General features: G+C 69.6%; 54 protein-coding genes and 1 tRNA gene (2 of these 55 cut by a window edge). 30 read left to right on the forward strand and 25 right to left on the reverse strand.

The window, feature by feature from the left end; translation table 11 throughout:
* Positions 1 to 33: the start of a hypothetical protein gene (locus tag M8C13_RS05285; RefSeq protein WP_252479323.1), read on the reverse strand. Its footprint begins 648 nt before the window's first position; the window shows 33 of its 681 coding nt (coding positions 1-33); it begins with the start codon at positions 31 to 33; its stop codon lies beyond the left edge, outside the window.
* 307 nt (positions 34 to 340) lie between these two features.
* On the opposite strand from M8C13_RS05285, the gene M8C13_RS05290 reads away from it, so the two are divergent.
* A complete protein-coding gene (locus M8C13_RS05290; protein WP_252479324.1) occupies positions 341 to 1378 on the forward strand; it encodes a hypothetical protein in 1038 nt (345 codons plus the stop codon).
* 3 nt (positions 1379 to 1381) lie between these two features.
* Here M8C13_RS05290 and M8C13_RS05295 read toward each other — a convergent pair whose 3' ends face one another.
* Positions 1382 to 2254, reverse strand: a complete 873-nt coding sequence (locus tag M8C13_RS05295; protein ID WP_252479325.1) for a 1-aminocyclopropane-1-carboxylate deaminase/D-cysteine desulfhydrase — start codon at positions 2252 to 2254, stop codon at positions 1382 to 1384.
* Positions 2255 to 2566: 312 nt separating this feature from the next.
* Between M8C13_RS05295 and M8C13_RS05300 the strand changes: the two genes are divergently transcribed.
* Positions 2567 to 2716 carry a hypothetical protein gene (locus M8C13_RS05300; protein WP_252479326.1) on the forward strand — a complete coding sequence of 50 codons (150 nt, stop codon included), beginning with the start codon at positions 2567 to 2569 and terminating at the stop codon, positions 2714 to 2716.
* Between the two features lie 177 nt (positions 2717 to 2893).
* On the opposite strand, the gene M8C13_RS05305 is transcribed toward M8C13_RS05300, so the two are convergent.
* The 4 genes from M8C13_RS05305 to M8C13_RS05320 are packed head-to-tail and all read right to left on the reverse strand — an operon-like array spanning position 2894 to position 6908.
* Complete coding sequence (locus tag M8C13_RS05305; RefSeq protein ID WP_252479327.1) at positions 2894 to 4291, reverse strand: NAD(P)/FAD-dependent oxidoreductase; 1398 nt, start codon at positions 4289 to 4291, stop codon at positions 2894 to 2896.
* A gap of 20 nt (positions 4292 to 4311) precedes the next feature.
* Entirely contained in the window at positions 4312 to 5580 is a 1269-nt protein-coding gene (locus tag M8C13_RS05310) for an MAB_1171c family putative transporter (protein WP_252479328.1), read from the reverse strand.
* 1 nt (position 5581) lies between these two features.
* Positions 5582 to 6127: an ImmA/IrrE family metallo-endopeptidase gene (locus M8C13_RS05315; RefSeq protein WP_252479329.1), complete on the reverse strand. Its 546-nt coding sequence runs from the start codon at positions 6125 to 6127 to the stop codon at positions 5582 to 5584.
* Positions 6128 to 6155: 28 nt separating this feature from the next.
* The gene (locus M8C13_RS05320; protein ID WP_252479330.1) at positions 6156 to 6908 is read right to left on the reverse strand and encodes a helix-turn-helix domain-containing protein; all 753 of its coding nucleotides are present in this window, start codon (positions 6906 to 6908) and stop codon (positions 6156 to 6158) included.
* Between the two features lie 350 nt (positions 6909 to 7258).
* On the opposite strand from M8C13_RS05320, the gene M8C13_RS05325 reads away from it, so the two are divergent.
* Together M8C13_RS05325 and M8C13_RS05330 are read left to right on the forward strand one after the other, a co-directional pair.
* Entirely contained in the window at positions 7259 to 7825 is a 567-nt protein-coding gene (locus M8C13_RS05325; protein WP_252479331.1) for a GGDEF domain-containing protein, read from the forward strand.
* A 102-nt stretch (positions 7826 to 7927) separates the two neighbouring features.
* Complete coding sequence (locus M8C13_RS05330; protein ID WP_252479332.1) at positions 7928 to 8269, forward strand: hypothetical protein; 342 nt, start codon at positions 7928 to 7930, stop codon at positions 8267 to 8269.
* 14 nt (positions 8270 to 8283) lie between these two features.
* Here the strand turns inward: M8C13_RS05330 and M8C13_RS05335 are convergent, their stop codons facing one another.
* A complete protein-coding gene (locus M8C13_RS05335; protein WP_252479333.1) occupies positions 8284 to 8790 on the reverse strand; it encodes a hypothetical protein in 507 nt (168 codons plus the stop codon).
* A 798-nt stretch (positions 8791 to 9588) separates the two neighbouring features.
* Between M8C13_RS05335 and M8C13_RS05340 the strand changes: the two genes are divergently transcribed.
* From M8C13_RS05340 to M8C13_RS05425, 17 genes are all read left to right on the forward strand, one after another.
* The gene (locus tag M8C13_RS05340; RefSeq protein WP_252479334.1) at positions 9589 to 10224 is read left to right on the forward strand and encodes a prepilin peptidase; all 636 of its coding nucleotides are present in this window, start codon (positions 9589 to 9591) and stop codon (positions 10222 to 10224) included.
* 40 nt (positions 10225 to 10264) lie between these two features.
* Entirely contained in the window at positions 10265 to 10804 is a 540-nt protein-coding gene (locus M8C13_RS05345; protein ID WP_252479335.1) for a hypothetical protein, read from the forward strand.
* Positions 10801 to 11757, forward strand: coding sequence for a hypothetical protein (locus tag M8C13_RS05350; protein WP_252479336.1), 957 nt, complete (start codon positions 10801 to 10803; stop codon positions 11755 to 11757). Before M8C13_RS05345 ends, M8C13_RS05350 begins: the two co-directional genes overlap by 4 nt.
* A gap of 86 nt (positions 11758 to 11843) precedes the next feature.
* Complete coding sequence (locus M8C13_RS05355) at positions 11844 to 12443, forward strand: SAF domain-containing protein (protein WP_252479533.1); 600 nt, start codon at positions 11844 to 11846, stop codon at positions 12441 to 12443.
* Between the two features lie 365 nt (positions 12444 to 12808).
* Entirely contained in the window at positions 12809 to 13279 is a 471-nt protein-coding gene (locus M8C13_RS05360; protein ID WP_252479337.1) for a hypothetical protein, read from the forward strand.
* A complete protein-coding gene (locus M8C13_RS05365) occupies positions 13276 to 14760 on the forward strand; it encodes a CpaF family protein (protein WP_252479338.1) in 1485 nt (494 codons plus the stop codon). The genes M8C13_RS05360 and M8C13_RS05365 overlap by 4 nt, the downstream gene beginning before the upstream one ends.
* Positions 14757 to 15644, forward strand: coding sequence for a type II secretion system F family protein (locus M8C13_RS05370; RefSeq protein ID WP_252479339.1), 888 nt, complete (start codon positions 14757 to 14759; stop codon positions 15642 to 15644). Before M8C13_RS05365 ends, M8C13_RS05370 begins: the two co-directional genes overlap by 4 nt.
* Positions 15641 to 16540, forward strand: coding sequence for a pilus assembly protein TadB (locus M8C13_RS05375; protein WP_252479340.1), 900 nt, complete (start codon positions 15641 to 15643; stop codon positions 16538 to 16540). The genes M8C13_RS05370 and M8C13_RS05375 overlap by 4 nt, the downstream gene beginning before the upstream one ends.
* A gap of 5 nt (positions 16541 to 16545) precedes the next feature.
* Entirely contained in the window at positions 16546 to 16803 is a 258-nt protein-coding gene (locus M8C13_RS05380; RefSeq protein WP_252479341.1) for a hypothetical protein, read from the forward strand.
* 101 nt (positions 16804 to 16904) lie between these two features.
* The gene (locus tag M8C13_RS45305; protein ID WP_252479342.1) at positions 16905 to 17285 is read left to right on the forward strand and encodes a TadE/TadG family type IV pilus assembly protein; all 381 of its coding nucleotides are present in this window, start codon (positions 16905 to 16907) and stop codon (positions 17283 to 17285) included.
* A complete protein-coding gene (locus M8C13_RS45310) occupies positions 17282 to 17725 on the forward strand; it encodes a TadE/TadG family type IV pilus assembly protein (RefSeq protein ID WP_252479343.1) in 444 nt (147 codons plus the stop codon). Before M8C13_RS45305 ends, M8C13_RS45310 begins: the two co-directional genes overlap by 4 nt.
* Positions 17726 to 17772: 47 nt before the next feature.
* Complete coding sequence (locus tag M8C13_RS05395; RefSeq protein WP_252479344.1) at positions 17773 to 18141, forward strand: hypothetical protein; 369 nt, start codon at positions 17773 to 17775, stop codon at positions 18139 to 18141.
* Positions 18138 to 20924 carry a BTAD domain-containing putative transcriptional regulator gene (locus tag M8C13_RS44380; RefSeq protein ID WP_256508618.1) on the forward strand — a complete coding sequence of 929 codons (2787 nt, stop codon included), beginning with the start codon at positions 18138 to 18140 and terminating at the stop codon, positions 20922 to 20924. The genes M8C13_RS05395 and M8C13_RS44380 overlap by 4 nt, the downstream gene beginning before the upstream one ends.
* Positions 20925 to 21699: 775 nt before the next feature.
* On the forward strand, positions 21700 to 22173 hold the full coding sequence (locus tag M8C13_RS05410; RefSeq protein WP_252479345.1) for a hypothetical protein: 474 nt from the start codon (positions 21700 to 21702) through the stop codon (positions 22171 to 22173).
* A gap of 188 nt (positions 22174 to 22361) precedes the next feature.
* On the forward strand, positions 22362 to 23306 hold the full coding sequence (locus tag M8C13_RS05415) for a hypothetical protein (RefSeq protein ID WP_252479346.1): 945 nt from the start codon (positions 22362 to 22364) through the stop codon (positions 23304 to 23306).
* 52 nt (positions 23307 to 23358) lie between these two features.
* The gene (locus M8C13_RS05420; protein ID WP_252479347.1) at positions 23359 to 23613 is read left to right on the forward strand and encodes a hypothetical protein; all 255 of its coding nucleotides are present in this window, start codon (positions 23359 to 23361) and stop codon (positions 23611 to 23613) included.
* A 253-nt stretch (positions 23614 to 23866) separates the two neighbouring features.
* Positions 23867 to 25732, forward strand: a complete 1866-nt coding sequence (locus M8C13_RS05425) for a hypothetical protein (protein ID WP_252479348.1) — start codon at positions 23867 to 23869, stop codon at positions 25730 to 25732.
* Positions 25733 to 25871: 139 nt separating this feature from the next.
* Here the strand turns inward: M8C13_RS05425 and M8C13_RS05430 are convergent, their stop codons facing one another.
* Entirely contained in the window at positions 25872 to 26150 is a 279-nt protein-coding gene (locus M8C13_RS05430) for a hypothetical protein (RefSeq protein WP_252479349.1), read from the reverse strand.
* Positions 26151 to 27783: 1633 nt separating this feature from the next.
* Between M8C13_RS05430 and M8C13_RS05435 the strand changes: the two genes are divergently transcribed.
* A complete protein-coding gene (locus tag M8C13_RS05435; protein ID WP_252479350.1) occupies positions 27784 to 28857 on the forward strand; it encodes a hypothetical protein in 1074 nt (357 codons plus the stop codon).
* On the opposite strand, the gene M8C13_RS05440 is transcribed toward M8C13_RS05435, so the two are convergent.
* The 9 genes from M8C13_RS05440 to M8C13_RS05480 all read right to left on the reverse strand — a co-directional run bounded on the left by M8C13_RS05440 (position 28852) and on the right by M8C13_RS05480 (position 39592).
* Positions 28852 to 29784 (reverse strand): bifunctional lytic transglycosylase/C40 family peptidase, encoded by a 933-nt coding sequence (locus M8C13_RS05440; RefSeq protein WP_252479351.1) that lies wholly within the window; start codon positions 29782 to 29784, stop codon positions 28852 to 28854. The genes M8C13_RS05435 and M8C13_RS05440 overlap by 6 nt on opposite strands.
* Positions 29785 to 29877: 93 nt before the next feature.
* On the reverse strand, positions 29878 to 30762 hold the full coding sequence (locus M8C13_RS05445) for a replication-relaxation family protein (RefSeq protein WP_252479352.1): 885 nt from the start codon (positions 30760 to 30762) through the stop codon (positions 29878 to 29880).
* 109 nt (positions 30763 to 30871) lie between these two features.
* Positions 30872 to 32260: a type IV secretory system conjugative DNA transfer family protein gene (locus M8C13_RS05450; RefSeq protein ID WP_252479353.1), complete on the reverse strand. Its 1389-nt coding sequence runs from the start codon at positions 32258 to 32260 to the stop codon at positions 30872 to 30874.
* Positions 32261 to 32278: 18 nt separating this feature from the next.
* On the reverse strand, positions 32279 to 33463 hold the full coding sequence (locus M8C13_RS05455) for a hypothetical protein (RefSeq protein WP_252479354.1): 1185 nt from the start codon (positions 33461 to 33463) through the stop codon (positions 32279 to 32281).
* Complete coding sequence (locus M8C13_RS05460; protein ID WP_252479355.1) at positions 33463 to 35280, reverse strand: VirB4 family type IV secretion system protein; 1818 nt, start codon at positions 35278 to 35280, stop codon at positions 33463 to 33465. The genes M8C13_RS05455 and M8C13_RS05460 overlap by 1 nt, the downstream gene beginning before the upstream one ends.
* 5 nt (positions 35281 to 35285) lie before the next feature.
* On the reverse strand, positions 35286 to 36272 hold the full coding sequence (locus M8C13_RS05465) for a PrgI family protein (RefSeq protein WP_252479356.1): 987 nt from the start codon (positions 36270 to 36272) through the stop codon (positions 35286 to 35288).
* Positions 36273 to 36277: 5 nt separating this feature from the next.
* Complete coding sequence (locus M8C13_RS05470; protein WP_252479357.1) at positions 36278 to 37960, reverse strand: hypothetical protein; 1683 nt, start codon at positions 37958 to 37960, stop codon at positions 36278 to 36280.
* Between the two features lie 263 nt (positions 37961 to 38223).
* Entirely contained in the window at positions 38224 to 38583 is a 360-nt protein-coding gene (locus M8C13_RS05475; RefSeq protein WP_252479358.1) for a hypothetical protein, read from the reverse strand.
* 139 nt (positions 38584 to 38722) lie between these two features.
* The gene (locus tag M8C13_RS05480) at positions 38723 to 39592 is read right to left on the reverse strand and encodes a hypothetical protein (RefSeq protein ID WP_252479359.1); all 870 of its coding nucleotides are present in this window, start codon (positions 39590 to 39592) and stop codon (positions 38723 to 38725) included.
* Between the two features lie 807 nt (positions 39593 to 40399).
* On the opposite strand from M8C13_RS05480, the gene M8C13_RS05485 reads away from it, so the two are divergent.
* From M8C13_RS05485 to M8C13_RS05500, 4 genes are all read left to right on the forward strand, one after another.
* Entirely contained in the window at positions 40400 to 40744 is a 345-nt protein-coding gene (locus M8C13_RS05485; protein WP_252479360.1) for a hypothetical protein, read from the forward strand.
* On the forward strand, positions 40741 to 41688 hold the full coding sequence (locus M8C13_RS05490) for a TRM11 family methyltransferase (RefSeq protein WP_374213026.1): 948 nt from the start codon (positions 40741 to 40743) through the stop codon (positions 41686 to 41688). Before M8C13_RS05485 ends, M8C13_RS05490 begins: the two co-directional genes overlap by 4 nt.
* 392 nt (positions 41689 to 42080) lie before the next feature.
* The gene (locus tag M8C13_RS05495; RefSeq protein ID WP_252479362.1) at positions 42081 to 42314 is read left to right on the forward strand and encodes a hypothetical protein; all 234 of its coding nucleotides are present in this window, start codon (positions 42081 to 42083) and stop codon (positions 42312 to 42314) included.
* Positions 42314 to 43363 (forward strand): site-specific integrase, encoded by a 1050-nt coding sequence (locus M8C13_RS05500; RefSeq protein WP_252479363.1) that lies wholly within the window; start codon positions 42314 to 42316, stop codon positions 43361 to 43363. Before M8C13_RS05495 ends, M8C13_RS05500 begins: the two co-directional genes overlap by 1 nt.
* Before the next feature lie 820 nt (positions 43364 to 44183).
* On the opposite strand, the gene M8C13_RS05505 is transcribed toward M8C13_RS05500, so the two are convergent.
* The 6 genes from M8C13_RS05505 to M8C13_RS05530 form a co-directional block, all read right to left on the reverse strand.
* A complete protein-coding gene (locus tag M8C13_RS05505) occupies positions 44184 to 44771 on the reverse strand; it encodes a hypothetical protein (protein WP_252479364.1) in 588 nt (195 codons plus the stop codon).
* 81 nt (positions 44772 to 44852) lie between these two features.
* Positions 44853 to 46565 (reverse strand): LytR C-terminal domain-containing protein, encoded by a 1713-nt coding sequence (locus M8C13_RS05510; RefSeq protein WP_256508619.1) that lies wholly within the window; start codon positions 46563 to 46565, stop codon positions 44853 to 44855.
* 5 nt (positions 46566 to 46570) lie between these two features.
* Entirely contained in the window at positions 46571 to 47608 is a 1038-nt protein-coding gene (locus M8C13_RS05515) for a site-specific integrase (RefSeq protein ID WP_252479366.1), read from the reverse strand.
* Entirely contained in the window at positions 47605 to 48486 is an 882-nt protein-coding gene (locus M8C13_RS05520; protein ID WP_252479367.1) for a hypothetical protein, read from the reverse strand. The genes M8C13_RS05515 and M8C13_RS05520 overlap by 4 nt, the downstream gene beginning before the upstream one ends.
* Entirely contained in the window at positions 48483 to 48962 is a 480-nt protein-coding gene (locus M8C13_RS05525) for an AbrB/MazE/SpoVT family DNA-binding domain-containing protein (RefSeq protein WP_252479368.1), read from the reverse strand. The genes M8C13_RS05520 and M8C13_RS05525 overlap by 4 nt, the downstream gene beginning before the upstream one ends.
* A gap of 108 nt (positions 48963 to 49070) precedes the next feature.
* Positions 49071 to 49156: transfer RNA gene (locus M8C13_RS05530), tRNA-Leu, on the reverse strand.
* A 107-nt stretch (positions 49157 to 49263) separates the two neighbouring features.
* On the opposite strand from M8C13_RS05530, the gene M8C13_RS05535 reads away from it, so the two are divergent.
* Positions 49264 to 50595 carry a M20/M25/M40 family metallo-hydrolase gene (locus M8C13_RS05535; protein ID WP_252479369.1) on the forward strand — a complete coding sequence of 444 codons (1332 nt, stop codon included), beginning with the start codon at positions 49264 to 49266 and terminating at the stop codon, positions 50593 to 50595.
* Positions 50596 to 50613: 18 nt separating this feature from the next.
* Here the strand turns inward: M8C13_RS05535 and M8C13_RS05540 are convergent, their stop codons facing one another.
* Positions 50614 to 51240, reverse strand: a complete 627-nt coding sequence (locus tag M8C13_RS05540) for a TetR/AcrR family transcriptional regulator (RefSeq protein ID WP_252479370.1) — start codon at positions 51238 to 51240, stop codon at positions 50614 to 50616.
* 93 nt (positions 51241 to 51333) lie between these two features.
* On the opposite strand from M8C13_RS05540, the gene M8C13_RS05545 reads away from it, so the two are divergent.
* Both M8C13_RS05545 and M8C13_RS05550 read left to right on the forward strand, forming a co-directional pair.
* The gene (locus tag M8C13_RS05545) at positions 51334 to 52644 is read left to right on the forward strand and encodes an MFS transporter (RefSeq protein WP_252479371.1); all 1311 of its coding nucleotides are present in this window, start codon (positions 51334 to 51336) and stop codon (positions 52642 to 52644) included.
* A gap of 93 nt (positions 52645 to 52737) precedes the next feature.
* Positions 52738 to 55377: a DUF4132 domain-containing protein gene (locus M8C13_RS05550; protein WP_252479372.1), complete on the forward strand. Its 2640-nt coding sequence runs from the start codon at positions 52738 to 52740 to the stop codon at positions 55375 to 55377.
* 43 nt (positions 55378 to 55420) lie between these two features.
* On the opposite strand, the gene M8C13_RS05555 is transcribed toward M8C13_RS05550, so the two are convergent.
* Positions 55421 to 55813 (reverse strand): cupin domain-containing protein, encoded by a 393-nt coding sequence (locus tag M8C13_RS05555; RefSeq protein ID WP_252479373.1) that lies wholly within the window; start codon positions 55811 to 55813, stop codon positions 55421 to 55423.
* A 51-nt stretch (positions 55814 to 55864) separates the two neighbouring features.
* Between M8C13_RS05555 and M8C13_RS05560 the strand changes: the two genes are divergently transcribed.
* A protein-coding gene (locus tag M8C13_RS05560) for a helix-turn-helix domain-containing protein (protein WP_252479374.1) crosses the window boundary here: on the forward strand, positions 55865 to 56561 show its 5' portion. It continues 263 nt past the right edge of the window; the window shows 697 of its 960 coding nt (coding positions 1-697); the start codon lies at positions 55865 to 55867; the stop codon falls past the right edge of the window.

Raw genomic sequence — 56561 nt, forward strand, 5'->3', positions numbered from 1 at the left:
CTCGTTGGCGGGCAAGGGATTCGCATTGGTCATCGCGTGCGCACCTCCCGGCCACATATGTCCACAATGGACAGACGGTCTATTGGCTGCACCTGCTCAACCGGGGCGCCGACCACCGTCAAGGGAGAGGCCGTACGTCTTTGACTCCTGAAGCGGGTCGCAGGTCGAGCGAACCGGTGGAGTGGTGCCTGCCCTCAAGAAAAGCCCAGGTTGGAGCCGCAATGAACCCGACAAAACCGTGATCTTGTGGGACAATTATTCCCGGTTGAACGGGGAGAAAATGAGGACGCAGTGTCTGCCGCTACCGTCCGGGTCCTCGGCAGACCGGAAGGAGGCCGCGATGGGCGAGCCGGTTCGCAGCGTGCGCCAGGCGCAACGTCAACTGTCCGCCGAACAGCGGGCGCTGCACAAGACCTGGGTGGAGATCGCTGAGCTGTTCCGCGAGCGCTACGGCGTCAACATGCGGGTCGCAATGCGGCTGGTGCACGGCTGGAGCCAACGGCAAGCCGCTGACGAGTGGAACGACCGCTGGCCGGACGATCCCAAGTCGGACAAGAACTTCTCGTACTGGGAGCAGTGGCCCGCGCCCACAGGCCATGCACCATCGCTCGACGTGCTCGGCAGACTGGCCAAGCTGTACCAGTGCCGCCTCGCAGACCTGCTGATTGACTGCGCCGACTTCCGCCAGGCGGACCCGATCTACCGCAGCGGCCAGGACCTGATGGTCGCCAGTCGTGAGGTCGCCCAGCCCGCTGGGATGACCGCCTTGGTGGAGAGGGTGGAGACCAGCAGCGTCCAGCAACTCGCGGAGATGGTGACGAACTGGGTGCACGCCGACGATGGACGTGTGATCAGCCGCCGGAACCTGTTGCTGAAGGTGAGTGCCGGGCTGACGCTCGCTGCATCCGGCTCGGCCCTGGCCGACACCGCATCAGCAGACACGCAACCGACCGCGTCCGCGCCGGCGACCGCCCAACCGCTGACCGGCATCTGGCACAGCCGCTACATCTACCCGAGCACCGGCCGTGGGGCGGATTTCGTGGGCGAGCACTACGTGGTCCTGCGGCAGCACGGTGCGCGGCTGGTGGCGCAGAGCTTGCCGCATTCCGCCGGATCGGAACTCCGGCTCGAACTCAACCTAGATGCCGCCGTGGCAACCGGCACCTGGCGCGAGCGAACCTCGTTGACGGGGTACTACCGCGGGGCGGTCTACCACGGCACGCTCCAGATGGTGGTGGACCAGCCCCGGCGCCGGATGCGGGGCATGTGGCTGGGGTTCGGCCGGGACTTCACCATCAACAGCGGCCAGTGGGAACTGGACTGGTGTCAGGACGACATTTCCAAGGCAGCACAACGAATCTATGAGAACAAGGCGTAGTCGTCATCCCGAGATGACGACTATGAGCCGAGTTCCGGGCTCGAACCGGCCACGGTCGATTAGAGCGAAGACGCCGTAGAGCATCTTCGCGACGTACACCCAGTCGAGCTGGATGCCGTGGCGGGCCTGGAAGTCGGCGATGAAGTCATCCAGCTCGGGTTTGCGTTTGGCGAAACCACCGAAGTGGAACTCGGTCTCGATCTGCCAGTTGCCACTGGCCGCGCCGAAGGCGTCACGTTGCAGCTGGTCCACCTCGGCGTTGAGGAAGTCGCCGCCCTTGAGGGCCGCGAAGCCGATGGCGCACTGTTCCTTCCGCAGGCCGTGGGCGATTCCGGCCAGGGTGCCGCCGGTGCCAACCGCACAGCAGATGACGTCGAAGGGGACGGTGATCTCGGTTGGCAACTCGGCGCAGCCCTTCAGTGCCAAGGCGTTGCTGCCGCCCTCTGGCAGGTAGTAGAAGTCGCCGAACTCCTCGTGCAGACGCTGGAGAACCTTTGGCTCGGTCTTGCTGCGGTAGGTCTGGCGGTCAAGGTAGCTGAGGGTCATGCCTCGGCTTACGGCGAGCGCCAGATTGTCGTTGAGCGGCAGGTGTTCCTCACCGCGGATCACGCCGACGGTCGCGAACCCGAAGTGCCTACCCGCGGAGGCGGTCGCGGGGACGTGGTTGGAGTAGGCCCCGCCGAAAGTGAGCAGCTGTGTGAAGCCCTGTTCCTTTGCGGCGGTGATGTTGTGCTGTAGCTTGCGCCACTTGTTGCCGCGGAGTTCGGGATGGATGAGGTCATCGCGCTTGAGGTACACCGCAACTCCACGACGTTGGGCACGCTCATCAGTTAGTTCGACGAGGGGCGACGGCAGGCGGAGGTCCGGCAACGGCATGGGCACAATCTAGATGCCGGCTGGCTGTTCGGCGGGGCGGAGAGGACCGGCGTTCAGCATCGGTGACGGGTGGGTCGGCCAGGGCAGGTGCACCGGGTCCCAACAGCGCGCCGAACAACACCCAAGGCGACAGGAGTGGGCTCGGGGACGCCATGAGGGTGCACACGTCGAACTGTGCCGCAGCGACTGCGACACGCCCGGTCGTGGTCCAGCTGATCCGGTTCAGCAGCGTTTGGCGAGGACCGGCGAGCCTGCCTGGGCACGGGGACGATGCTGGTGCAGCGGAGATCGGCTGTGGCAACGTCGCTCTGGATGGCCAGGACGCCCACGCTGCTGGATACGGGGAAGCCTCGCGTCGGCGACGCGGACATCACCACCATGGCCGACATCGTGCGCCTGGAAGTCGTCCGGGTCGACATGAGCGGACCCGACGTCCGCATCATCGCCTGTCCACAGCTCTGAGCGCGGCGTTCACCCGGCCGGGTGGCGCCGCGATTTTCGAGTGAAGCAACGGGAAATCGCGACTAACCTCGACGGCCATGGGCCTGTCCCTCCCCCCTGATGGGCCCACTAGGGGAACGCTGGTCCGCCTCATCCCCCCTGGTGGACCAGCGTCCCCGCCAGGAACGAGCGTCCAGATCAGCTCGGCGTCGGATCCAGGACGCGGAGCTCCTCGTCGCTGAACGGCGGCGTGTTCAGACCGTCCTTGTGCGGGGTCCGGAGCGCTTTGAGCAGGATGCTGGGTCGCAGCAAGTTGGTCGCCGGCGCAGACAAGGTGAACACGTCGATTTGCGCCTCGGCGATCGTCGGGTTGTTCATCGCCTTGCGGCCGAGCCAGTCCTGGAACGCGTACTGCAGCCGGGCTGCTCGACCGGGACGCGGGCAGTCGGTCTGCGGGAAGCGGAGGTCCTGAGTGGTGGCCATGGTCCAAGCGTCGTCAGCCGCAGCGGCGATCGACTGCTGGATCTGCTGGGTGCCGTCGGCACCGTGCTGGGCGAGTCCGTCGCGGAGGGCGATGGCGGCGCGGGCGGCGACCGTGAGGCCGTGCCCGTAGACCGGGTTGAAGGTGGCGTAGGCATCGCCCATGACGACCAGGCCGCGTGGCCACTGCGGCAGGCGCTCGAAGTAGCGGCGCCGGTTCGCATGCGCACGAAAGCCGAAGGCCGGACCGAGGGGTTCGGCCGCGGCGATCAACTTGGCGATGGTGGGATCCGGCAGACTGGCGGCGAAAGCGCGCTGGCCTTCCTCGTCCAGAGTGGGCTGGGAGCCGGGGGCGCCGGACAGGGTGACGGTCCACTGCCCGTCCTCGATCGGGATGAGCACGCCGGAGCGGCGGGATCGAGTGGTCAGCGCCGGGTTGGCCTGGATGTTGACCGCCGGGAAGTCCTGCGTGGCCTCGTCAGGGGCGCGGAAGATCCTGGTGGTGTAGAAGATGCCGGGATCCACGGTCACTTGGTGTACCGGGGGAAGGCCGAGTTCGGTCAGCCAGTCGACGGCCTGGGAGCTGCGGCCGGTCGTGTCGACCACGAAGTCCGCGGACAGCTCGATGACCTCGCCGGTGGCGCGATCCCGGCACCGGGCGCCAGTGACCGCAGCGGAGCTGCCGGTCAGGCCGAGGACGTCGGTGGCCTCGACGAAGCGGAGCTGGTCGCCGTCGGGCAGACGGGATCGGATGGTCCATTCGAGCAAGCGCCTGCTGCTGCCGATGATGTACTGGGTGCCGGGACGGCGGTGAAACCAGCCGTAGGGGGTCAGGGCCAGGTAGCGGTCGGGCAGGCCGATCCGCTGTGCGCCCTTGGCAAGCAGCGAGTCGATCAGGCCGGGCATGAGGTCGGCCAGGGCGCGCGCGCCACCGGAGACCAGGGCGTGGGTGTGGCGTGCGTGCGGGGTGCCTTTGCGGTCGGTGGGTTCGTCGGCGAAGCGGTCGCGGTCGACGACGGTGACGGTGTCGGCGACCTGGGAGAGCACGTACGCGGCGAGGGTTCCGGCGAAGCCGCCGCCGAGCACGAGGGCGTTGCGGATCCGAGGTGTCGGCATTGCGGTCCCTTCGAGGTGGGTCAGCGGGGCGTGGCCGCTGCGTGGTCCGAGGTGCTCGCCACCGGGGCGGTGCTGGCCGCGACCAGGTCGTTCAGGCCGGGGTCGCGGAAGGCCGCTGCGATGCTGGTCAGGCGGGCGCGTTCGGCCGCGAACGCGTGGTGGGCCTGCTCCGCCGCGCCGTGTTCCGGCACGGTCGTGACATCGGCGCTGCGTTCGCCGCGTTCGTAGGCGGCCAGGGCCGCCTTGATCTCGGCTGCCTCCTGGTAGGCCTGTGCTTGGGCGTCGGTGAGGTCGGCCTCGCGAATGCGATCGGCGATGGCAGCGGCAGTCCGGGCCGAGCGGTAGGGCTCCAGCAGCTGCAGCCAGTCGTTGATCTCGATCACGCGCCAGAACAGGCGGCTGCTGGCCTGGAACCGGCTGCCGAGGTGGTGCTGCTGGTGGACCAGCTCGGGGTCGACTGGCTGGAGCGCCCGCCACAACGGAAGCAGCCGCTGGTGGTCGCGGACAGCGTCGGGGTAGTCGGCGAGCTTCTGCACGGAGATGGGCAGTTTCGGTCCCCACACCGGGATGGACATGCCCATGATCACCAGTGGCGCGGACAGGATGTTCAAGGAGGGGCCGACGTGGGTGCTGAGCAGGCTCAGGTCCTGGTCGAACCAGGTGGCGATGATCGCGATGAAGGTCACCGTGCCGTAGGCCACGCCGAACAGGATGCCCACCGCGGTGATGCGCAGCCCGCGGCGCAACCACGCTCGCCCGGCGGTGGTCGGTTCGGCCGTCCACCGCCAGCACATGTACGCGATGTTGGCCATGCCGACGGTGTAGGCCAGGAAGTGCAGCGCCATCTGCTCGCCGAAGAACGGCGCGGCCGGGTAGGTGACGAGGAACTCCAGGTGCAGGTCGGCCGGCGGGCCGCCGAGCACGAACAGGACCACCTGGGTCACGGCGATGGCGCCGTAGATCGAGAGGATCCAGCGGGCGCCGCGCCAGGCTCGTGCGGGCGAGTACCGCCAGTACAGCAACATGACCTGGCCGGAGCCGACCCAGCCCATGGTGACCACGCCTATGACGATGACCGACAGGCTGGGAATCCCGGTGAGCTTGTTGAGGTTCACCCCGACCAGCGGCACCGCGACCAGGAAGCCAATGGCGACGCAGATGCCCGAGGTGCACAGCGGAAGAATCGCCGGGCGTTGCGCTGCTGGGGCCGCCCGCCACGACCGGTACTTGTGCGCGACCAGCGCCAAAGTTCCTATGGCGCAAAGGAAGTAGAAGATATAGAAGATCATCTTAGCTCCGGTTCGCGGCGAACCCGAGCGAGTACCAGACCCGGGTGGCGGCGTCGTCGTCGGTGACCTGGAACGGGTCTACCTGCTGCTGCCCGGCTACCGCGAGGAGGTCCTGCATCAGCGCGCCGGCGACCTGTTCGGCTTCCTGTTCGTCCGCGGCGGTCAACGTGGTCCGGCGGGCGAGCATCCTGAGCAGGCCCGGGGAAATGTCGGGGGAGAACAGGGTGTTGCCCTCTTCCTCGGTGATCCGTCCGGGCTCATGGCCGCAGATCATGTGGGCCAGCTCGTGCAGCAGGATGAGCAGCCGGTGCGGCCAGCTCCGGGCAGTGGTGACGAAGATGAAGTTGCTGCCAGCGGTGTCCTGAGCCCAGTAGCCGCTGAGCCCGCGCGCGGTCAGGTCGTCGAAGTACAGGTGGATGGGCTGACGAAGCCGGTTGCCCACGACGTCGCACAGCCGCAGGCAGACTGAGGCTGTGCTCGCGGAACGGTCGAGGTTCAGCTCCCGGATCAGTTCCCGGCGAAGGTCTTTCAGCTGTTTGCGGTTCATGGTCCCGCCTTGGGGAGCGTCTCCTGGCTCACGTCACACCGCCATGTGTCGTGCCGCCAGATGGTTGTCCGTCAGGTGTCTCCGGAGCTCGCGCGGAACGGGCCAGGGCTTCTTCCACCGCGGCGGCGGCCTCGGGCCTGAGCGCCTTGACCAGCGTCCGCACGAGCGAGTCGCGAACCTCTTCGGTGAGTTCGGGTGCGCGGGTGACGACCTTCTCGATGCCTAGCTCGGCCATGGTGCGGTGGAACCTCAGTTGGCTGTCCATTCGCTCGGCCAGTTCCTCGTCGAGGAAGTAGGCCGGCGGGGAGTGGAAGACCTCGGCAAGCATGATCACGTGCCGCAGACGAGGGTTGATGTTCTTGCCGCTGCGCAGATCGATGATCGTGCTCGGCGAGATCGTCCAGTTGGCGTCGCCCCGCTCCTTGCCCCGCTCACGGACCGCCGCGACCGCCGCGTCCAGGGTGAGTTCGTTCTTCTCCGGGTGGTGGGCCAAGTCGAAAAGGGTGTTCAGCTTCTCGCTGAAGGGCCGTCGCGACAGGCTTCGCGGTGCCCGGTCGCGCCGTCCGCCGACGAAGTAGGCCGGGTGCACGTTCAGAAACTCCGCCAAGGCCTCGACCGTGGCCAGTGTCGGCTCACGTTGTCCTCGGCGTAGCTGGGCGATATAGCTGTGGCTGACCCCGATCGCCTCTGCCAACTTGACGTTGGACATCGGCTGACCATCGGTGTCAGCGCAGAGCTGTTGCAGGACAGCCGGGAACGAGCGAATTCCGTTCTCGACCACGACGTCACCTCCCGAGCCGTCGCCCCCTGGCCCATCTCTCATCAAACGCTTGTACTCCTTCGAGGGCGATACCCCAATCGGGTCTACTTGAGTACAAGCTCTCCAGATTGTGCCTATGCTGCCAATCTCGACATCTGCGCAGATATGAAGATCATTTACTCAGATGAGTTTCGGGAGTGATAGCGGTGCGTGCTACGCGAGCGGCAACGGCAGCCGGTTGGGATGCCTCGGCGGCCGAGGCTGGCGACGATCTCGCTGGAGAACGAACTCCACTTCCCCGGAGCAGTCAGGCGCGGCCCGATTCGGCGGCGCCGGGAACCGGGTCGCATTGCGACAAGTGCGGGCAGGCCGTGAACGCGCCTCGGCTCGACCACCTGACCCGCCTTCCCGACCGGTGGGGTTGGGAGGATGCCGCACCCCGACTCCTCCGTGAGACGGCCGCGCGCGGTGGGGCACTCGTCCTCCTAATGCTCGACATCGACGAGTTCAAGACGATCAATGACACCCACGGCCACCTCGCCGGCGACGTCGTGCTGCGGATGGTTGCGGACTGCCTGCGAACGGTCATGCGACCGGGAGATCTACTGGTCCGTTACGGCGGCGACGAGTTCGTCGCGCTCTGCGTGGTGGCCGATGCGCACGAAGCGATCCACGTCACCCGCAGAGTCGCCCGCACGGTGCGGGACACGGCCATCCTCGCGCCTGACGCGCGGGAGGACATCACGGTCGGCATCTCGGTCACGGCAGCCATCGGCGCGGCGGCGTTCCGACCAACGCCGGACAGGTGCGTTATCTCCATAGGCACGGCGCTCCGGCACGCGGACGCGGCACTGCTTGAGGCGAAGGGAGCGAATGAGGATCGGGAGTGCGTGGTGTTCCTCGGTCCCTTGACAGGAGGTGGGTTCGAGATCGTGTGACGGGCTCGGGTCGGCGGGGGCGGACTCGGGTGTGCGTTCGGGGAAGGGAAGTCGGGACTGGTAGCGCAGCGACTGGTTCCGGGCTTCAGGATGGGGAGAAACATGGTTGCCAACGACATCAACTGGGGCGAAGCGCAGGAGGCGCTTCGCGTTACGCACATGGAGTGGGCGGTGCAGGTGCTTGTGGCCCTGGATGAAGGCCCGAAAACGTGGACTGCCCTGCGCGCTCAGGTTCGCGACAGTGGCTTGAAAACTGGTAGGGCGCTTCACGACAAGGTGTACAACCGTACCCTGATGGCCATGGCGAAAGGAGGGCTCATTACCCGTGAGGAGAAGTGTGGATTTCCGCGTACGGTGACTTATCGGTCCACTGGCAAGGCGGCCGGCGTGCTGCTTGCCTTGAGGTCGTACGACGACTGGTCCCAGAAACGCAAAGCGCAGTGATGTGAGCAGGATGTTCAGCACGAATCAACATCACCGATGATCACCTTTGTCACTTTCCACTCGCCGTCGGTATTTCGCACGACTGCGGAGGTCTTTCGTCGCCCGACAGGCCGGTCCTCAGCCAGGCCACCTCGTGCCCTGTACTTGCGCCACGAAGTCGTGTCGACGCAATCGACGATGTCGGCTTCGATGGGCACTTCCGGAATCCGAACGGCGACCACCCTTGGCGATAACGTCGGCTGCCCCAAGGTGACCAGGCCAGCCATCGAGTCGTCGTACATCATCCCGCGCAGCGCGATCAGCGCCTGACCGGTCGCATGGCTGCCCAACGCACTGACCTGGTGGTTGCTGCTCGCCGCAGCGATAGTGAGCTGATGCCACATGCCTCGATAGGCATCCAGAGCAGCCCGAACCGCATCGGTGTCACCAACAGGAACTGTTGAGGTCGGCATTCCGGTGGATGTCGGCGGCCCGGACAACGGTTCGCTGGGCAGTGCACTGTCTCCTGTCGGTTGTTTCACCGCGCCGCAGCCGGACGCCAATATCACCGCGCCTGCGGCGATCGCTGCCCGGAGACGAAGCGAGTCGCGACAAGTTGCCCACATGATCTCTCCTCCATCGATTGGTCTTTCTATCTGATACCAGCACGGGGGCACCGGACTGCAAGGTGTGTACGACCGGACACCTCTGCCCGTAAGGCGGACCCGGTTCGACTGCCGTCCCCCGTTCGGGTATTTGATCGGTACGGGCACAAGTGTCCGGTCGTACGTACCTTGCGGTCCGTTGGTGTCAGTCGGATAAACAGGGGGCATTGCACAACGTGGGTCACATGGAAGGAGGTTGATCATTCATGAAGACGAAACTTGTTGTTGTAGGAGCTACTGCCCTGACCGGTGTGTTGTCGGCGGTCGGTCTGACAGGATCGCCCGCGTCCGCCGAAGTGCGCCAGCTGACCTCAATGCAGGCCGTCGTTTGCGAGTACACGGCCCCGGCTGGGACTGGCGCATACGGTCACCCTCAATACACCTTCTATGAATCTCACATTCGATACTTCCCCCGAGGCAGTGTTGTGTGGGCATCCCCGACGATCGTGATCAACACAGCGAATCACTACGACTTCGCAGTACGTGAGCTGGCTGGGTCGGGTGGCGGCTGGGTGTCAGCGGAGCGGCTCCGCAGGACGGGCGCCAAGTGCCACGAGCTGCGTTAACTACAAGACCCGAGGAGGCAGACCATGTCCGGTCATCAGGTCGCACCAGCCGTTCGCCACTACGCAGACGCCGCCGGAGCGGCGGCACTACTTGATCGAGGAGTCCGCCATGTCCGCTGCCGTGGTCTGCGGGCTCTTTGGGATGACCACGGGGCCGGTGCTCGCGGTCTGCCTGCTCCGATTCGGCGCGAACCTGGATCCGCGGCATGTGCAGCACCGCGGTGTGGTGGTGATGCTCGCCGGGCTGGTGCTGCTGGCCTGCCTGGGTGCTCGCCGTGCGGGCGATCCGGCGTTGCCGGCCTGGTGCTGGCTGGTGGCGCTGGGCCTGGTCCTAGCGGCCATCGACTGGGATTGTCGGCGCCTGCCGCATCCGCTCACCGCCGCGCTGGGGTTCGGCGGGTTGATCCTGCTGGCCGCGGCGTCGGCGTGGCTGGGCGAGTTCGGCGGTTTGGGGCGCGGCGTGGTTGCCGCGGCCGTGGTCGGGGTCGTGACGGTGGTCCTGCACGTGGTGCAGCCCGCCGGGTTCGGTGGCGGCGACGCGGTGTTGTTGCCGGTGCTGTCGCTCTTTCTGGGCTACTTGGGCTGGGAGCACCTGTTTCGCGGGATCGGGTTGTCGATCCTGCTGACGGGAGTGGTCGCGGTGGGGTTGCTGGTCGCTGGTCGTGCTCGGTGGGGGCAGGGCGCCGGGTTTCCGGCGGGACCTGCGCTGATCGCCGGGGCGCTGCTCATCGTGATCTTCCACTGACCGCGGCTCGCTCGCCGCACCGAACGGAATGGAGCCGACCATGACCCGCTGGCTGACCCTCGTCCTGCTGGCCCCTGGACTCCTGCTCGGCACTGCCTGTACGCCGAAGGACACCACCAGTTCGCCCAAGCCGAAGTCGTCGACCACGACCCAGCCAGTCGCGCCCACGAGCTCGGCGGCGGATGCCTCGGTAGCGGTGAAGACGGTCTACGAGGAGTTCTGGCAGCTGGCCAGCACGATCGACAAACGGCCGGAATCGGAGTGGCGGCCCAGCCTCAGCAAGGTCGCGACGGATCCGCAACTGACCAGGAGCGTGCAGGGCTTGGGACTGTTGCGGGAGCAGTCGATCGCGCTCTACGGCGCGCCCACAGCTCGGATCACCAGCGTGGATGTCGCCGGAAGCCGCGCCACCGTCCAGGACTGCCAGGACGGCAGCAAGGCCGGACAAGCTGACGCCAAGACCGGGAAACCGAAAACCGTTGGGGTAGAGCGGAATCCGATCACTGCGACCCTGCTGCGCGAAGGGGAAGGGCGTTGGCGGGTCTCGGATGTGGTGTTCGGGGGAGGTGCGTGCCGATGATGCCCCCTCGCGCGGTTGCCGTGCTCGCAGTGGTGCTCGCGTTCGCCACGGCGTCACCGGCCTGGGCAGGAGCGGACCGGGACAGCCCGATCACGGTCGTGCCCGGCGATCTGTTCGGCCACATCGGCGCCCCGACCGTCGACCTCGGTGCCACCGCACCCGGCCAACCAGGCCGTCCCGGCCGCGGCGCGAGCGCCCCCGGTGGCCGCGGTGGGCCAGCTCCCGTCTGCACCTACACCCGGGCCGCGCACAGCCCGTCGGAGATGTTCGGCAAGTACCGGGAGTGGCACGCCGGTTCGCTGGGTGGGGACGGCAAGGTCGCCTACACCCGCACCTGCAACGGGATGACCAGTGGCTGGGTCACCGGCCCCACCCCGGCACCCGGTGCCGCACCGGTGCCGATCCTGCCCAACCCCGCTGAGCTGGCCGCGCGGGCCTACGAGCAGCTGGTGTTGCCGTTGCCGGTGCCACGCTTGTCTCCGGACGTCCACCTCGGTGATGGCCGCCGGGCCACGGTGGTCGGTGAGCACACCTGGTTGTGGACCGAGCCGAGGGTGTGGCGGCCGCAGGTGGAGCGGGTGCAGGCCGGGCCGGTGTGGGCCGAGGTCACCGCGACCCCCACCGCGCTGTCCTTCGACTCCGGCATGGGCCAGAACCGCTCCTGCACCGGCCCCGGCACCCCCTACACCCGCGCGGCGGGCCTGCACGCGGCCTCCCCGGACTGCGACTTCGTCTACCCCCGTTCCACCCACGGCCAGCCCGGCGGGCAGGTCCGTACCCGGTTCGCCATCACCTGGTCGGTGAGCTGGACCGGCTCCACCGGCACCGCCCCCGCCGGGGGCCGGCTGCCCGAGATGGTCTCCCGCGCCGAGCTGCCGCTGGCCGTCGTGGAAGCCCAGGCCCTGCGCCAGGCCCGGCCCGTACCTGCGTTGCTACGTAAGGAAAAGGGGTGAGCAGCATGGGACGCCCTTTCCCCGCCGCGCCCGCCGCCGAGCGGGACGGCACACCGGCTTAGGCTCCCCGCTCGGGTGCTGGGGTGATGTTGCCGCGGCGGCGCCGGTGGTGGCTGGTGGCCACCGCGGTGGTGCTGGCCGCTGCGGCCGGGTACGGCAACTACGAGCTGATCGCCGCCCACGATGCCCGGGTCACGGTGCTGGTGCTGGCTCGCCCGGTGGACTGGGGTCAGCGGATCACCGAGGCTGACCTCGCCCTGGCCCGCACCGTGGAAGACCCGGCCGCCCGGATGATCCGCGCGGAGGAGCGCGCCAGCGTGCTCGGCAAGACCGCAGTGGCCGGGTTGCCCGCGGGCAGCGTCCTGGCCCCCCAACACCTCAGCGACACCCCGATCCCGGCCGCGGACCAGCAGCTGCTCGGTCTGGCATGCAAGCCCGGCCAACTGCCCGCCCGCGGCCTCCGACCCGGTGAGCGGATCCAGGTCACGCCGGTCACCTCCAACCAGAGCGGTGGCGAGGGTGTTACCAGAGGGGGCACGTTCATCGCCCTGGTGGCGGGGATCGGGACGCCGGATTCCCAGGGCGGGGTCACCGTCGATGTCCTGATCAGCACCAAGGACGCCGCCGCGGCCACCGCGGCCGCGGCCGGTCCGGTGATCCTCACGCTGCTGGGCCCGGAGAAGTAGAGGAAGGAGGTCGACGGGGATGGCCATGATCGTGCTCGTGTCCGGCAAGTCCGCGCCCGGCGCCACAACCACCGCGGCCGCCCTCGCCCACGGCTGGCCGGCACCGCTGGTGCTGGCCGACTGCGACCCGCACGGCGGCGACCTCGCCACCGGCTGGTTGTCCACGTGGTGGCTTGGGGGCTGGCTGGGTCTGGGGGTTGGGGTGTTGTCCTTCGTCACCGCCACCCGCCACACCACCACCGTCACCGCAGACCAGCTCACCGGTCACCTGCAGGCAGCCCCCCCCAGCCCCGCACGCTCGGCTGCTGGCCGGACTGGCCGATCCGGGCCAGTCCTCCGCGGTCGGCGACGCCGGCTGGCGCCGCGTGGCCGCGGGGCTGAGCGCGCTGGCTGCTGCGCCGGTCGGTGCGGTGGATGTGCTGGCCGACTGCGGGCGGCTGAGCGATGGGGCGGAGGTGCCGTGGCCGGTGCTGGAGGCCGCCGACCTCGTCCTGCTCACCGTGCGCCCCGTCCCACGGCACATCCATGCCGCCCAACCCGCCCTGACCGCGCTGCGGCAACGGATCCCGGGTGAGCGGCTCGGGCTGGCGGTGTGCGGGACGAGCGCGCTGGGCGTGCGCCAACTCCAGGGCCTCTTCGGTGTTCCGGCGCGGGTGAGCCTGCCCGAGGACGCGGAGGCGGCGCGGGTGTTCAGCGATGGCGCCGCCCACCGCAAGATCGCCCGCACGCTGTTCGCGCGTGTCGCTGCCCGAACCGCCCAGCGCCTGCGGGCCACCACAACCACCGCCAGGTCCGCGCCCTCGGTGCTGGCCGCAGTGAACGGAACCCCACGATGACCATCAACCATCCCGGCCATGCCCCGCCGCTGCGGCGCGCCGGACTCCATGCCGTGCCCACCGCCCCCCGACCGCCGAGCGAGGCGGCAGGAAGGAGCAGGCCGGACCCCGAGTTGGTGCGCCAGATCCGCCTCGCCGTCGCCGCGCACCAGGAAGAAGTTGACCGGCACAGTGCCCCCTGCCAAGGTGAGCCCCAAGCCCCCGCCGCCGAGCACGCCCGCGTCCTGGGGCTGGTACAGGAAGAGATCACCGACTGGGTCGTGCGCCGAGCCCAGGCCGGACATCCGCCGGTGTCGTCGGCCTTCGAGCGTGACCTCGCCCAGGCGGTGATGGCCTCGATGTCCGGGCTTGGCGCGCTGCTGCCGTTGCTGGAGCGTGAGGACGTGGAGAACATCCACATCCACGGCCACGACCAGGTGTGGCTGGAGCTGGCCGACGGCTCGATGCAGCACTGGCCGTACGTGGTGGCCGACTCCGACGCCACCCTGACCGCCATGGTCGCCGACCTCGCCGCCCGGATGGGCCAGACCGCTCGGGAGTTCAGCCCAGCCACCCCGATGGTCTCCTTCCGCCTGCCCGCCGGGGGTCTGCTCGGCGCCCGGCTTTCGGCGGTGATCGCGGTCTCGGAGCGGCCCCGCATCGCCATCCGCCGCCACCGCCTGCACGAGGCCGGCCTGGATGACCTCATCCGCGGCGGGACTGTGGACTCCATCCTGACCGCGTTCCTGCGCGCCGCGGTGCGTGCCGGGAAGAACATCCTGATCACCGGCGGCCCCTACACCGGCAAAACCACCTTCCTGCGCACCCTCGCCCGCGAAATCCCCGCCCACGAACACCTCGTCACCGTCGAAGACGACGCCGAACTCGGCCTGCACCTGCTCGGCACCCACCCGGTGGTCACCCCTCTGGAAACGCGGCAGGCCAACGCCGAAGGCGTCGGCGAGATCACCCTGGACGACCTGCTCAAGCAAACCCTGCGCCACTCACCCAGCAGGGTCCTCGTCGGCGAGGTCCGCGCCGGAGAGGTCACCTCCCTGCTACGCGCGCTGGGCAACGGCGCGGCCGGGGGCATGGCCACCCTGCACGCCGCCTCCACCACCGCGGTCCCCGACCGGATCGCCGCCCTCGGCCAACTCGCCACCCCGCCGTTGCCGGTGGAGGCCGCCTACCGCTGGACCGCCTCAGCAGTCCACCTGGTGGTGCAGCTGGCCAAGGCCGACCACCACGACCCCACCACCGGCCGCTCCAGCCGCCAGCGCTTCGTCACCGAGATCGCCGAAGTCGGCCCGATCGGCGAGGCCGGCCGCCCCGACCTCACCGCCCTGTTCAGCCCCCGCCCAGTCGACGGCCGCGCGATCCCGGACTTCCCGCCCAGCCCGGCCCTGCTGGCCGACCTGGTCCGCCACGGCTTCAACCCCGCCCTGCTCCAGCAGGGCGACGGGGACTGGCAACCCGCCCTGCTCCGCCGGGACCTGCCATGACCGCGGCTGCGGTGCTGCTGGGCGCGGTCATGGTGACCGCGGTGCTGCTGGCCCTCTCCGGCCTGCACCGCACCGCCCCGCGACCGCCCCGAGCCGGTCATGACCCCCACCGTCCCGGAGCGGCGCGGGCGCGGCTCCCACACTGGAGCACGCTGCGCCCCCTCCTGCTGGCCTGCACCGCCGCCGGGCTGGCGTGGTGGGCCACCAGTTGGCCGGTCGCCGCCCTGGCGGCCGGGCTCGCCGCCGCGCTGCTGCCGCGGGTGGTGGCGCAACCGGGCAACCGCCACCTGATCACCACCCTGGAAGCGGTGGCGGAGTGGACCCGCCGGTTGGCCGACCTGCTCGGCACCGGCGCCGGAGGCCTGGAAGCGGCGATCATCGCCAGCGCCCGCACCGCCCCCGCCGCAATCACCGAGCACGTCCACGCCCTGGCGGCCTCCACACGCGGAGGCGGGCTGGAACCGGCGCTGTGGACCTTCGCCCGCGAACTCAACCACGCCGCCGCGCACCGGGTGGTGGCCTGCCTGATCCTGCGACACCGCTCCGGCGGCCGCGGCCTGATCCCGATCCTGGACGAGCTGGCCCGCTCCCTGCGCCATGACGTCGCCGCGCGCCGCCAGGTCGAAGCCGACCGCGCCAAAGTGCGCACCAGCGTCCGCGCGCTGCTGGCCATCATCACCGTGATGACCGTCGGCCTGCTGGCCGCCAGCGAGGACTACCTCACGCCCTTCGACAGCGCCGTCGGGCAGCTGTGGCTGGCCGTGGTGGCCGGAATGATCGGCCTGGCCTGCACCTGGCTCGCCGCGCTCACCCGTCCCCGACCCGAACCGGGATTCCTCCACCACACCCGAACCCCGGGTGCCGGACGGGGGTGGTGGTCATGAACTCCACCGGCCTGGCTGTCGCACTGGGCGTCTGCGCGGGGCTGGCGCTGGCACTGCTGATCGCCGCAGTGGCACCACCGGCGCAGGTGAACCTCGTCATCGCCATGACCCGAGCCCAAGACCGCCTCGCCCAACCCGACACGACCGAAGTGCACCCGCAGCGCCAGCGGTGGCGGCCGGGGACGGTGCTTGCGGTGCTCGCCGAGCGCTCGGCGAACTCGACCTGCCGCTGGTGGGGCGCACCAGTAGTCGAGCTGGAGTTGTTGCAGCACACCATGACCCGCTACGTCGCCGCACGCCTGGGCTGGGCTGCGCTGGCCGGTGCCACCGTCGTCCTGACCGGCACCGTCTTCGACGCCGATGCCCTCGCCGTTGTGGTGCTGGCCGGTGCTGGTGCCGTCGGCGGGTCGCTGATCCCGGCGGCGCGGGTCCGGCGGGCGGCGGGAGCGGCACGTGCGGAGTTCGCGCGGACCCTGGCCTCCTACCTCGAACTCGTCGCCCAGGAACGCGCCGCCGGAGCCGCCGCGACCCCAGCCTTGGTGCAGGCCGCCTCGCTGGGCAGCGGCTGGGTGTTCACCCGCATCCGCGGCATCCTCGCCAGTGCCCGCCGCACCGGCACCCCAGTCTGGGACGCGCTCTCCGCATGGGGGCAACGGTTCCAGGTGCCGGCGATGGCCGAGCTGGCCGACATCGTGGCCACCGCTGCCGACGGCGCCGCCGTCTACACCACCCTGACCGCCAAGGCCGCCGCGCTGCGCCACGCCGCCCTGGCCACCGACCGGGAAGAAGCCAACCGCCGCTCCGAAGCCCTCGTCGGGCCCCTGGCCTGCCTGCTGATCGCCTTCATGGTCCTCATCATTTACCCGCTGTTTGCCCGCATCCTGGAAAGGACGTGAACCCCATGCCCCGCATCGCCAGAGCCCCCATCCGGTTGAGGAATCGGTGGGACCGGCTCGCCTTGCAGATCCTGCTGTTCTCCGCTGCGGCCGAGCCGCCGCGAAGGTTCCCGCGTAAGCGGCGCCGGGTTCGCCGGGGTGGTGACGAGGGTGTCGAGACCGTGGAGATCGCCATCGGCATTGCCCTGGCCGTCGGTGTCGCGCTGCTGGTCTGGGCCGCCTACAAGGTCTTCGTCCAGAAGTACCTCAACCAGCTCCCCTAGCCGGTGACCCAACCATGGACAATACCACCCTCCACACCAGACACACCGGCACACCGCGACCGCGGTCGCGGTCGCGGTGGGGTGATCGGGGTGCGGCGACCGTGCAGTTGGCGGTGCTGCTGCCGATGCTGTTCCTGCTGTTCGCCCTGGCCACCCAGCTCGGGATCCTCTGGTACGCCCGCAACGTATGCCAGGCCGCCGCCCAGGCCGGGCTGCAAGCCGCCCGCACGGTCACCGGTACCCCCGCCGACAGCCACACCGCCGCCAGCTCGTTCCTGGCCCGCGCCGGCACCGGCCTGCTCACCCACGCCACGGTCGGCGCCACCAGCAGCCCGACGGTGGTGCGGGTGGAGGTCTCGGCCACCGTGCCCCGCCTGCTCCCCATCCCCGGGCTGGAGCTGCGCATCACCCGCAGCGTCACCGGCCCCAGGGAACGCTTCACCACCCCCAGCGACACCAACACCGCCGGGAGCCCGCGGTGACCCGCCGCGCCCGCCGATGGGGTGGTGCTGCCGGGTCGGTCAGCGTGGAGTTCGCCGCCGCCGCGGGCCCGGTCCTGCTGGCCACGATCGCGGTGATGATCGCGGCCGGGCGGATCGTGCTGGCCGACCATGTGGTCACCGACGCCGCCACCGCCGCGGCCCGCACCGCCTCCCTGGCCCGCACCGCCACCCACGCCCAGCACACGGCCACCGCGACCGCGCACCGCGTGCTCACCGACCAGCAGCTGCACTGCCGCAGCATCACCGTCACCATCGACACCTCCGGCTTCACCGTCCCGCTCGGCCTACCCGCCACCGTGTCGGCGACGGTGACCTGCGTGGCCGAGCTGTCCGACCTGGCCCTGCCGGGAATGCCAGGCACCCGGACCCTCCGGGACACCTTCACCAGCCCCCTAGACCCATTCCGGGGCCGGACATGACAGCCCCGGCCGCGCGACGGTTCGGCGACCGTGGGGCGGTCAGCGCAATGACGGCGATCCTGCTCACCGCCCTGCTGCTGGTCTTCGCGCTCCTGGTCGACGGGGCTGGGCGGCTGCGGGCGTACTCGCGGGCGGATGCCATCGCCGGCGAAGCCGCCCGCGCGGCCCTGACCGCGGTCGACACCCGCAGCACCCCCATCCAGCTCGACACCGCCACCGCGCACACCACCGCCCGCGCCTACCTGACCCGCTCCGGCTGCCCCGGCACGGTCAAGATCACCTCCAACCGCACCGTCCGCGTCCAGGTGCGTTGCACCGACAAGGCTCGGGTCGGGCTGTTCGGCTCCCACTACACCGTCACCGGCACCGCCACCGCTCAGCTCGACACCGGCCCCCGCAGCGGGGGCCGGCCATGACCAGCACCCGCCCACGTCGCCGCCGGGGCGACCTGGTTCGCGCCGCCGGTGCCGTCGTGCTGGTGGCCGCGTTGGTGATCGGGCTCCCGGCGGGGCTGCTGAAGATTGGTGCCGACCCGCGCCGCCTGGTTCCCGAGCGGTGGCCCCGGCTCGACGAGCTCGGCCCTTGGTTGGAACGCACTTGGCATGCCGCCCGCTTCGCCTGGGCCGACGGCACCCTGCTCCCCGGCCTGCTCCTAGTCGTGCTCTGGGTGACCTGGCTGTTCCTCCTCGGCCTGCTCTTGGTCGAAACCGTCGATCAGCTGCGTCACGGGATCCGCACCATGCGTACCGGGGTGGGGCCGCGGCGGTGGATCGCCGGCCTGATCGCCGCCATCCTCATCACCTTGCTGCCCCAGTCCGCGCTCGCCCTGCCCGCCACCGGCTCGACCCCGGTGGCCACCGCCCTGCACGACCCCGACCGCGCCGAGGCCACGAAAGCCAGTAGCGGCAAAGGCTTCACCATGGAGGGCGGGTTGGCGCGACGGCGAATGGTGGATGCGGCGGTGCGCCCGGAATGCCCCCGGATCACCGTCGAGCCCGGCGACACCATGACCAGCCTGGCCTCCATCCACCTGGGCGACCCTGGCCGCTACCGCGAGATCCACCGCCTCAACGCCGACCGCATCCCCCGAGCCGAGCTGCTCTACCCCGGCGACGTCCTCCTGCTCCCGCCACCCGCACAGACCCAACCGGGGCACGGGACGACCGCGGTCACGGTCAAAGCCGGGGAGACGGCATCCTCGATCGCACAACGGGAATACGGCCACCCCAGCGACTGGCGGCGGCTGTGGCAGGACAACCACCACCGCCCCCAACCCGACGGCCAGTCCTGGACCGACCCCGACCAACTCCGCCCCGGCTGGCGACTCTGGATCACCCCACCAGCTGCCCAGCCCACCGACCCTCCGCCGCCGGCACCTCCACCTGCCTCGCCATCACCTCCGGCCACCACCGCGACTCCCGCCCGCCCAGGCCCGACCACCGCGCCACCCACCACAAGCCCCGGCCAGCCCGAGCGCGGCACCTCGGCCGAGCCCGTGGTGCAGCTGCCCTCCGGCGCGATCATCGGGATCGGCTTCGCCGTCTCGATCGCGATCGCAGCCACGACCGTGCGCCTGCGCCGGCGGCACCGCCGCCGCCTCACTGGCACCCTGCAACCACCCACGCCGCCACCGGCCATGCCGTCCACCGTCACCCTGCTGGAACGCGCCGCCCGCCCCCACGACCCCGAGCCCGTCCCGCGCCGCCACTGGCCGCCACCACCGGCCGTGCTCACCACCCACACCGACACCGCCGAAACCCGCACCCTCGACCTGGCCGATACGGCCGGGCTCGCCCTCACCGGTGCAGGCGCCCCCGCGGCGGCCCGCGCCACGGTGACCGCGATCCTGGCCACCGACACCCGCTACCCGCCCGAACTGCTCCTGGCCGGAACCAGCGCCACCGCGTGCCTGCCCTCCCTCGCCTCGGCCGACCAACCCGGGGTGCGCTGCTGCACCGACCTGGCCCCGGCGCTGGAGGCCCTGGAAGCCGAAGTCGCCCGCCGCACCCGACTACACGCCGAGGCAGAACTCGACACCCACATCCACACCCTGGGCGCCAACCAAGCCGAGGACGGCCGGTCCGATCCAGACGAAGCCCTGCCCACCCTGGTGTTCCTGGCCGCCCCGGAGGCCGCGAGCACTACGCGGCTGCGCACCGTGCTGGAGCTGGGCCGCCACCTCGGCGTGGTCGGCCTGCTGCTGGGCCCCTGGCCCAGCGGACTGGAAGTCGCCGAAGACGGCGTGATCACCGCCACCAGCGGCGAGCACACCGCCACCATGGTCGGCACCCGCACCGAGACCCTCACCGACACCGAGGCCGCCGAGCTGCTCAGTGTCATCCTGGCCGCCCGCGGCGGCACCGACCACGCCACCGACAGCACCCCGGAACCACTGCCTGCAGCGCCAACCAAGATCGCTGCGGTCGAGGCCGCTAACACGCGGACCCGGCCGGCGCCGGTGCGGCTGCAGGTCTTCGGCCCACCCCGGATCACCGTGCTGGGCAAGGAGATCACCCACGGCGTGCGCAGCCTGGGCCGGGAAGTGCTGGCCTACCTGGCCACCCACCCCAGCGGCACGGGCGTGGCCATCCTCCAGGACCAGCTTCTCCCCGAGGCCGGCTCGGACACCGGCCGGGCCCAGATCCACACCGCGGTTAGCAACATCCGCACCGCCCTGCGCAAAGCCACCGGCATCGCTGAGGCGCAGTTCGTGCACAGCCGCGGCGGCCGCTACCGCCTCGACAGCGACCTGATCGCCGTGGACGCTCACGAGCTGGCGGCCGCGATTGCCCAGGCCCGCGACGCCACCAGCGAGCAGGACCAGCACCGCGCCCTGCGTCGGGTGCTCGATCTGGCCCGGCCGGGGCCGCCGCTGGAGGAAGTCGGCTACCTGTGGGCCGAGGAAATCCGCGAGTCACTCCGGCAACAGGCAGCCGACGCGCTGCTTCGGCTGGCCACACTTGCTCGCGCCCACAAACCGGAAACCGCTGCTGACGTCTTGTCGGTGGCCATCACCTTGGACCCGTATGCTGAATTGGTCTACCAGCAGCTCATCCAGCTGCACGTCGACACCGGACACCGCAGCGCGGCCATAGCGGTTTACCGGAAACTGAAAGCGCGACTGGCCGACATCGACACCGAACCCACCCCAGAAACTGAGGAACTCCTGCAACGCAAAACTCCGTCGAGCGCGACTTGAAGAAGATGTGACAGAGGAGGAGAGGATGAATTAGAATGGCGGACTGTGTCATCGCCCTATCGGATTTCACGACAGATTTCGTACAAGGGCGAGTAGCTTCCTTGGAGCTAGGCAGAACGAGTCGAAGCAGGATATAGAATTTCGGTTACTAGTAGGGGTCATTGGGGACGCCGTTAGGGGCACCGTCAGGACACCGTCTCAAGCATGGTGACCCACCGATGCCCCAATGGCTACCGGAACAGGAGTGACCATGCAGCTCATCGGCCTGCCTGTCAGCTCCGGCGACGTTCCAGACTCAAGACGATAGATCCCGGCCAGTGGCCTCGGCCATAGGCCACCCGGATGGGCCGCTCACCTGGCGTGCGGGGTTGCGGCTCGGTTGTAGCCAGCTCAACACCGATTCCTGCTCCAGTGTTGGCAGAGCTCGGTCGGCACTAGGGTTGACATCGGTCGGGCGGACTGTAGGTCGGCGGGACGGCTCAGAGCGGGCGCCCGAACGAGGTGACACGGGCCGTCAGCCACCCCCGAGGGGGTCGAATTCGCCCAGCATGCCCGGGAGCTTCGCCGGCGAACGCGGTCGGAGTGGCACAAAATAAGGGAGAACCAACCCGTTTCGCAATCATGTGCGCATTTTCCAAAAGAGTCTTGAAAAGTCGGGTGACGCCTATTGCTTTCATGTTGTGATCGAGCTACCTTTGAATTGTCGCCGGAAAGTAGGAAGTGCACTGAAATTCCATGTCCGGCGTGAGCTATGTCTACCGAAAGGGGGCGCGCCATGATTCCCGCTACTCCACCACCCGTTCCGGACATCCCGCCGTCACCTGACCGGCACTACGGCAGCCGTTGCCGGGCGACCGCCGCGCTCACCCTCACGGAGCTGACCACGCTGATCATGGCCGACCTGATCATGGTCAGCGTTACCGACGATCCCGACATGGCATTTCCCGCCCGTATCCGCTACGCGGCCACAGTCTCTCCACGCGACCGCGTGATCACACTGTGGGTGTTCGGGCTGACCAACCACGAGGTCGACCACCCCTACATTCGCCCGCAGGACGCGCCGTGCCCGGCGGACTTTCCGGAGATCATCGAGACGGTCTCCGATGCCTACAACTGGCACGGTCGCCATTCTCAGGACCGCAGGTTCGAGCTGGTCGTAGTGCTCCACTGTGAGCGGGAGCAGCGTAAACAGGCGTGGACGGTGGGCACCGTCAGCACCGACGGCCGCCCTCGACGCTCTCTGACCTGATCCGGACGGCGATCCGGTGTGCGGTGCGGTGCGGTTGAGCTGGCTCCGCACCGCACACACCAGCCGCCTACATGGTGCCCGTCGGCACCCAGGTTCTCGACGAACCCACGACGTTCCCGCGCTGTCTCCCCGCTGGCCCGTAAGGGCCACATCGGCAGTGAGCCGGCCCCGCACGAAGGAGGCACAGGATGAACCCCAACCGAACCCGCCGCCGTGCCGTTCGTCCCGCCGACGGCCTCGCCCTGTTCGCCGCCACCGCACCAGGGCAGACCGACGTCCGGGCCCGCCGCGGCGACCTCGCACTGATCGTGACCGCCTACCGTGATCCCGTCACCACCGCGATCACCAGCACCGAGATCGACATCGCCGAGGTCACCGGTACCACCCGCGACGGGCAGATCACCACGGTCAGGCCGGCCCTGACAAACGCTCGCACCGGATTGTCCGGCTGGCACGGGCTGACCGAGGTCTACTTGCTGCCGCGCACGAGGATCGGCGTCGCGGCAGCCCTGTTCGCCGCGCGCACCCACATTCGCAATGGGCAGCCCGTTCCCTATCCCGACCTCGACACTGCCTGCGCGGCGCTGCGACCTCGCCTGATTTCGGTCGAGAACCACGGTGCCCCCCCTCTCCCGCCCACCAGGGAGGCTCACGCGGGGAACACCGGCGAAGCGGACCTGAACCGCCCACCCGCGCCCGGCTGGCACTGTCGGCACAACGTGATCTGCCCCGCGATCACCCCCGAACGCACCCTGACCGAGGCAGCGACCCTGATCCTGGCTGAGCTGATCACCATCAGCGACGGCGGCCCCGGAGCAGTGTTGCCCGCCCGACTTCGGTTCGCCGCTGAGGTTTACCCCCGCGCCAACGTGGTCTGCATCCAGGTGTTTGGGCTCCGCGACGCCGAGCTTGCCAGCCCCGATCAACGACCCGAGGACGCGCCAAGCCCGACCGACATCGCCGGCATCGTCCGGGCAGTGGCCGATGCCGCCAGCCCGTGCGACCCCGAACCCGGGAAGAAGCGGTTCGAGGTGCGCGTGTTCCTCCCGAGCGAGGCTGATCAACGGCAGTTGTCCGGGTTCATCGGCACCGTGACCACCGACAGCCGACCCCACCTCCCAACCGGGGCCTGAACCCACGGTCGGTCCCATGGCGGCCCGACGAAGACGAAGGAGACCACCGACCATGGCTGGCATCGACACCGTCGGCGATCTGCTCGCCGCACTGGCCCATTACGATCCGACCACCCCGCTGCGCTACGCCGCTCAACCCGGCTGGCCCATGGCGTACACCCTCGGTGCGGTGGTGTGCACACCCGAGGACGCCGAGGACGCCGACGAGCTGGCCGGCGGTGAGGCGCCGATCGTGTGGCTGACCGAAGGCAGCCACCTGGGCTACGCGCCCCGCACCGCGTGCAGTGCACTGGGATGGACGCCGTGACCACACCCGAGAAGGCCCGCGCCACCACTGGGTAGCGGATCCGCTTGGCTGGCGGGAGACGACGGTCAGCGGGGCGTCAGCCCAGCCAGCCGCTCCTGTGGGCGACACCGGTTGGCAGGGGAGGTCGGCACCGTGACCACGTGGTCAGCATGGGGACACGCCCGGTCGCCGGTACGTGTTCTCTCGACCTCGGCGGTCTCACCGTCGGAAACCCCTATGGTTGCGAAGTCTGCTGGAACAGCGAGGGGGCTGGGTGCACCGAGACAACAATCCCCAGGCGCTGTGGTCGATCCAGAACACGGTTGACGGTGTCGTGACTGGACCGGTGGTACAGGCCGGAAGCATTGACGGCGGAGTGCGGATCGTGCTGAACCCCGCCGAGGACTACGTGCTGGAGTTCCGCGCGGACTCGGCCGGGGCGTCGCGGAGGCTAGCCCGGGACAGCCCGAGCTACCTCCTCGACGCGCGATCGGCAGTGGTGCCGTACCGTGCGCGTTCACGGGAGCAGGAGCGGTTGCGCACCTGGCGGAACAACTCCGATGAGCTGTCTGTCCTGCTGGTCTACGGCCCCGGTGGGCACGGCAAGACGCGCCTGGCGGCCCACTTCGCGAAGGAGTCCTTCGATCTGGGGTGGGCCGTCGCAGACGCGTCCCGAGGAAACCGGAGAAGCGGCGGTTCCCTGGCTCACCGGGTGACCGATGACCGGCCTGTCCTCGTGGTGGTCGACTACGCCGATCGATGGGGGGATGCCCGGCTCGCCGAGATGGTTGAGCAGCTCGCCGCCGAGCACAGGGGTGCCCCCACGCGCGTGCTGCTGTTGGCACGCTCGGCCGATCAATGGTGGCACACGGTTGCCAGCACGCTGGATCTGCAGGCAGTGGTGGAGACGCCGCTGCAGCTGGGCGGCTTCGCCACCACCGACCTGCACACCGCCTATGCCGAGGCGATCGAGGCATTTCAACGGGAACTCCAACTCTCCCGTTCAACCGTGCCGATGCCCGAGGACATCGAGGACAGCGCGAACTCGCCACTGGAGCTGCACATGGCAGCCTTGGCCGCCACCTGCGCGAGCCGAGAACACCTCCCACGTCCCACACAGCGCGACCTGTCCCAGTTTCTCCTGCATCGGGAACGTCGCTACTGGGCCGACCAAGCACCCCTGATCGAGCAGGTGGCGCTGATCGCGACCATGTTCGGCCCGTTCGAGACCGCTGCCACGGCACGATCGATGCTGCGCGCGGCACGGGTGACCGGGAATGAGGCCGAGGCGGACCGAGCCCTGCGTGCCTACCAGCGTCTCTATCCACCGGCGCCGCGAGAGGTGCTGTCACCGATCCGCCCTGACCGGCTCGGGGAAGACTTCACCGCGAGCATGATGACCCTGCCGTTGAACGCGGAACTCATCGTCGAACTGGTCGCCCAACTCGATCAGGACCGTGACGCCAACTGGCCGTCCTTGGCGCGGTGCATGGCCGTCCTGGGCGCTGCCGGTCACCGGCACGAGCAGGTGGAAGCGGTCGTGGTCGAGGTCTGCACCCGGGTCCCCCACAGCGTTCTCTACGACGCTGGCGGTGCCTGGTCGCTGCACTCCCACCGCGAGAGCCTTGCGGTGGTTGAGCGCCAGTTCACCACGGTCTTGGGGGCGACCACCGGAGCGTCGGACAGCGACCGGGCTGCCGCGTATGCTGAGTTCCTCGCCGTCTACGCCGGCCAGCTACCGCACGGTGATGTGCTGGACCTGGTGAGGAGGACGTTGGTCTGGGAGCTTGTCCGGATCTTTCGGCGTCTGTCCGATCAGGACGCCGCTAGTTATCTGCCGATGCTGGCCACCGCGCTGAGCGTGCTGTCGCAGCTCAAGTCGCAGGACAACAGCCTCAACAGTGCCGAGCGCGCGGTCATCGAGCAGCCGCCGGGGCTGGAGCCTGCGCGTGAGGCGGTGCGGGTGTACCGCAGACTCGCCAGGACTGACCCAGGCACCTACCTCTGGAAGTTGATCGACGCACTGGGCTGGCTCGCGGATCTCCTCGCCGAGGCGGAGCAGTCTGACGAAGAGATCAGCCTGCGTCTTGAACAACTTGACCTCGCCCGCCAACATCGCCCCAGCGGTCCTACTCCGTAACCACTTATAACACCATGGTGGGCCGGACCTGGGCGGGCGAAGGCCACGGATCAGGAAACGCGTCCAGGGATCAGCCTCCGGGCACATCCGGTCTGTGATCGGCTCGGCTTCGGCAGGCGGGCACCTGGTGGCCTCCACGTCAAGGAGTGCCCTGTCGCCGGCGGGCGGCGACGTCGGTGTCAAGCCAGGCGAGTACCGCATCGATGTGCTGACGCCGCAACCCGCCTCCGGCCCCGACGGGCATGATCAGGGTGGGGATACCGTCGGTGCGGCGGTCGGCCGCCCATCCGTACTCCTTGCCGCCGAACTGATCATCCAGCCAGGCCAGCGGCCGATCGTTGATCCAGCGGCGGATCGGCCCGCCCTTCGGCGACCAGCCGAAGGCAGGCCCGTAGTTGGGAACCTCGATGACTGGCATCTCGGGAAGACCGAGGCGCGGGGTGATCCACTGGGCGACGCGGACGCCCCAGCTCGTCGCCCACGCCAGCTCGGCACCCGGATCACGCAGTTCGCGCAGCCACCCGCCTGCTCAGGGTTCAGCCGGAGGGTTCCCGCCGCCGGATGACCATCCGGACCCAGCCCGTCGAACCTGAAGGGCCGGTAGCCCAAGGCTGGCAGCAACCTGCTTGCCACCGGCCATCCGCGGGTCGACGGCGAGCACACCGTCGACATCGACAGCCACCACCGTGCCGTGCATCGCACTCTCCTTCAGCCTCATGGACGTGCACCCTCGGGTGCGAAACCGCATCGATGTCCCTGTACGCCCGAGGCAGGTCGCCCGCAGTACCAGTGCGAGCAGGGAGCGCTTGCGTTCCGGCGTTGTAGGTGCCCGGCGGAGGTCGCCGGGCACCTACAACTAAGTGATCATGTCTGGGCTGTGGCTGGACTCCGGACGTCCTCGTCGACGGTGCGGATGTAGCGCTTGGGGTAGGCACTGGACTGCGTGGCCACGCCGCGCTCGACCAGTCTGACCAAGGCGTTGGCAACCGCACCGGAGGACCGATCGAGCTTGCGGGCGATCTCTCCGGCGGTGACTCCGCGCCGGGGTTGTCGATCAGGAAGTTCTCGACCAGTCCGTGCAATGCGCCCGGCCGCAACCGCCGCGGCGCCTCCGTAGCGACATCGGGCCCGCTCGTGGCACCGGACGGAGCCGCAACACCTGCCTCCATACTGTCCATAGTGGAATTTCCGGACGGTGCCGAGGGCACCTGGATTGTGTCGGCCGGCAAGGCCGTCACCGGACTCGGCTCGACAACAGGCTGCTCGCGGTCGGAGTCCTGCTCCCCGTCGACCTGGTGAACGATTTCCTCCGGCACAGTCGTGGGCGCTGTGGCATCGGGTCCCTCGGCCGCGCGCCACCGGTCACCGGCGCGTGGGGTGGCGCTTCGTTCGCGGACCGCAGAGCCCTCCTTCTCCAGGGCCGCGAGGATCCTGCGGGCAGTGGAACCGCCGACGCCACCGGCCAGCGCGATTTCCGCAGCGGTAGCGCCCGGGTGCTGCCGCAGTGCCTGCCACACCTTGTCCTCGGCCGCGACAGCGGCCGACTGAGCGGAGGCGGGCGCGTTTTGTGGTGTGTTCGTTGGCGGGCGGATGCTCGATGTCGTCGTGGTGGGCATGATGGCCACGTCCCTCGCATACAGAAGTGGTAAGCAGCGTCATGCCCCGGGGCCTGAGTCCGGCGGTGCGCGCTACCGGTGTGTCCGGGCTCCTCACCATGGACGCTCGACATCGAGGTGAAGTCAAGTCCGGGATGCTTCGAGACCGACTGTCGCTTGTGGACGATGTTGTGCTGTTGCACAGCAAGCACCTTGCCGATGCCGTCATGCGGAGGACCGGGGTGCCGTCACAGGCGGATGTTGCCCCGTCTGGGTCGATCTGGCGCCGTCGGGACCCTTCGGCGTTGACTTCACCCCACACCTCGAGCGTCCATACATTCTGGCAACGCCACCGGCGACGGCGCGGTGGGGCCAACCTTGGTGAGACAGGTAATACCGCCGGTTCGGTGTGCCGCAGCGGGCGAGGACCGTACCGGCGATCGAAGGGACGAACCCGTGATCCACCTGACCGACGCGTGTACCGCCGACGCCCCACGCGCGGCACCCAACCGTGACCAGGAAATGCCTGTGCACCAAGACATCCGGCAACGGGAATGCCTGCTCCCCGATGCGGCGATCCTGGTAGCGGGCAGCATCGTGGTGCCGTTGCTGCGCATGCCGGCACAGGCGTGGGGCCTGCGAGTCCTCGCGGTGGATACCGCCGCTGACACCGACGAAGTAGCACTCTTCGCCGCGCAACCCATGGCAGAGGCACCTGAGCCTCGATGCCACGATGGCGACGTGGTGGTCCAGCTTCGCGCCCCGGCCACCAACATCAACGAGCAGCTCCGGGCACGAACGGTCGACGTCCACCTACTGGTGGCCCGACAGGGCCGGTGGCAGCAGGCAGGGAACTGGCCCGACCTGGAGGGCACCTGGCCCCGCGTCACCGCCCCCACCATCGCACGGCTCATGCAGTTGACCGACGCCCCCGACCAGGCTCACCGCGGTCCGGTCGAACGGACCGGCTGTTTGCAGTCTCTGGTGATAGTGGGCGCACTCCGCGAAGGCGAAGGGCTGCTGTGCCCGCGCCCGACCACCGGCGAGTACCACGAAGCGACGGTGCACAACGGGGGCATCCGCTTCCCCGACGGACGCTGGTTTGCCACCCCGTCCGCGGCGATGACCGCACTGGGCTATCCCCATCAGAGCGGGTGGCAAGCGTGGAGGCGTGCCCGCGACGGAGCCCGGCTGAACGCGTTGCGAACACAGCACGCGTTGGCGCCCAGCCGCCGGGAGCGCATAGTGCGACACCTGGCGCCGTTGCTGGACAACGGCATACTCCGGCCCGGCGATGAACTGCGCTGTGTCCGCCCGGTGAAAGGCACCACGCACACCGCGCGGGTGACCTCCGACGGCTACCTGAAGCTGGAGGACGGCACGTGTCACCGGCATCCCACCGCCGCGATCACGGCAGCGACCGAGGGGGGTACCGCGGACGGGTGGAACGCGTGGCGACGCACCAGTGACGGTCGCACGTTGGACGAGCTGTACAACGCCATGGACACCCAGCAACACCGGCGTTCATAGGCCGGCGCCACCGCTGGCTGGACGCGTCGCACCGGTGTAGGGGCCGAGGCTGGCCAGCCGGGCACGCTGCACGCGCTGACCGAAGGTCGGGGCGTGCACGATCATGCCGTCACCCACGTAGAGCACCACATGGTGGACCCGGGTGGTGGGGTTGCCGTAAAAGACCAGGTCGCCGGGCAGCAATGGCTGCCCGGCGGGCGCGCGGGGCCCGGCATGGAACTGGGTGTGTGCGGTGCGGGGCAGGGTGATCCCGGCTGCTGTATAGGCGGCCTTGGTCAGCCCGGAGCAGTCGAACCCGCCCTCACCCGGACCGTCGCCGCCCCAGACGTAAGGCTGGCCGATCTGGCGCAGCGCGAAGTCGATCGCCGTCTGCACGGCCGAACCCGGTGCAGGAGAACGGCTATAGCCCTGGGCGACGGCCAGGACCTTGTCGACGTACCAGTGCGCGTGGTTGTAGCTGAACAGCGCAGCCCGGATGTCGCGGTTGTCCTTGGCGCCGTTGCGGCAGAGCATGCGGGCGGCAGCGTGGATGGCGTTGACCGGGTGGTAGGGCGAGGGCGGATCGACCCCGCCCGGCGGTATTGGCTGTGCATAGGCGGCGAAGGTGGCGGGCAGGAACTGCATGGGGCCCTGCGCGCCGGCGCTGTTGGAGCCGCTGCGCACACCAGGCAGTGGAGAACGTCCGTGGTCGGTTTCGACTTTGCCGACAGCGGCCAGGACGCTCCAGCCCAGCCCGGGGCAGGTCGCCGCCGCGGTGCGGTAGATGTTGAGGTAGTCGGCAGGGATGTCGGCGATTGCCTCCGGGCGGGGTTGCGCTTGGCTCCCGCCGAGCACGCCGATCGTCGCGGCGGTGAACAGGACGGGGACAGCCAGGAAAGCGGTGGCACCCACGGCGATCTTGGCGGCGGCGGAGGCGAGGATCGGCATGGTTGTACTCCTCTAGCTGGATCGAGGGGCCGCACTAGTGAGCAAACCCGTTGCGTGGCAACGGGTCGGGTCCATAGCTGCGGAGCTGGTCGGCTAGGGGTGTGGCGGGAGCGCCTGTAGTGGGTGCCGAACGAAGGCGTTGAGCGGCAACCAGATCGGCCCGGCCGGGCTGTGCGCTTCGGTGAGTTCGGCGTGGGTCGTTGCGATAGCCCACCGCGCGGCGCCATGCGTGGGCCGGCCCAGCGCGGGATCGACTCCGATGCGCTGGCGTAGATGGACTTCCCGGGAGGCGGAATGGAAGCGGAAGAGCACCCAAAACGGCTGCGGCACACTTTGATCCACGGGCAGCGATGCAACCCTCTCGCGCGAGGACTCGGTTAGGGCGGGCGGTAGTTGCGGTCCGCCGGACTGGGCCAGGCCGCGGTAGCCGTCGAGTTTGGCCTGGACCTGGGCGAGGTTTTCGGTGCCGGTGTCGTACTCCAGCAGGAACACCACCCGGCCGCCGGTGTGCTGCCACACCCCGAGGCCATCAGGCCGGACGAGGTTGCCGCAGGCGCGGGCCGCCTGGCGCTCACCAAGCCACCCAGCCAGGCCGTGGCCGGGGTGGGTGGCCGTGTGGCGGGCGAGGTCGGCGAACAGGCCGTTGACGCCCAGGAGGTGATTGAGCGCTGGGTGGGCCGCCAGCCGGAGCAGGCGGGTGCGTAGCGCGGCGGGGCGGGGTGGTTCGGTGCCGCGCATGGCGGCCAGGATCGCCGCGCCGGCGGGGCCGAGGGCATAGCGCCAGGAGGTCATCGACCCGTCAGGGCGGGGGTGGCGGAACCGGTCGAGCAGGTGGCTGCGGTAGAGGGTCAGGAGGCGGCGTTGGGCGCGGTCGAGGGTGGGGAATCCGGCCAGGGCGGCCAGGTGTTCGGTGGTGAGCACCTGGTGGGCCTCCAGCAAATGCAGGATGGTGCGGTCGCGGTCGGTGAGGCGGCTCAACACCGCGACCGCATCCAGCGGCGCCGGGCGCGGAGCCCGGCGCCGGGACACTCCGGCCGGGACGGTGGAGCGGGTGGGGTGGCTCATGGAGTGGGCTCCTTCCCGAGGACTAGAGGTCGGTGATCGGTCGGGCGGCTTGTTCGCCCGGGGTGGGGAGGGCGCGGCGGCGGCGCGCGAGGTTCTGCTGCCGGAGGGCACGCGGCAGTCCGGCGCGGCGGGCGGCGCGGCGAAGCTGGTCGGCGCGGCCGGGGATGACGGGTGGGGGTGGTTGGGTGCGCAGGGTGAAGCCGGAGGTGTTGGTGTTGGCTACGACCAGGCGGCAGGCGGCCTGGTAGGCATCCAGGGTGTGCAGGTCCAGCGCGGACAGGTGCGGGCCGACGTGCGGGGCGAAGTGGCGGGCGTCTTCGGGGGAGACGCCGAGCAGGATCTTGTTGCGGGCGTTGGCTGACAGGGCGGTGCGCAGTACGGTGGTGAGCTGGTCGAGGTGTTGGTGGGCCAGGACCCAGGAGACGTGGTAACCGCGGGACTCGGTCAGCGCATCGTCCAAGGGTGTGGGCAGGTGCAGGTAGTTCTGGCATTCGTCCACCAGCACCGTGGCATCCCGGCGGTGGGGTTCGGGTTGGCCGGCGCGGGCGGTGGTGGCCTGCCACAGCGAGGACAGCAGCAGGGAGCCGACCAGGCGGGAGGTGTCCTCGCCGAGCTCACCCTTGGGTAGCCGGGCGAGGAGGATGCCGCCGTCGAGGATGTCGGCGGGGTGGAAGGAACTCGTTGCGGTGCCGAAGAGGTCGGCGACGAACCGGCGGGTGGTTACCGCGCGGAGTTTGGAGAGCACCGGGCCCATCGCGGCGGCCGCGGCGGCGGGGGTGAGTTGGTCGAAGGCGTGCCAGAACGCGCCGATCCCGGCGGGGTCTTCGGCGCGCACGGCGGCGGTGGCCTGGCGGCGGTAGGCGGTGTTGGTCAGCAAGAGGGGGATGTCGGCGAGGGTGGCGCCGGACTGGCGGGTCAGGGTGAGGGCCGCGGCCCGGAGGGTGTCTTCCACGCGGGGGCCCCACCAGGCGTGGTAGAGCCGGTGCAGGGTGGAGACGAGCTGATCGGCCACGGTCTCCCCGCCGAGGCCGGCAGGGTCGAGGACGTTGAGGCTGGGCGGGGCTTCGGTCTCATCCGGGTCGATGAGCACCAGGCGCTCGCCGGCTTCGGCGGGCATCCGGTCGAGCAGGTCGCGGATGAGGTCGCCGCGGGGTTCGATGACGGCCAGGCCGCGTCCGGCGTGGATGTCGGCCAGGGCCAGGTTGAGCAGCAGGGTGGTTTTCCCGGCGCCGGTTTCCCCGCAGATGTGCAGGTGGTAACGGGCATCCGGCACCCGCAGCACCACGGGCCGCGCCGGACCGGCATCGGCGTGACCGAGGAGTTTCGTTGCCTGCCTGCGCCGATCCTCGGGCGGGGTGAGGGTGAGCCGCCGCGGTCCGGCGGGCGCACCAGCATCGTGGTGTGCGGGCATCGCGGACGTCCTTTCCGGTCAGGGGCCGGTGTCGGGGTGGTCGAAGACCTCCGGCGGTGCGGGTACGGCGCGGGCCCGCCCCCCGGCCAGAGCCGGGTTGCGCACCGGCAGATGCGCCAACGCGGCGACCTCGGTGGTGGAGAGCAGCGCACCGCGGCGCAACCGCCGCCGGGCCAAGGCCGTGACTGGGTGGCGGAGGCGGTGGCGGGCCAGGGCGTTGCGGCCGGCCAGCACCGCGAACATCGCGAAGACCCCATCGGCCAGCCCCCGCACCCGCGCGCGGCCCGCAGCACCGGTGCTGGTGGTGGCTGTGGCGTAGCGCAGGGCGACTTCCCACTGCGGCAACACCGCTTTCGCCCGGATCTCGCGAAGTTCCTCCGCCCGCTGCGGATCTGTGGTCCGGGTGCTGGGGGAGTGGGATGAACGGGCCGGGGTGCGGCTGCCGGTGATCAGGTCCAGCAGTTCCCGCGCCAGCTCGGCCGGCAGCGCGCTCACCCCGGATCGCGTGGTGGGGTGGCCGTGGTGCAGGCGGTAGACCGTGCGCCGGTACCACTGCAGCCGCCGCCCGACACCAGGGCGGAGCAGCACTTGGACCACGGCCTGTTCTCCTGGCTGCAGCGAGGTGGCCAGGGACTGCAAGGCCCGCACCGGGTCGGCATCCTCGCGGGCGTCGGCGACGTGCAGCGGGAAGTGCTCCGGGCGTTCCAGCCGCACCGTCCCGCCGGTGACGGTGTGCCCGGGTGGGATCGGGGTGTTGGTGGCGGGGATGAGCAGGGTCCCGGGCCAGGCGGCCCGCACGGCCGCCTCGACCCGGCCGGGCGGGATCGGTCCGGGGATCCACAGCCGCACCGTGACCCGCTGCGCGGTCAGCTGGTACTCCAGGGCCAGCGCGGGGTAGTCGTACAACCGGCGCCGCCAGGCCGGGGGTGCGGTCCCGGTCAGGTCCCGCCAGAACCGTCGCCCGCCAGACAGCGCGGCCGCCAAGTCCAGATCTGCCGGGGGGAGCAACTCCACCAGCCGCGCCCCGGTCGGCCACCGTCGCCGCGCCCGATGCCGCAGCAGCACCAGCAGGATCACCATGGCGGCCAACAGGATTCCCACGCTCGCGGCGGCCCCGAGTGCATGCTGCTGCCACCACAGGGCCAGGCCGGTTGCGACCTGATCCCACCACGCGCCCATCGACGGGAACTCCGCACTGTTCATCACGGTTGCCCTCCCGGGTCGGCCCAGTCGAGGTCGTCGTCCTCGTCGAGGAGTTCGGCCGGGTCGGTGGTGATCAGCGGGGTCTCTTCGGCGGAGGCGACCACGCTGAAGGCGACCCGGCTGGTCCCGGACAGCAGCAGCGCTTCACCGGGGCCCGCGGCCAGGAGGTGGTCGCGTTCGCCGTCGGAGAGGCCGAACGCCTCGGTGATCGCCTCGATCGCTTGGGGTGCTTGGCGGAGCAGGACCTGGGTGGCGGAGTTGGCGGCGATGGCTTGGCCGAGGTCGGTGGCCAGGAGGTCGGCGGGGTCCTGGGAGACGAAGGCCAGCCCGGCCCAGAGCTTGCGGGCGGATTTGGCCATGCGGAACAGGAACCTCGCTCCGGCGGGTTGCTGCATGAGCTGCCACGCCTCATCCACGATCACCAGCCGCCGCCTGCGGGCGCGGGGGTTGAGGACCTGGCGCCAGATCGCATCCAGCGCGAGGAGGGTGCCGACGGGTTTGAGTTCCTCGGGCAGGTCCCGCAGCGAGATCGCCACCAGGTGCCCGGTGGGGCGGTGGGTGGTGGGGCCGTTGAACAGCCCGGCGTAGGCGCCGGTGACAAACGGTGCCAGCCGGGCGGCCAGCTCGTGGGCGACCGGGTCGGGGTCGGCGGTCAGGATCTGGGTGAGGTGGCCAAGTTGCGGGGTGGGTCGGGTCCAGGTGCGGGGGTCGGTGGTGATGCCCACCGAGGTGTAGGCGGCGGTGACGGCGCGGTCGAGGACGGCGCGTTCGGCAGAGGTGAGCGTGGCGTCGAGGAGAACGGCGAGGAAGGCGTGCAGGAACAGGCTGCGCCGGGTGAGCGCATCGCGCATGTGCTGGGCGCCATCGGGCAGGTCGAAGGGGTTGAGCCGGATCCCGGGCGCGCCCAGGGGCAGGTAGGTGCCGCCTACTGCCTGGCATAGGCGCCGGTATTCGTGTTCGGGGTCGATGACGAACACCTGCACCCCGCGCGCATCTTCGGGGTCGGTGTCGCGGTGGTCGTAGAGGCTGCGGAGGGCTTCGAGCTTGGTGAAGAAGGACTTGCCCGCTCCGCTGCGGGCCAGGGTGGTGCTGTTGTAGTTGTCCTGGCTCCACCGGTCCCACACCACCAGCCCGGTGCTGGTGGCATTGAGCCCGTAGAGGATCCCGGTCGGTGTGGCGGTGGGTGCGGGATCGACTGGGAGGTCGGGGCTGGTGAAGGGGAAGGCGGTGGCCAGGGCGAGGGTGTCCAGGGTGCGGCGCATCTTCAGCCGGTCGGTGCCCATCGGCAGGGTGGACACCCAGCCCTGCAGGGCGCGGAAGCTGGTGGGCTGGGTCTTGAGCAGCAGCGAGCGGCACAGCGCCCGGACTTCGGCGACCTCGGCCGCCAACTCCTCCCCGGTGGCGGCGTGCACGGTCAGGTACAGGCCGACTTTGAACAGGCGGGTGTAGCCGCGCGCCAGGGCTTGGGAGAGCTCGCGCACGTCCTCGGCAGCGGCCTTGAGGTCCGGGTCGAGGGCGTCGGCGTGCTGAGCGCGATCGGAGGAGCCCAGCCGCCCGCGCTGCTTGCGCAAATGGTCGGCGGCGATCTCGGGGTCGACCGGGTCGATGTGCAGGGCCACGTCCAGACGCCCGGGGTAGCAGAGCAGGGGTTCCAGCCATCCGGCGCCGACCTCGGCCGGGTAACCGGTGACCACCACCGTCGCAGCGAACCCCTCACCCAGCCGCAGGTGCCGCGGGGAGACCTCGACGGCCTCGGGTCCGGCCTGTACCTGCTGTCCGCTGTGGCCGGAGGTGTTGCGGGAGAACAGTTTCCGCATGGTGTTCATCTCCGGTCTAGGTCGGGTTCGGGGGCCAGCGCGGTTGGGCTGGCGGTGACGGTGCCGCTGGCGAAGGCTGCACCGCCGGGATCGGCGGGTTCGCCGTGGGGGTCGGCGGCGGTGGCGAGGACGCGCTGGACGTCGGCGCCGTCGAGCGGGCGCACGAGGACTTCGGCGGAGGCCAGCAGTTGCCGGGCCAAGGCGGCCTGGCGCAGCACCGCCTGCCCCGCCCCGCCACGACCGCCGCCGGGGGCGGTCAAGATCAGCAGGATCTGGCGGCGCAGCAGATCCCGGGAAGCGCCCAGCTCGGCCAGGAAGTCGGCGTGGGCGTGACAGGCCTCCTCCAGGGCCGGGTGGGGCAGGCTGGGCGCGATCTCGCGCAACGCGGCGATGCTCGGGTCGAGGTTGAGGCGTTCGGCGCGCACCACGATCTGGGCTGGGCCGGTCAGGGAGTGCAGCCAGCTGGCGAAGCCGAGGATGAGGACGCGTTGTTCGCCTGGGGTGCGCAGCCCGAAGTTCACCCCCGAGCAGGCGCACTGCACCACCTGGCCATCCCGGCCCAGATCCAGGACCCCTTCGGGGCTGATCGCGGTGATCGGCAGCCGCAGCGGCGCCGGTAGCGCTCCGGCCCGAGCGTGCACCCAGCTCGGTGCGTCTGGCACGGTGCGGCCGGGAACCGCATCGGCGGGGACCAGACGGCGTGGGGCGAGGTGATGCCGCAGCACCGACAGCAGCACCTGATCAAAACCCCGGCCGTGCCGCTTGCCGACCACAGCCACGATGGCCACGCCGGTGACCGGGACCGCGACGGTGAGGAACACCCCGATCGGCACCAACTCAGCGGTCAGCTCATACAGCCCCCACAGTCCGGCCGCGACCGCGCCGAGCACGGCCAGTTGGCGGGCGGTGAGCCCGAAGGCGATCCGGTCCGGGCGGTCGATGTCAGCCGGGACCGCGGCGGTCATCGGCACCTCGTGCTGGCGGCGTGCCATCGTGCTCACTCCTTCGTTGCGCTCGGGTCGCGCCGCCGGATGCGCCGACGCCGCGTGGAGGCGGTCCCGTCGGCGGGCTGGACCTGCACGCTGGGCGTGCTGGTGGACAGGCGCGCGGGTTCGGCGGAGATCCGCGCCGGGGTGTAAGCCGCCGGATCCGGTGGCGGTGCCGGCCGCGGAGGTTGCGTGCGGGAGATCCGCGGGGGCGTCGCCGAGATCCGGGCCGGGGTGTAGGCGGCCGGGTTCGGCGCAGCGGTGACCGGCGTGGACGCCACTGGGGTGCGGGCTCGGGTGGGTGGGACGGTGGAGGTCCGCGGCGGCGTCACGGCGGTCGGCCGTGGCGTCCGCGCCGTCGGTGTCGGGGGAGCAGAGATCCGTGCGGGCTGCACCGCACCGGCCACCGGCGTGGTGGACAGGCGGGCGGGGGTGGTCGAGGCCCGGGGTGGTGTTGCGCCGATGCGCACGGCCGGGGAGGTAACGCGCCTGGTGGCCGGTGGCGGGGTCGCGTGTGCCTTCGGCGCGGTGTAGGACCGGATGGCTTGTGCGCGGGCTCGTTCCCCAGCGGTGCGGATCCGCGCTTGCGCTTGGGCCAGGCGCTGTTGGGCCTTCGCGGGGGTCGGCTTGGCCACGAACTGCGGCGCCAACTGCCCCGCCGGAACCGTCGCGGCCACCGCGCGGGCAGTGCCTTGCCGCGCCGCACCCGCCACCGCCCCGGCGAACCGCCCGCCCCGACCCGCGCCGCCCGCCACCGCGGTGCGGGCGCCTTTGCCCAGGCCGAGCAGGCCCAGGGTCTTGGCGGCGATCGCGTACTTCACCAGCGAGGTCAGCATCCCGCCCCGACCGACCCAGACCTGCTGGAACGCCCAGAACGGGATCTTGATCTCGATGTAGAGCAGCACCAGGAACACCAGGAAGGTCATGACGCCGGTGCCGATGCCGATCCAGCCCGGGGTGGGATCGGCGGTGGCGAAAAACGACCGCAACGCCAGGATGAGCACCAGGGCCTGGGCGATCTGGACCGACAGCAAGGCGATCATCGCCTTCCACCACAACCGCGCCAGCCCCTCGGTATGCGGCAAGGCGTGCGCGGACAACGCCAGGGGCGCGGCGACGACGAGGACCGCGGTCAGGGCGATGCGCACGATCCAGATCAGCAGCAGGATCACGATCAGCACGATCAGCACCACCGCCAGCAGCAGCACGAAGATCCCCGCGGTCTGCAGCTGGCCCACGATGTGGGTGTTGAGCTGCCCGACCAGGCTCGCCGGGCCGGTGCCCTCCCCGAGAATCGCCGCCGAGAGGGCGTTGGCCATCGTGATGGCCTGGCCGACGATGGTCAGGCTGAGGTTGCTGGCCAGGAACCCGATCACCAGCCGCGGCGCGAGTTCCTTGACCGCATATCGGGTTTGCAGGGTTTCGTGGGCCATCAGGATCAGGCCGGAGGCGGTGGCCAGCAGCACGTAGAAGGCGTTGGCGATGTGCCGGGCCCACTCCCACAACTCAGCGATGCGGGGCATCCCGGCCAGCTCCGGGGTGGACAGCACCGTGCTGCCCAGCAGATCCAGCAAGGCTTGCAGGCCGGTGTGCACCAGGTCGCGGAACCACTCGTTGATCGCGCGCCCGACCTGCTCGACCATCCCGAACCCGGACAACCCGCCCCAGATCGACGGATCCAACGGCGACGGCACCGGCGGCGACGTCGGGGCAGGGCTCGGGGAGGCGGGGGTGGAGCTGGGTGGTGGGGACGTGTTCGGTGGTGGGGCGGTGGGCAAGATCGGTACCGGTGTCGGCTCGGTCGGCTCCGCCCACGCGCTCCGGCCTCCGGCACCGGCGAGCAGCAGGGCCAGGACAAGCCCGGCCAGCGCGACCACGAGTCCGAGCACGGCTAGCGGCCAGTGCGGTCCCGGTCGTGGCCGCCGGTGCGGATCTGGGAGTGCGGTGGCCGGCATGGCTAGCTCACCACCGACTGCAGGATCTTGACGATCAACTGCGCGATGGCCGTGCCGATGAAGCCGATCCCGGCGTTGCGGATCGACTTCTTCGCCCGCGCGACCTCGCCTTCCTCCCCGTCGGAGGTGATGTAGCGGAGGAACCCGATGGTGATGAACAGCCCGACAAGCGCACCACCCAGCACGAGCAGGGCCAGGCGGATCCGTTCGATTACCTGGTTGAGGTCAGTGGGAGGAGCCGCCAGCGCGGGCACCGCCGTGCTGAGGACGACGAACACCACGGCGGCGGCTACGGCTACGCAGCGCGACAGCCACCGCCGCGCCCGCCGTGGCTGGGCGGTCGCCTTCGGGTGAGCGTGCATGGCGCTGACCCCTTTCCGCGCACAGCGCGTCGCGACGGACCTGGAAGCGGGGAAACGCACGCCGGAACCCACACGACAACGCAGCCCGGGGTGGGAAGCGTGAGTCGGAGACTGGCGGGCATTCCGCCCCCGCTGCTGTCTAAAGCGCACGGTCGACGCCGGATTCACACCGGTTGGCCGGCGATTCTGTATCGGAGCCCCCGGTGAGGTAGGCGACGAGTCGCTGTTCGGCCTTTTCTCGCAGGTAGCAAATCTGACGGTAGGTCAGCCCGAACCGAGGTGCGAGGTCACGCAGCTTCTGTCCTTCCAAGCGGGTGGCTCCGATAATGGTGGCTTCCCGCAGGGTGAGAATTCCGTCCCGGATCGCTGCGGCCAGCACGAGATCGGGGTGCCGGGCCGGTGCGGTCGGCATTGCCGCATCCCGCCACGGAACCATCCGCGTCTGCCCGTCCCATTCTTTGGCGCGCAGCCTCGCGCCGGCGCGCTGGGCGGCCCAGATCAGCCGGGCGGCGAGGTTGCCGGCATCCGGGTCGATGGTCTTGAGCCGGTCGCAGAACCCGGCCAGCACCTCGGCGTCGAGGTCATCGACCTCGCCGGTGTAGCCGAAGGCCAGGTGCCCGGCTGCGGCCCGCAACCCCGGCAGGGCCATGCCCACCGCACCCACCACCCACGCCGGTTTGGAGGTCTGGGCGTTGCGCACCAGGTGCGCCCAGGTGGTCTCGCGCAGTGCGTGGGTGGCGTCGGGGGAGAGCAGGATCTCGCGCAGTTCGATCAGCGGCACCGGCCGCTCGGGCAGACCGCAGCCGAGCTCGTCGCCCTCAACGGCCAACGGAAGCGGCCCGGCGCACAGCAACTGAAACGCCTGCTCAGCGGCATCCAGCACCGACAGCGAGGCCCAGGTCGCGCCCACGCCCACCGGGCGTGGGCCAGCTGTCTGGGTCGCGGTTGCGGTGTCCTGTGGGCTCTTGCTGGTGGTGGTTCGGCGGCGGCGGGGGTGGTGCGCGGCCATGTCGGCGCCCCTTTCGGCGGCGGCCACCGCAGCGCGGCGGCCGGTCGGCGGTGATGACGCCCTCCAGCCAGCGCGCCCGGCCTGACACCGCCCACACACCACGATCTTGTGAGCCCCGCACAGCGATCTGTCAGCCACCCGTGCACGAGGTGCTGATCTTGTGAGACATCGCCCCGACCAGTGGTGTCAGCCCACCTGCCCGGCCCAGGCAACCCAGGCCACGGACCCGAAAACTTAATTCGCCGCGAATCACGCTCTAAGCGCGGTGTGACCGCGATGCGTTCAGTCACCGCGCAACCGACTCGCCTCTCATCAGCCCGCCCGGCGTCGCCAGCATCGACAGGCTGCTGCGAATTTCTGCCCGGGATGTGAATCCGCCCAATTCCATCCGCTTTAGGTAGGCGTCGGAACAAGTAGTTGGCCAGGAGGTGAATTCGCGCCATGACCGTAACCAGCTCGCGAACTCAAAGCGGCTTGCGAAGCAGAACATGCGGATCTGTCCCACGTTCAACCGTGCCCCTGGCTGTCTGGCTCTGCGATCTCGGCGCAGAAGAAAACAGCGGCCTACCACGTCTCATAGAGTCGGTTTCCCGAGCCACAATCGCCCGGATTGCCGACGAATACTCCCAGTCCGCAGATACCGTCGTAGTCACCGGTCAAGACGCCGCACGCATTGCGGCGGTCGTCGACACCTCTGGGCACCGGCACACCGTGGTCGCCCCGGAACACGCCACGACCATGGGCAGCCGTCCCGTCGATTCTGCGGTCACCAACCAAACCAACCCGAACTCGCGGCGCCGGTGGCCGTTGCCACCGATCGCCCCACACAGCGCCGGGCTCGTCCTGGCCGTCGAACTCCCACTGCCCCGCATCACTCCCAGCAGGCAGCCCTACACCGACTGGGTGTCCTGGCTGCAGCCCGGTGGGGTGCTGGCCGTGCTTACAGCAAGCCCGAGCGGTGCCGGCCGGTTCGTCAACTCCGCTGGCCTGGTCATCGCCGCGGCCACCGCGGCCGGGTTCACCTACCGCCAGCACATCATCACCGTCCCCGCCCGCCCGGACACGAACGCACAAGCGGTCAGCGACCCGGTGCAGGTGCCTGCCCACCACGACCTGCTGCTGTTCACCGCCGACCACGGAGGCATCCGGTGACTCACTCCCACCGCGCGCCCACACTGCGCGCAGACCGCGCGCAGTTGGAGCAGCTACCGGTGTCCGTATGGCCGACCGCGCAACAAGTCGCCGGCACTCAACGCCAGGGCCGCTATGTGCCTGGCAGCGTCGCGCACCCGGCCAAGATGCTGCCTGCAATCGCTCGCCACGCCATCGCCACCTTCACCAGCCCCGGCGACTTCGTCGGCGATCCGATGTGCGGCATCGGCACCACCCTCGTCGAAGCCGTCCACGCCGGCCGGCACGCCGTGGGCGTGGAGTATGAACCACGCTGGGCCGAGCTGGCCCAGGCCAACCTCGCCCTCGCCGCGCAACTCGGCGCCACGGGCACCGGCCACATCCACCAGGGCGATGCCCGCCACACCCTGCCCCAGCTCGCCGAGCACTACCCCGCCCAGCTCTCGCTACTACTTACCTCCCCGCCCTACGGGCCATCAACCCACGGGCACATCCGCCATGACCGCGGCCACGGCGTGCAAAAGTTCGATCACGTCTACGGCCACGACCGCAACAACCTCGCCCACCGCAGCTTGCCACAGCTGCTCGACGCCTTCACCGAGATCCTCCGCGCCGCGCTGCCGCTGCTGCGACCCGGCGGCATCGTGGCGATCACCACCCGCCCCTTCCGGCACAACGGCGAACTCCTGGACTTCCCGTCATTGACCTTGCAGGCCGCAGTCGCCGCCGGACTCCAACCGGTACAGAGGTGCGTGGCCCTGTTGGCCGGGATACGGGACAGGCACCTGGTACCCCGCTCGTCGTTCTTCCAACTCGACTACGTCCGCAAACTCCGCGCCCGCGGCATCCCGGTCTCGGTGATCGCGCATGAGGACGTCCTCATCCTGCAAGCACCGACCTCCGGCGCACCGCTCACGCAGGGCGGAGTGGCTTGCCCGCTGACGTCACCGCGGCGGCGGCGATGAACCTGCCGGTCCAGTCCACACTCGAGTACCCGGCGCCTCTGCCACGCAGCGCGGGAGGCCTCTGCACGACCTCCGGCGCATCCTCCGGCTCCGACGACACAGCAGGCGGGCCGATGGCTGCTCACCGCCAGAACCCTGGGGGGCCGGAGGCTCTGCCTGCCACGGTGGGGCAGCCGTCGATCGGAGGCCAGCTGGTCTCGGCGGTGACCGGGCGCGCTGCACGCGGTCGCGCGCACCAGCCGGGGCTGCCTGTTGCGCCCCTGATCACGCCACCGCGAATCCGGGCGCCGTGGTGCACCGTTACGAGCATCGACGCGCGCGGGCGGCTCGCTGACCGCTCCCCGCTGTGCCGGTTGGGCTGGCTGCCGGAGTCCACGGTCTCCCTCACGGTGGTGCGCGGTCTCGTGATCGTGGTGATCCTGCGACCCGGGACCACCACCGCGGTCACCCGCCAAGGCCACCTGCGGCTGCCCGCCGCGATCCGGCGCGCCTGCCACCTGGCCACCGGTGCCCGACTGCTCGTAGCGGCCTACCCCGACCTCGGCCTGCTGGCCGTCTACACCCCGGCCGCGTTCGGGGCGATGCTGCTGGCCTACCACACCGCCCTGCACACCGGGGCGGACTGATGCAGCACGACGACATCGAGACCGCCCGCCTGCTGCTGGCCCGCCTGGGCGTCAGCGCCGAACAACTCCTCACCGAACCCACCACCGCGGCACCGGTCCCGCTGTTCCGGGAGTATCTGCCACGCATCGCCAGCGCCGTCCCGGCCGGCACCCGCCGCGCCTATCAGCCCTACTGGCACCGGATCATCACCGCTTGGGGCGAGCGACGCGTGGACGAGCCAACCCCGCTGGAGATCAAACAACTCGCCGAGCAGACCAAGGCTAACGCCGTGGCCCGTCGCAACTCCCGAGGCGGCCGCAGCGCCGCCGAACACCTCATCGGCGCCCTGCGCTGCGTCTACCGCCACGCCGTCAACGACGGCCTGATCTCCGAAGGCAACAACCCCGCCCTGCGCGTGCCCAAACCCCGCCGACTGGCCAGCACCCGCCGCGCCCTCCCCGCCGCCCGGCTCGCCGAGATCAACGAGGTTGCCGCCACCACCGGCAACGACCCCGAACTCGACACGCTGATCCTGCGCCTGCACACCGAGACCGCCTGCCGCCGCGGCGGCGCCCTGGACCTGCGCCCTCAAGACCTCGATGAGACGCAGTGCCTGATCTACCTGCGGGAGAAAGGTGAGACCGCGCGCTGGCAACCGGTCTCCCCGACCTTGATGACCCACCTGCTCCGGCACGCCCAAGACCGCGGCGCCCCGCCGGAGGGACGCCTGCTCCGCTACCTCAACGGCCAGCCGATCACCGCCCGCCGCTACGACCACCTCTGGCAACGCCTGGGCCGGCACCTGCCCTCGGTGGCCACCCAGCAGGTCAGCACCCACTGGCTGCGGCACACCACCCTCACCTACGTCGAACGCCACTTCGGCTACGGCGTGGCCAGGGCGTTCGCCGGGCACGAGGGCAAGAGCGACGCGGGCACCACCACGACCTACATCCGCGCCGAACTCGAAGAAGTCGCCGCCGCCCTGGCCAGGCTGACCGGCGAACCCCACCCACTGGCCACGGTGTCAGGGGAGCGAGCCCGGAACTGGTCCGTGTCAGCGGGCCCCTAACCGCGACAGTGCCCACTACCACGGGGAAGATAGTGACGTGCCGTGGTCGGAGCTGGAGTGGCTAACCTCGGAACAGGGCCTGTTCCACCTCGGCTCGCTCTCCATTGTGGCGCTACAGGAGCGTAGGGATGCACGGACCTGCAGCGGGCCAGAACGGATCTCGGTTTCAGGCTGTCGTGAGCATTGACCACTGGCAAGATCCGTCGTTCGATGTTCTTGTTATTGCGACGAGCGGGCGCTTCACGTCCGATGCTGTTTCTTGGATTGAGCGACACAATTCTCGTGGTCGAAGGCCGAATATCGAGGTATGGAACGATGCTCGGTTGGAGTTTTTGTTGAACGACCGTTCCCATCTCATTCGGAGCTATGAGTTGCGCTAGTTTCGACGGCGAGTGACCAAGCTGTCATTCCGGTGCGGTCCTGGCCTCGGAGTTGGCTGGCATTCGCCTACTTGGCCGCTTGTGTCTGCTGTCCCAGGCTTTGCAGCTTCGTTCGGAAGTGGGCCGAAGAGCATCGATAACAATGTGCTACACCGGAACCGAGGTCCTGCTGTGCGTCCAGGTCGCGGGTTAAGGAGTCCACAGCGCACAGTGGCGAGAACCGAGTAGTCACCCACGCTCAGCAGTGTGACCCGCAGGCTGGGACGACGACCTTGCAAAGCGGACGGTGCTAGCCGTCGCTGGTGAAATCTGTTGTCGCCTGTGTTTATGCCACCTGCTCTCGGTGAATTCAACATCGTTTATCTATAGTGTTGAAGTTGCGGATATGAAAGAAGGGGAAGTATTTAGAGCAAGTGTGACGGTAGAGGTAGGTATTGAATTCAAGAGCTCGCTCTGGGACCGTCTTCCTCAGGGCTATCTTCTCCGTCGGCTTCTCGTTTCGAGTAGATGTCGTAGTCAGGTTGAATGGGGTGTATATGGACACCACCGTAAATAGTTCCTGCTTGCACGTTACCGCTCCCCTGCGGTGCGGCTATAGTATTCTGAGTGGTGCCGACCTTGATGTCGGGAGAGTGGATCAGATCCTGAATTTCTCGAATCAGTGCAGCGGGGTCAAGACTACGGCGCACGTCGATGATCACCTGCTGGCCCTCGGGCGTGCTTACCGTGATCACTACGTCAGACCGCTGGTGGGCCAGCCACGTCAACACGGACTGCGCCAGAAGTGAACCCGCTCCAATTGAGGCCACTGCCACAGTCAGAACATCCAGGACACCGCCCATTTCCCCTGGTTTGACTGACCTCGTGCGTAGTGCTAGACGCCCCCGAAGATCGTCTTCATTGCCTAGCCAGGTGTAGAGGTCGAGCAACTGGTCGCCCGCACGAGCGCTCGCAGCTGTGAGCCACAACTCGGGGAGCGTCGGCCGGAAAGGATCGGGACCATGCCTGTCCGACTGAATAGGGTTCATCGTGCCAGCCTTGCTCTGGAATGGGATAGTCAGCTGAAGCGGGAGCGGTCGGACTGGTGGTAGATGTTCACCACGGTCGGGTCAGCTAGGCGATGGAAAGTCCCTCGTGACAATTAGAATTAGACCTGGCTTCGCCTCCTTGAGGCCATCAAATCGCGGTTCAGCGCGAATTTTGAAGCGTCGGGCGAGGAGCTTCGCGGCAGCGTCTTCGGTGGTGCCGGTGCGATAATAGACGGTACTTGTAGGTATAATGCCGGCGGAATAGTTCCCGCCATTCTCGACGGTCCATCCGTCGTCTTTAAGATAATCTGCCGCTTGTTGATTTAGATTTTTGATGTTGGAATTATTGTAGACGTTCACTTGCACTGATCGGATAAGCTCGATATCAGCTGCTGCCGGAGGCGATTTAACGATGGTAGTCCTCGTGGTGGTGGTCGGTATTGTGCTGGATGCTGTTGAAAGATTGGAGGAGGTAGTCGTCGTTGATGAACTTGCGGCTTGTGGGGATCCTGTAATGCTCACTGGTGGCAAGCCTTGGGCGATCAGAAATCCTCCGATGCTCACTGTAATGAGGATCAGCAGTACCGCAATTTCCCGTCCCAATCTCTTGTGGGGTAACGACTGAGTGAAGCGGTGAAATGCTGGCTCAATCTCCGCAAGTGATGTTTGTACGGGCGCGGTGTGGGTCGGCTTTGGAAGGTGGGGGTACCGAGAGAAGCCTTCGAGGGTGGCGGGAGGAGCGAATGCTCGATTTCGGGCCAGGGCCAGGAGGTCTGTGGTGCCACTCCCAAGTCGTTGTGGCAGTGGATAGCCCTGAGCGGTCATGAGCCGTCGCAGGTGACGATAGATGTCACCCAGGGCCAACAGTGGAGGACCGTCAGTCAAGCCGCGCGTGAGCAGATCGAGGAGTGCACCCGTGAACACGGTGTAGGTGGCGCCGAGCGGAGCTAGGGCCAGTCCGTTAGCAGGGGCTGAGGTCAGGGTGTAGGTGCCCGTAATTTCGATCTGCCCCAAGACCACATCGGAGGCTGTCGTCATGAACTCGTAGACAGCGCGGCCGCTGTAACAGCAGTCGAGGATGAGCACCCGATTGGTTGCCCGACTGCTGAGAAAAAGCTCGCGTACTAGGTCAAATCCCAGGGCGCTGATGCGGAGATCGGAGTGATCAGTCTCTGCCAGTGCCAGGTGGAGTTCGTGCCGGGTGGTTCCAAGTAGACCGTGCCCGGCAAAGTAGACCAGGAAAGTATCTTCAGCTCGGTCCGCGTGTTCCCGGAGGACTCGGTGGACATCACGAACTTCACCTGGGTCATGAACAATCGCGCAGTGCCCGGGAGCGAACCCACCCACCTCGGGGTCGGTCAACACCTCGGCTAGCGAAGTAAGGTTGTTGCTGACCGCAGGCAGGTCCGGGAGTTGGCTGGACTCGTAGGTGCTCACCCCGATCAAGACGGCGTATGAGCGTTCGGGATCAGGCAACCGCTCCACACATGATCCTTCGGTCAAGCTGACACGGCCGGTAGGCCACTGGCTGAGACGGCAGTTTCTCACTGGTGGTGTGCGGACGCCGCAGGAACCCCGAAAGTCCACGACACTGGCCAGCAGAAGGCTGGATCTTGATCTCCCGCGAAGGGCGCCAGGCTGGCGCGCGAGGTCTGATGACCAATTGATCGCAATCGCGTTGTCGCAGAGTCGTGCTGATGTCTGGAGAAGTGGGCGGAGGCATCGACAGCTGTACAACCCCGCACCATATTGAGATGGGTGAGTCCGCTGGTATGAGCCGACGGGCTCACCCATCTGGGCTAGGCGACCAGGGCTAGGGGATGCTGTTCTCCAGTCAACGTCGACAGTGCGGCGGCGATTTCGTGGAGCTGGCCCCGGATGTAGGTCGTGGTAGACCCGGTGTCACCCGCTTCGTCGGTGTGGCCGGCGAAGGCGTGCGCGATGCCGTAGCCGAAGGTCCGCTCCACCCAGGTCAACGTGGTGTGCCGCAGCCAGTGAATGGAGACCTGCTGGGCCGCCGCCCACGGCAGGTGCTTGCCGATCCGGGTCCACAGGTGGTCGTAGCGGCGCCGGGTGATCGGGCGGCCGCTGGTATAGCGCAGCAGTTGGCCGTCCTTGGGCGCTCCGCGTTGCTGGGCGTGCCGGATCAGGGCGCGCATCAGAGTGGGTGAGACCGGTTGCCAGCGGGCGGTTTCACCTTTCTCCCGCAGGTAGATCAGGCACTGGGTCTCATCCAGGTCTTGGGGGCGTAGGGCCAGGGCTCCGCTGCGGCGGCAGGCGGTCTCGGTGTGCAGGCGGAGTAGGAGGGTGTCGAGTTCGGGGTCGTTGCCGGTGGTGGCGGCGATGTGGTTGATCTCGGCGAGGCGGTCGTTGGCCACCGCGCACCGGGTCGAGGGCAGCCGCCGGGGCTTGGGCACCTTCAGTGCCGGGTTGCTGCCGGTGGGGATGAGGCCGTCGGTTTCGGCGTGCCGGAACAGGCAGCGCAGGGCGGCGATGAGGTGTTCGGCGGCGCTGCGCCCGCCGCGGGAGTTGCGCCGCACCAGCGCCGTAGCCCGGATTTCTTGGGCGAGCAGTTCGATCTCGGTGGGGGTCGGTTCGTCCAGGCGACGGTGACCCCAGCGGGTGAGGATGCGGTTCCAGTAGGTGCCGTAGTTGCGGCGGGTGCCCTCGCCGACAGCGTCGGTGATCTTCGGGATGTACTCGGCGAAGGTTGGGACCGGTGGCCGGTTCTCGGGGGCGTTGGCCAGGTCGGTCACCGAGATGCCCAGGCTGGTCAGCAGCACGCGGGCAGCATCCAGTTTGGCTGCGTCCGTGACGGCCGTGGTGGCGGCGTTCATGACCGCACCTCCCCGGTGGCAGTGGCGTTCACGAGTTCAGCGCGGGCACCGTTCACCGCTGGCGTGGTGAACGCGATCGGGTGCGGCGCGGGCTCGGAGAGGAGGGTGGCCGCGAGCCGGGAAGACAGGCCGCGGGAGCAGTCGGTGACCTCGCGGACCCAGGCTGGGGTGACCACCGTGTCGGGGGTGCGTTCACGACGGGCGGTGGTGAGGTAGTCGTCGAAGCTGATGCGGGCCGTGCCGCACTTCTGCCGACCACCAGCGCTTCTGGTGGAGCGAGTGTGTTCATGAACGGTACGGGCGGGGTGTTCATGAACGGCTGCGGTGGTGTTGGTGGCGGTGCTGCTGCTGTCGTTCACCGGCGGCGTGGCGGTGTTCATGAACGGTGTGACCGGGGTGTCGGTGAACGGTGCGGAGGTCGGGGCGGTGCAGGCGTTCAGGCTGGCTTGGGTGAGTTTGTCGTTGAGGTCGGTCAGGGCCTCGGCGGCGAGGAAGACCACCAGCGGGGGCACTGAGTGCAGCAGCACCGGTCCCCAGGAGTTCCCGGCCCAGGCGGTCCAGGTGTTCATGGCGTAGGTCGCGGCCAGCGTCGCCCACTTCGCACGCCGGACCCAGGGGCCTACGGCGACTTGGTGGCGGGCGGTGATCTGCTCGGCGCGCAGGATCGCGATCAGCACCAGCGACACCATGGGGTCCAGGAGCCAGGCCGCCCACCAGACCAGCGTGAACGCGGGGGCTCCCACGGCGGCGAAGTCGTGGACATTGATCATGGTGAACAGCAGTCCGAGCACGATCCCGGTCCACAGCAGCGCATCGACTTGGCGCCGGATGCGCTCGACGGTTTCTACGACGATCGCGAGGTTGGGGTGGGGGTTCATCGGTGCTCACCGCCCAGTTCGTCGGCGCGTTGGGCAAGCAGCTCATCCAGCCCGGCGGGCGGGATCAGCGTCAGCCGACCGAGCGGCGGGTCGGCGGCCAGCAAGAGCCGGTCGCCGGCTGCCAGGCCGCAGGCGCGGCGCAGGGTGGCCGGGAGCCAGAGATCGCCCTGGTTGCGGATCGCGAACTGCCCGGCCTCGTGCGCGGTGAGCACCAGGAGGTTGCGGGCGGTGCGCACGGCCAGCCGGGTGCCTGCTGACCAGCCGAGTGCGGTGAGGATGGCGCGGTCGAGGATGCGGCCGTTGCAGTCGATCGCGGACAGCCGGTACAGGGTGGTGGCGGTGCGGGCTGGTGGGCTGGCTACGGTGGCCAGCGGCAGCTTACGACCGGCAGTGCCCTGGGGGCCCGGAGTTGGACGGCCGGAGCGTCCTGGGACGACGGTGGGCGGGATGAGCGGTGCGATGAGGCTGCCGGTCATGACGACCACCGCCACAAGCAGTGCGATGGGGTGTCGCCAGAAGTCGCGGCGGGGTGTTCAAGCGTGCTTGAACACGACAACGTCAGATGTAGCAGGGACGCTACGTGGTGGTGTCCGAGGGGGGACTTGAACCCCCACCCCCTTTCGGGGACTAGCACCTCAAGCTAGCGCGTCTGCCATTCCGCCACCCGGACTTGGCGGTCTCCCGCCAGGCAGGTGAAGGTTAGCTGATCAACTGGGCCGGTTCCAAATCGGATGGCTGGGGCGGGTCAAGTGGCCGTTCCGGTGATAGAAAGGCCTGGTGAGCGAGCAGCGGGTAGGGAGTCAGCGGGTCGCTGAGGACGAGGTGGTGCGCCTCGCCAGTGAGCTGATCCGGATCGACAGCACCAACACCGGGGATCCGGACACGCTGGTGGGGGAGCGGGCGGCCGCGGAGTACGTGGCGGAGCAGTTGGCTGAGGTGGGGTTCGAGACCACCTACGTCGAGTCGGGTGCTCGGGGGCGCGGGAACGTGGTCGCGCGGCTGGCGGGGGCGGACTCCAGCCGGGGGGCGTTGCTGGTGCACGGGCATCTGGACGTGGTGCCGGCTGATGCTTCCGAGTGGTCCGTGCATCCGTTCTCGGGGGCGGTGCAGGACGGGTATGTGTGGGGGCGTGGGGCCGTTGACATGAAGGACATGGTCGCGATGACCCTGGCCACGGCGCGGCGGTTGAAGCGGGACGGGGTGGTGCCGCCTCGGGACATCGTGTTCGCCTTCCTCGCTGATGAGGAGGCCGGGGGGCTCCAGGGGGCGCAGTGGCTGGTTGATCACAAGCCGGAGTTGTTCGAGGGGGTCACCGAGGCGATCGGGGAGGTTGGCGGGTTCTCGATCACGGTGAAGGACGGGGTTCGCGCGTACCTGATCGAGACCGCGGAGAAGGGCATCGCCTGGATGCGGTTGCGGGTCCGGGCGCGGGCCGGGCACGGGTCGATGGTGCACGAGGACAACGCGGTGACGAAGCTGGCCGAGGCGGTCGCGCGGCTGGGGCGGCACCGGTTCCCGCTGGTCATGACCGACTCGGTGCGGGAGTTCCTGGCCGGGATCAGCGAGCTGACCGGACTGGAGTTCCCGGAGGACGACCTGGACGGGACCGTGGCGAAGCTGGGCAACATGGCCCGGATGATCGGCGCCACCCTGCGGGACACCGCCAACCCCACCATGCTCGACGCCGGGTACAAGGCCAACGTCATTCCCAGCACGGCGGAGGCGACCGTGGACTGCCGGATCCTGCCCGGGCGGCAGGAGGCCTTCGAGCGGGAGCTGGACGCGGTGCTCGGGCCGGATGTGGAACGCGAGTGGATCGCGAGCCTGCCTGCGGTGGAGACGACCTTCGACGGGAGGTTGGTGGACACCATGTCCGCCTCGATCCTGGCCGAGGACCCCGGCGCGAAGCTGGTGCCCTACATGCTCTCCGGGGGCACCGACGCGAAGGCGTTCAGCCGGCTGGGCATTCGCTGCTTCGGGTTCGCGCCGCTGCGGCTGCCCGCGGACCTGGACTTCTCCGCGCTCTTCCACGGTGTGGACGAGCGGGTGCCGGTGGACGCGCTGCAGTTCGGCACCCGGGTGCTGGACCGGTTCCTGCGCGACTGCTGATCGGAACGGCGGCGTTCCTCAGCTGCTGAGGATGGCCACGGCGAGGTCGGTGAGGTGCTCGGCCAGGGGCTCCGGCGGGTCGGTCAGGCCCCTGGTCAGCCAGTCGATGACGATCTCGCTGATGCCGGCCACCGTGGCCAGCAGCAGGCGGTCGTGCCGCAGCCGGTCCCTAGGCCTGCCCGTGGCCCTGCGGACCAGGCGGCCCAGCAGTTCGGCGTCCCGGTGCAGGGCGGCGCGGCGGCGCAGCTCCATCCGCGGTGCGTTGAGGTAGATGACCCTGGCCCGCTCCGGGTGCGCCAGCAGGCTGCGCACCAGGGTGGTCATCATGGGGTGCAGCAGCTCGGTCAGGTTCGCCGGTGCCTTCGGGGCGGCGGCGGTGACCGCGGCGAGCAGCCAGTCGTTCTGCTCGCGGTGCACCGTGCGCAGCAGCTCCTGGCGGTCGGCGAAGTACTCGTAGAAGTACCGCTTGGACACCTTGGCCTGCGCGCACACCTCGGCCACGGTCACCTCGTCGTACTCGCGCGCGGCGAAGAGCCGGACCGCCGCGGCCACCAGCCGCTCCCGCCGGTCGGCTGCCCGCTCCCGGCGGGACCGGCCGGCGTAGGTCTCGCCCCTGCGGAGCGCCACTTCTACCTGGTTGGCCACTTTTCGCCCTTACCTGTCAGCCCCTCCATGACCTAGGTTAGGCCTCCCCACGCAGTGTGGAACGACGACGTTCCCGATGCACCTGGAGGAGCCATGGCGGTTGACCAGACCCGCAGGGTGAGCAGTCCCGCCGGAATCCTCAGTCTGCTGTTCGCGGCCAACCTGCTCAACTTCTACGACCGGACCATCCCGGCCATCGTGGTCGAGCCGCTCAAGCTCGAGTTCGCCCTGACCGACACCCACATCGGCCTGCTCAGCGGCGCGTTCACCGTGGTCTACGCGGTCTTCGGGGTGCCACTGGGCAGGCTGGCCGACCGCACCTCCCGCCGGACCATCCTGGTCACCGGCCTGCTCGCGTGGAGCCTGCTGACCGCGGCCACCGGCCTGGTCGGCGGCTTCATCAGCCTGCTGGTGGTGCGGATGCTGGTCGGCGTCGGCGAGGCCAGCTTCGCTCCGGCCGCCAACTCCATGCTGGCCGACCTCTACCCGGCCGGACGCCGCGCCCGCGCCACCTCGCTGCTCCAGCTCGGCCTGCCCTTCGGCCTGGTGCTGGCCTTCTTCACCATCGGACCGATCACCGAGGCCTCCGGCAGCTGGCGCACCGCGTTCTACATCGCCGCGGTGCCCGGCCTGTTCGTCGCGGCGCTGATGATGTTCATCCGCGAGCCGGCCCGCGGCGCCATGGAGACCGTCGCGCCGCCGCCGGGCGTGCTCGGCCACGCCTTCCGCCGGGTGCTGCGGATCCGCACGCTGTGGTGGCTGATCGTCGCCGGGATCGGCTCGCAGGTCGCCTCCTACTCGGTGGCCACCTTCAGCGTGCCGTTGTTCCAGCGCTACTTCGGAACCAGCCTGGCCACCGGCGGCATGCTCACCGGCGTGGTGATCGGGGTGACCGGACTGGCCGGGCTGATCCTGGGCGGCCGGATCGCCGACCGGGCCAGCCACCACTCACCGGCCGGGCGGGTCTACACCGGCGCGATCGCCCTGCTGCTGGCCGCGCCGCTGACCTTCGCCGCGCTCTCCCTCGGCCCGGACTCGGTCGGCTGGTTCGTGCTGCTGTTCTCCGCGGGCTGGCTGTTGCAGTACCTGTACTTCACCTCCGTCTACCCGGCGCTGGCCGACGTGGTCGAGCCCCGGCTGCGGGCGACCGCGGTGTCGGTGTTCTTCGCCGCCTTCTACCTGCTGGGCGGGTTCGCCGGGCCGGTGATCGCCGGTGCGCTGTCCGACCGGTTCGCCGCGGCGGCGGTCGGCCTGAGCCCGGCGCGGGCCGCGGCCGAGGGACTGAGCCAGAGCCTGCTGATCGTCATCCCGCTGGGGCTGCTGCTGACCTCGATCGGGCTGTTCGGCGCGGCGCGGAAGGTGACCGCGGACAACGCGCGGATGAAGGCCGAGGCCGGGAAGTAACGGGCGTCAGCAGCGGCGGCGAACGTTGTCGGTGCCTGCCCCTAGTGTTCTCCGCAGCTGGAATCAGGTTGCGACAAGGGGGAACGAACGCACATGGGGGAGATCGTGGCGGACCGCGAGCAGGCATGGGCGGTTCCGGAGAGCTGGCGCGAGTACATGCACCCCCGGCGGGGGACCGGCCCCGTGCCGGCGGTGGCGGTGGACCCGGTGCGGGTCGCCTCCGCGCGCAAGCGGATCGAGGAGCTGGCCGGGGACCTCGCGGTGGTGCTGGCACCCGTGCGGTGCGAGCCGCGCCTGGCCGCGGCGGCCCAGGCGTACCTGCGCGGCGAACCGGACGCGCTGGGCGCGGCGGCGGTCGCGGAGATCGCCGCCTACCGCGGCGCCTCGTGGCGGGAAGCCGACGGCCTGGTCGCCTTCGCCGACCTGTGGGCGGAGCAGCACGGCGTGGCCTTCGCGGCCCGCGCGACCAGCGAGCTGACCGATCTCCAGTGCCGGACCACCTCCGTGGAGCCGGAAGGCTGCTCGCTGAAGGTCGGCGAGGACGAGACCTTCGAGTGGGGCTGGGAGGGCCACGGGATCGCGATCCGGGTGCGCGCGCTGCTGGCCGCCGCGACCGAGCCCGAGTACCTGGCCGCGGTCGAGGCGCTGGCCGGGCTCCAGGGCAACGAACGCCGACGGTTGTGCGCCGCCTACCTGGCCCCGACCCGCCGGGACTGGGTGGACCGGCTCTGCGTCGAGCTGAGCGCCGGGGCGGAACTGGTCGCCGCCGAGCTGCTGCTCTGCGCGGTGGACTCCGTCGACCAGCTCCGCCTGCTCGCCGGACACGAGGACGTCCTGCCGAGAGGGCTGGCCCAATCGGACGTGCTGCGCACCGCGGTCGAGGCGGTGGGACCGCCGATCGCGCCGTTCCTCGGGCGTGTGCTTGACGGCGACGACCTGGCCGCCTACCAGCGCGAGTTCGTCCTCGGGGTGCTGGGCCTGCTGCCCACCGACGAGGCGTTCGAGGTGTTGCTGGCCAGGCTGGGGCGGAAGCTCGTCGGCGGCGCCCTGCTGGCGGTGATGGAGCGGTACCCGGTGCGCGCGCTGCGCCTGCTGACCAAGGCCGCGGCCGAGCGGCCGGGTCCCACGCTGGTCGCGGTGCTGGCGAGGATGCAGGCGGTGACCAAACCCGAGCTCGCGGCGGAACTGCCCGCGGAGCTGCGGGCGGTGGTCGAGGAGGTCCAGCGTGGCCGGATCGCCGACGCACCGGAGGCGGAGCTGCCCCCGGAACTCGTCAGTCCACAGTGGACGAAGGCTCCGAAGGTCGGCGACTGGGCGGATCCTGTTGTGCTGCCCCAGGTTCTGCTGCGCGACCGGCAGCACGCGCTGTCCGCCGCGGCCGCCCGGCACCTGATCTCGATGCTCGCGCTGAGCAGTCCCGAAGCGGAGCACCCCGGACTCGACCCGGTCCGGCAGGCCTGCGATCCGGACTCCCTGGCCGAGTTCGCCTGGGCGCTGTTCCAGCGCTGGCGGATCGCGGACGCCCCGGCGCGCGACGGCTGGGCGCTGACCGCGCTGGGCAGCCTCGGCGACGACGAGACGGTGCGCAGGCTGGCCCCGGTGGTCCGCGCCTGGCCGGGGGAGGGCGGGCACGCGCGGGCGGTGACCGGGCTGACCGTGCTGGCCATGATCGGCACCGACGTGGCGCTGGCGCACCTGCACTCGATCTCGCAGCGGGTGAAGTTCAAGGCGTTGCGCGAGCGGGCGGTGGAGAAGATCGCGGCGGTGGCCGAGGGCCTCGGGCTGAGTTCGGACGAGCTGGCCGACCGCCTGGTGCCCGACCTCGGCCTTGACCAGCACGGCACGCTGACCCTCGACTACGGCACCCGCACCTTCACCGTGGGCTTCGACGAGCAGCTCAAACCGTTCGTGCTCGACGCCGGCGGCAAGCGGCTCAAGGACCTGCCCAAGCCCGGCGTGCGCGACGACGCGGAGCTGGCTCCGTTGGCGCACAAGCGATTCGGCGCGTTGAAGAAGGACGTGCGCACCATCGCCGCGGACCAGATCGTGCGGCTGGAACGGGCGATGACCGGCCAGCGTCGTTGGCGCGCCGAGGAGTTCCACTCCCTGCTGGCCGGGCATCCGCTGCTCTGGCACCTGGTGCGGCGGCTGGTCTGGCTGGTGGAGCGGGACGGTCTCGTGATCGGCACCTTCCGGCTGACCGAGGACCGCACGCTGGCCGACGCCGCCGACGATCCGTTCACCCTGCCCGAGGACGCCAAGGTCGGCATCGCGCACCCGGTGGAGATCCCCGGCCGGCTCGCGCAGTGGGCGGAGGTCTTCGCCGGCCACGAGATCGTGCAGCCGTTCCCGCAGCTGGGCAGGCCGGTGCACACGCTGACCGACGAAGAGCGCGGCGGCGACCTGCTCGCCCGGTTCCACGGCGTGGTCGCGCCGGTGGGCAAGGTGCTCGGGCTCCAGCGCCGGGGCTGGGTCAGGGCGGCGGCGCAGGACAACGGCTGGGAGCCGTGGATCTCCCGCCCGGTGCCCGGCGGGGCCGTGGTGATGAACCTGGACCCCGGCATCACGGTCGGGATGATCGACATGGACCCGGAGCACCGGATCGAGACCGTGTGGCTCGGCGACGAACCCGACTGGAGCTACCTCAAGGGGAGGAGCGCGCGGACCTTCGCCGAGCTGGACCCGGTGACCGCCTCCGAGGTGCTGGCCGAACTGACCGAGCTCACCACGTGACCGGCCGGATGTGCGGCGCCCGCCGGCCGAGGAGCTGGCCCGGCTACCCGGTCGCGACGCCGGTGGTCGCGGTGATGTGCGCCGGGAGCTGCTCGTGCCGGTCGCCCACGTTGACCGTGCCGGTCGGCTCGAACATCAGGATCGACGCGCCCTCAGCCGAGGCCGGCCGGTGCTCGACCCCGCGCGGCACCACGAACACCGAACCCCTCGGCAGCACCACCTCCCGCTCGCTACCGCCCTCGCGCAGTCCGATGCGCAGTTCTCCTTCCAGCACGAGGAAGAACTCGTCGGTCTCGGCGTGGCTGTGCCAGACGAACTCGCCCTGGACCTTGGCCACGCGGACGTCGTAGTCGTTGACACGGGTCAGGATGCGCGGGCTCCACAGGTCCTGGAAACCGGCGAGCACGGCGGCGATGGAGATCGAGTCAGTGGTCATGAGGTCATCCTGCGGCTGGCCCGCGGCGGGCGGGAGTGCTAGGAATCGCGTATGTCGCGTGGATCCTCGCACCGGGTGGTCATGATCGTGGACGCCGGGTCCAACCCGTTCGAGCTGGGCATCGCCACCGAGCTGTTCGGGCTGCGGCGGCCCGAGCTGGCGCGGCCCTGGTACGAGTTCGCGCTGTGCGCGGCCGAACCGTCGGTGCCGATGCACCGGGGCATGTTCACCCTCTCCGGCGTGGCCACCCTGGACGCGGCCGAGGCCGCGGACACCGTGATCGTGCCCAACCGGCCCGATCCGGAGGCCGGGGCAGCACCCGCGGTGCTGGCCGCGGTGCGGCGGGCCGCGGCCCGCGGGGCCAGGCTGGTCAGCTTCTGCACCGGGGCGTTCGTGCTGGCCGAGGCCGGGGTGCTGGACGGGCGGACGGCGACCACGCACTGGCGGTGGGCCGAGCAGTTCACCGCGCGGTTCCCGGCGGTGCGGCTGGCGCCGGACGTGCTCTACGTGGCCGACGGCAACGTGTTCACCGCGGCGGGCAGCGCGGCCGCGCTGGACCTCGGGCTGCACCTGATCCGCGCCGACCACGGCGCGGAGATCGCCAACGCGGTCAGTCGCAGGCTGGTCTTCGCCGCGCACCGGGACGGCGGGCAGCGGCAGTTCGTGGAGCGGCCGGTGGCCGAGGTGCCCGATGTCTCGCTGGCCCCGGTGCTGGCCTGGGCGCAGGCGCGGCTGGACACCCCGCTGA

This window comes from Crossiella sp. SN42 (assembly GCF_023897065.1).
GTDB lineage: Bacteria > Actinomycetota > Actinomycetes > Mycobacteriales > Pseudonocardiaceae > Crossiella.

Bases quoted from the DNA above. Each gene is read 5' to 3' on its own strand.
- M8C13_RS05290 (WP_252479324.1), top strand. From the start codon at position 341: ATGGGCGAGCCGGTTCGCAGCGTGCGCCAGGCGCAACGTCAACTGTCC.
- M8C13_RS05295 (WP_252479325.1), bottom strand. From the start codon at position 2,254: ATGCCGTTGCCGGACCTCCGCCTGCCGTCGCCCCTCGTCGAACTAACT.
- M8C13_RS05300 (WP_252479326.1), top strand. From the start codon at position 2,567: ATGGCCAGGACGCCCACGCTGCTGGATACGGGGAAGCCTCGCGTCGGC.
- M8C13_RS05305 (WP_252479327.1), bottom strand. From the start codon at position 4,291: ATGCCGACACCTCGGATCCGCAACGCCCTCGTGCTCGGCGGCGGCTTC.
- M8C13_RS05310 (WP_252479328.1), bottom strand. From the start codon at position 5,580: ATGATCTTCTATATCTTCTACTTCCTTTGCGCCATAGGAACTTTGGCG.
- M8C13_RS05315 (WP_252479329.1), bottom strand. From the start codon at position 6,127: ATGAACCGCAAACAGCTGAAAGACCTTCGCCGGGAACTGATCCGGGAG.
- M8C13_RS05330 (WP_252479332.1), top strand. From the start codon at position 7,928: ATGGTTGCCAACGACATCAACTGGGGCGAAGCGCAGGAGGCGCTTCGC.
- M8C13_RS05340 (WP_252479334.1), top strand. From the start codon at position 9,589: ATGTCCGCTGCCGTGGTCTGCGGGCTCTTTGGGATGACCACGGGGCCG.
- M8C13_RS05345 (WP_252479335.1), top strand. From the start codon at position 10,265: ATGACCCGCTGGCTGACCCTCGTCCTGCTGGCCCCTGGACTCCTGCTC.
- M8C13_RS05350 (WP_252479336.1), top strand. From the start codon at position 10,801: ATGATGCCCCCTCGCGCGGTTGCCGTGCTCGCAGTGGTGCTCGCGTTC.
- M8C13_RS05355 (WP_252479533.1), top strand. From the start codon at position 11,844: ATGTTGCCGCGGCGGCGCCGGTGGTGGCTGGTGGCCACCGCGGTGGTG.
- M8C13_RS05365 (WP_252479338.1), top strand. From the start codon at position 13,276: ATGACCATCAACCATCCCGGCCATGCCCCGCCGCTGCGGCGCGCCGGA.
- M8C13_RS05370 (WP_252479339.1), top strand. From the start codon at position 14,757: ATGACCGCGGCTGCGGTGCTGCTGGGCGCGGTCATGGTGACCGCGGTG.
- M8C13_RS05375 (WP_252479340.1), top strand. From the start codon at position 15,641: ATGAACTCCACCGGCCTGGCTGTCGCACTGGGCGTCTGCGCGGGGCTG.
- M8C13_RS05380 (WP_252479341.1), top strand. From the start codon at position 16,546: ATGCCCCGCATCGCCAGAGCCCCCATCCGGTTGAGGAATCGGTGGGAC.
- M8C13_RS05395 (WP_252479344.1), top strand. From the start codon at position 17,773: ATGACGGCGATCCTGCTCACCGCCCTGCTGCTGGTCTTCGCGCTCCTG.
- M8C13_RS44380 (WP_256508618.1), top strand. From the start codon at position 18,138: ATGACCAGCACCCGCCCACGTCGCCGCCGGGGCGACCTGGTTCGCGCC.
- M8C13_RS05410 (WP_252479345.1), top strand. From the start codon at position 21,700: ATGATTCCCGCTACTCCACCACCCGTTCCGGACATCCCGCCGTCACCT.
- M8C13_RS05415 (WP_252479346.1), top strand. From the start codon at position 22,362: ATGAACCCCAACCGAACCCGCCGCCGTGCCGTTCGTCCCGCCGACGGC.
- M8C13_RS05420 (WP_252479347.1), top strand. From the start codon at position 23,359: ATGGCTGGCATCGACACCGTCGGCGATCTGCTCGCCGCACTGGCCCAT.
- M8C13_RS05430 (WP_252479349.1), bottom strand. From the start codon at position 26,150: ATGCCAGTCATCGAGGTTCCCAACTACGGGCCTGCCTTCGGCTGGTCG.
- M8C13_RS05440 (WP_252479351.1), bottom strand. From the start codon at position 29,784: ATGCCGATCCTCGCCTCCGCCGCCGCCAAGATCGCCGTGGGTGCCACC.
- M8C13_RS05450 (WP_252479353.1), bottom strand. From the start codon at position 32,260: ATGCCCGCACACCACGATGCTGGTGCGCCCGCCGGACCGCGGCGGCTC.
- M8C13_RS05455 (WP_252479354.1), bottom strand. From the start codon at position 33,463: ATGAACAGTGCGGAGTTCCCGTCGATGGGCGCGTGGTGGGATCAGGTC.
- M8C13_RS05460 (WP_252479355.1), bottom strand. From the start codon at position 35,280: ATGCGGAAACTGTTCTCCCGCAACACCTCCGGCCACAGCGGACAGCAG.
- M8C13_RS05465 (WP_252479356.1), bottom strand. From the start codon at position 36,272: ATGGCACGCCGCCAGCACGAGGTGCCGATGACCGCCGCGGTCCCGGCT.
- M8C13_RS05475 (WP_252479358.1), bottom strand. From the start codon at position 38,583: ATGCACGCTCACCCGAAGGCGACCGCCCAGCCACGGCGGGCGCGGCGG.
- M8C13_RS05480 (WP_252479359.1), bottom strand. From the start codon at position 39,592: ATGGCCGCGCACCACCCCCGCCGCCGCCGAACCACCACCAGCAAGAGC.
- M8C13_RS05500 (WP_252479363.1), top strand. From the start codon at position 42,314: ATGCAGCACGACGACATCGAGACCGCCCGCCTGCTGCTGGCCCGCCTG.
- M8C13_RS05505 (WP_252479364.1), bottom strand. From the start codon at position 44,771: ATGAACCCTATTCAGTCGGACAGGCATGGTCCCGATCCTTTCCGGCCG.
- M8C13_RS05510 (WP_256508619.1), bottom strand. From the start codon at position 46,565: ATGGGTGAGCCCGTCGGCTCATACCAGCGGACTCACCCATCTCAATAT.
- M8C13_RS05515 (WP_252479366.1), bottom strand. From the start codon at position 47,608: ATGAACGCCGCCACCACGGCCGTCACGGACGCAGCCAAACTGGATGCT.
- M8C13_RS05520 (WP_252479367.1), bottom strand. From the start codon at position 48,486: ATGAACCCCCACCCCAACCTCGCGATCGTCGTAGAAACCGTCGAGCGC.
- M8C13_RS05525 (WP_252479368.1), bottom strand. From the start codon at position 48,962: ATGACCGGCAGCCTCATCGCACCGCTCATCCCGCCCACCGTCGTCCCA.
- M8C13_RS05545 (WP_252479371.1), top strand. From the start codon at position 51,334: ATGGCGGTTGACCAGACCCGCAGGGTGAGCAGTCCCGCCGGAATCCTC.
- M8C13_RS05550 (WP_252479372.1), top strand. From the start codon at position 52,738: ATGGGGGAGATCGTGGCGGACCGCGAGCAGGCATGGGCGGTTCCGGAG.
- M8C13_RS05555 (WP_252479373.1), bottom strand. From the start codon at position 55,813: ATGACCACTGACTCGATCTCCATCGCCGCCGTGCTCGCCGGTTTCCAG.